The following is a 45540-nucleotide window of genomic DNA, read 5'->3' on the forward strand; positions in this document are numbered from 1 at the left end:
ACGTAAAAATCTGCCTCATCTATTTCACAAGAATGTACTTGTGCTGGTTCTTCCTTAGACAGCTGATTAAGATAATCGGTAATTTTAAATTTTTCTGTAGCACCTAGAACAAGATCTACGCCATCTACAGCGGCCAGTTCTTCTGGTTTTAATTGCGCATAACAACCTACTGCTATAACAAAAGCATCTTCATTTACCTTCTGCGCTTTTTTAACCACAGATTTAAAACGTTTATCTGCATTTTCTGTAACACTGCAGGTATTCACCACATAGATATCTGCTTTTTCTTCAAAGTCTACTCTACCAAAACCTTCTTGTTCAAAAGAACGTGCAATGGTACTGGTCTCACTAAAATTAAGTTTACAACCTAATGTGTAAAAAGCGACTGATTTTGTAGCTGTCTCTACGGGCATATTCTGTTATGATTTAAGGGCTGCAAAGATAGTTTTTTAGTCGCAGAATTTTATTGCTACTACAGAGACTGTTTTACGGTACTGGTTATGATGTTGTTTCCGCTTTCGCGAAAGCGAGTTCTCCATCAAAAAAACAAGATAATTTAAAGCGATAGAATTAAATTTATTCTTCTGTATCATAGAAAAATTGCTCTCTCCATATTTTACCGTTTTTTACCTGATACACTCCTATTTCATTCATTTGAGAACGATGACCGCTAGGTTTGTGCGTCGTATCCATCCAGAAGGTAACAGCAAAATGACCGTCTGCAACTACAGGATCTGACACCTTATTGCCATGTACTTCAAAATTTTCTTTCCACCACTGCCCTTTTTTCTGTAAACCATCAAAACCTTTTACTTCTTTCATAGGCTCTGACATTTCTACACTGGTTATTTCTGGACTGTACAACTCTTCATAAGCTTTATGCTCTTCATTATTACGGCAGTATGCTACTAGTTGGTTTGCTACTTCTCTGGTGGTCATGATAGTATATTTTATATTAAGCACTTAAATGTACCCTTTTTATTTTTATAGGAGCAACTTATTTAACGGTATTTAAGTAGAGATAACCGTTTACCTAGTGCATATAATTTAATAGAATGAAAAGTTAACAATTCTTGTTATAAATCCACAGGGTTCACGACCTTTGTAGTATGAAAATGAAAGCCGAAAAGAAATTTACACTAGGTCTTAAATTACCCACTGATCCACGATGGGCAGATATTTCTACCATAAGCCTACAACACATTCTTACCGACCATGCTTTTTGTGAACAAAAGGCAACAAGTAATATTATATCGTTAATACAACAATATTCTGAACGTGAAGGTATTGTAGAACTCTTATCACCTGTAGTTACTGAAGAATGGGGCCATTTTAGAATGGTTATTGCAAAGTTAAAAGAACGAGGTCTGGAACTAGGTTTACAAAGACAGGATGAATATGTAAAAAAACTGGTCAAAGGAAAGAAAAAAGGCCAAAGCCGTGAAGGGTATTTTCTAGATCAACTGCTTATTTGTGCCATGATAGAAGCTCGCAGTTGTGAGCGTTTTAAAACATTATGGCAAAATCTAGATGATACAGATTTACAAGAGTTCTATTATAAATTTATGGTTGCCGAAGCCTCTCATTACAAACTCTTTTTAGAACTTGCAAAAATGCATTTTCCTGAAGATGACGTCATGGTACGCTGGAACTACTGGTTAGATTATGAAGCTAGCTTTATAAGCGATCTAGAAGTACGTGGTGATAGGTTACATTAATTAAAAAGGTTACAAAAGAAACGATTGCAATGAATAAAACTATTCAAAATTTCTTCTCAGAAAAAAGATACCGTCAGTGGCTATCTCTCAGCATCTTACTAATTTATCTTATAGTTATCGCTGGCGCTGTGGTGCGCATGACTGGTAGCGGTATGGGATGTCCAGACTGGCCTAAGTGTTTTGGTTATTTAATACCACCGACAGAGCAATCTCAAATAGAGTTCTCACCAGAAACACCGTACAAAGAAGGAATGGTGATTATAGTAGACGAAGAACTGCGTGTAGCCAAAGATGATTTTTTCTCTACAAAAACCTTTTCTGAAAAAAATTGGGAGCCTTATACTAAACATGACTATGCTCTTTTTAATGTTTACCACACCTGGACGGAGTATGTTAACCGACTGGTAGGCGCACTAGGTGGTCTGGTAGTTTTGATCATGTTTATATTTTCATTGCGTTATATAAAGAAGAGACCATGGATAACTATTTTAAGCTTTGTGGCTGTAATATCCATGGTGGTGCAGGCTGTCATAGGTAAAATAGTTGTAGACACTCATTTATCTCCAGCATTGATCACCTTTCATATGATAGTAGCGTTGCTTATCGTAGGATTATTGATTTATCTATTACATGAGGTAAAACCTATTGATTACCGTTTTAAATCTAATAAGAAAATGGCTCAATTTGCTGCTTTACTTATTATTCTAACTCTCGTACAAGTAGCAATGGGGACACAAGTTAGACAGTTTATAGACCATCAAGTAGATTTACTAGGCTATCCATTAAGCTCTACATGGTTAGAAAATGGACCGTTAGTTTTTATTATACATAGAAGTTACTCTATTTTATTAGTAATCGCACATATTTGGTTTTTCTACCAGATGATACAGAAATTTCAACATCCTAAAACTCCATACTATCTGCTAGCAAGTTTATTTGTCATCACCATTTTAAGCGGTGTTTTTATGAATTACCTAGATTTTCCTTTTGGTTCTCAGGCAGTTCATTTAGTTATCGCCTCTTTAATCTTAGGCGTACAGTTCTATTTATGGATGCGATTAAGGGTCGCACTAAAATCATAATATAAACAGCACGATAAGTAACATGTGTCACATAAGTTACTATAGATAAAGACTAACTTTATATCAAATAATTAAGAACCCACACAATATTAAAATTATACACCATGAAAAATACCAACTTAATAGGACTCGACAGCGACAAAGCAAAAGAACTAGCTGAAAAATTAAATGAACTTCTAGCTAATTACTCCATATTCTATCAAAACACCAGAGGTTATCACTGGAATATTAAAGGAGAAAAGTTTTTTGAACTACACGTAAAATTTGAAGAATTATACAATGACCTTGTTCTTAAAATAGATGAAGTTGCTGAAAGAATCCTGACACTAGGTCACACTCCTAAACACAATTATGCAGATTATAGAGCTGCTTCTCAAATTAAAGAAAGTGCACAAGTAAGTGATGGTATTGTAGCTGTAGAAGACATTTTATCTTCTTTTCAAACTATAATTATCCTTCAACGTGAATTACTATCCCTTTCTTCTGATGCTGACGACGAAGGTACTAGCGCCTTAATGAGTGATTACATAAGCTCACAAGAAAAACTAGTATGGATGTATTCTTCATTCTTAAATAAATAAAAAATGTAAACCATTATTTATATAGAAATAAAACTCTCATAATCCTTAACAAGATTACGAGAGTTTTTTTTATGAAATTCTTATCAAATATTTGAGCTTTCCATGAACTATATCTATCAATCTAACGTTTTAAATAAAAGCATTAAACAACATACTCATGGCAGAACAAGTAAGAATATACACAGCAAGTGCTATAACAATTAACAGACTAGCACAATTACTAGAAGAACAAAACATACCTTCTATTATAAAAAACAATCAAGAATCTGGTAGACTAGCCGGTTTTGGCACCACAGCAGAAAGTGTAGAACTATACATTCTAGATACTGATGTAGAAAAAGCGCAAAAAGTAGTAGATGTTTTTAAATCAGTTAACAACATTTAGAAATGTACTTATCCATAATATAATAGAACTTATTTTCCCCATGTTATTTAACAGGTTAAATACTGAAATTCCTACTAATCATAATAACATAGATCAGGTTCAAAATTCATATCTTTGCCATCCTTAAAAATTGAAGTAAATGATCTATAGATTAAGAGTTCTTCTTGATGCAAATGACGACTGTTTTAGAGACATAGAAATTGATGCTAACAGCACACTTGAAGAGTTTCACAACGTTATTGTACAGTCCTTTCAACTAGAAGGAGATGAAATGGCTAGTTTCTATGCCAGTGATGAAGAATGGAATCAAGGTGAAGAGTATTGCCTATTTGATATGAGTGGCGGTATGGCACCAGTTAAGAAAATGGCCGACACTTTATTAGAAAACGCCATGAGTAAAACTAAGACTAGGATGATCTATATTTATGACTTCTTAAGTCTATGGACGTTCTCTGTAGAACTAGCAGATATTGTTAGTAATGTATCTGGAACAGCCTATCCACAGGTAATATTTTCTGTCGGTGAATTACCTGATAACGCTCCTGACAAAGAGTTTGAAGCAGACCCTCGTTTTCATGAAGATGGAGAAGAAGAATATCGTGGTGATATAGATGATGGTGATGACGAGTTCTATGATGAGCATTCCTTTGACGAAAACGACCTATACTAGCCTATGATTAATTTATTTAACACTAGAATTGAAAACCTAGCCATACATCGTGTAGGTAATAAGAATAAAGGAGAACACCTTCTTACGTCAGATAACACCACACCGCTAGATGACGAGATGCATTCTCTTTTAAAGGAATATTTTTTAAAATCTTTCCGCTCTAAAGAAGAGGCTTATTATAGTTTCACACATGAAGATGACTTAGAGTTTCATGAGATGTACGCTTACGCGAAAGCGATATTCTCAACACCAGCTTCTTTACTAGAAAATAGTAAAAAGATGGCAAAACACTTATACCAGCAGTCAGACCATCCACACATAAGAAGTGGTGAGATATACATATGTTACTTTGATAATGTAATGGTGGACAACAATAAAACTGATGCAATAGGTATTTTTAAGAGTGAGATAAAACAAGAGTTTTTACAATTTGAAGAAGGAGAGTCTGATTTAAAGATGATCTTACAACAAGGAGTGAACTTAAATAAACTTGATAAAGGTGCCATCATATTTAATGTCGAAGAAGAAGTAGGGTACAAAATCCTTTCTGTAGATTCTAACCGTTATGATGCAAAATACTGGCTAGAGAGTTTCCTAGGTGTAGATGTTTTTGAAGATGAAAACTTCTTTACTAAGAAATATTTGAAATTTTGTCAAGACTTTGCAAAAGACGTAGTTCTACCTGCAGAGGATAAGAAGGAAGAAGTAATGTTTATGAATCGTGCAGTAAATCATTTTGCAAAAAATGACACTTTTGAAGAATCTGCCTTTTTAAATGAAACATTAGATAACCCAGATCTAATTCCAGAATTTAAAAATTATAAAGTAGATCAAGGTGCAAAACACTCTATAGAAGATGTGTCTAGTTTTCCTATCTCTAACACTGCCGTAAGTGCAGCTCGTAAAGGAATAAAAAGTGTTATTAATCTAGACACTCATGTTCAAATAAAAATGGACTTTACTAATCCTGATAGTGCAGATAAGTTTATTGAAAAAGGATGGGACGAAGAAAAACAGATGTATTACTATCTAGTTTACTTTAATCGTGAAGAAAAGAAATAAACTTTTTTACCCATACTTAAAAAATTAAAAAATGTCTCTAACGTACTTAAAGTCGTTAGAGACATTTTTATTTAATGGTCTAGATCATGGTAATTTCTCTTCACAAACTCCATAGCAGTATTTAAAATACCTCCCATACTTCTTGCCGTTTTAAATTTAACATCACCGGTAAATTCATGTAATTCTCTTTTAAGCTGTTTAAACTTTACAGGCGTCGATATAAAGTCGGCTCTCATACATTTGATAAGTTGTTTATACCTGGTTTGTGTATTAATTAAACGCTTTGCGATCAAGGCGCGTTCTTCTTTTTTATATTGTTCTATACTGGCGCTTTTTAAACACTCTGCAACATTAGTTACCATAGGAAGGTTTTCCTTAAAAAACTGTGGTCGATACACTTTTAATTTACCTTCATAAGATTGCTGGTCAAAATCTATCGCACGTATAGCATAACTTACTCTATCAAAATCATGCGTTGGAATAACTACATAGTTGTAAGAACGCATATCACCTAGTAAGCGTATCAAACAACGTTCATTAAATTTTACAAACTCCTTTGCTATTTGAGTAAGCTCCTGATGATCGCAACCATCCATATAATCTGCAATAAATTCATCACCTGGTATACCTGCTATATGCTCTTCTATGAGAGTGTCTTTGTAAACTAAAAAATTAATACGGTGTGGTGAGAGTAAATGTTCTAACTCTAACCCATAAACGCGAGAGGCATCAGCTTTTTTTACATAAAAATAAGTAAAAGCATCATTAAGAATATTACTCACCTTGATACGGAATGGTTTTGTATTTCCAAAGGTGCAATAATCAACCGCATCGACACTTAAGTAATCTAGAGTCTCATCACGTCCATCACTATGTAGAATATCATAAATTCTTTTAAGATGCCTATCTATATGCTCTCTATCAGAGTCAGAATAATAGCATCTCACCCACAAAGTATCTTCATCATTCTTATCATACACCGTTATACAACCAGCAAATCTAAGTAAATCATCATACGACACAGGTATACTAGTAGCTCGATTATACCGCTTCACATAGTCTGATAATGAACTACCTATAGGAAATGTAGGCTTCTTATTTGATAATAATTTATCATTGAGAATCTTTTCTGACATAATTACAGTAACATTTTTCGTTTCTTGCAGTCACATAATACAACAAAAAAACCTCATTCATGGAAACCATCCTTGAAATTAACCAACTTCACAAAACATATGGCGCATTAACAGCGGTAGACCATATTTCATTTAAAATTAAAAAAGGCCATGTCTATGGAATACTAGGACCTAACGGTAGTGGTAAATCCACAACTCTAGGAATGGTGCTCAATGTGGTAAACCCCACTAGCGGTGAATATAAATGGTTTGAGGGATCTACATCAAATCACGACGCTCTCAAAAGAATAGGTGCTATTATTGAGAGACCTAACTTCTACCCTAGCATGAGTGCTATTCAAAATCTAGAGTTAGTTTGCAAAATTAAAAATATAGACAAATCTAAGATTGAAGAAAAGCTAGCTGTAGTAGACCTTTTAAATCGCAGCCATTCTAAATTCAGTACGTATTCATTAGGGATGAAACAACGTCTTGCAATCGCAAGTGCGCTACTTAATGATCCTGAGATATTAATTCTAGATGAACCCACTAATGGACTAGACCCACAAGGTATAAGACAAATTAGAGACATCATACAAAAGATCGCTTCAAACGGTACTACTATATTACTTGCCTCTCACCTACTTGACGAAGTTGAAAAAGTATGTACCGATGTTATTGTTTTGAGATTAGGTAAAATGCTTTATGCAGGACCAGTAGATGAAATGAACAGAAATCACGGCTCTATTTTTATAGACGCTAGTGATAGAAAAGCTTTACATAGTTTTATTGAAAACAAACCTTATGCCGGTACCATCACTACACATGATAACGGCCTAGAAGTAAAACTTTATGAACCAGTTGATAATGCACAAATCAATAAAGATGCATTTGAGAGCGGTATTATCTTAAGCAAATTAGTGCATAGAAAACAAAGCCTAGAAGACCAATTCATCGAGTTAACTAACAAAAACTAATCCACGCCATGAAAAGATTATTAGATATAGAATTTCACAAATTCAGATATAGTAAAAGCAGTATAGTACTTACCATTATTTATTTAGTCATCGTAGTTCTTATGATGCTTAGTGGTATGATAAGAATAGACCTAAATGGTTTTAATGGTAGTTTTTCTGATCTAGGAATATTCAACTTCCCGTTAGTATGGCATATTAGTACTTATTTCACAAGTTTTTTAAAGATATTCATAGCCATAGTTTTAGTATCACTAACAGCAAACGAATACAGCAATAGAACTATAAAGCAAAACTTAATAGATGGATTAAGTAAGAAAGAATTAATACTTTCTAAGTTATACTTAGCCCTGTCTTTAGCTATTTTAACCACCGTTGTAGTGTTTATAGCCTCATTAATATTAGGCTTAATTTACTCTGACTTTGACGAGCCTTCTATAATTTTCTCACAAATGGGCTATTTAGGGGCATTCTTCTTAGCGCATTTAGTATTCTTTTGCTTTTGTTTATTTGCTGGTATTTTAGTCAAAAGAAGTGCCTTTGCATTAGGTTTTGTATTTGTATGGTACATTTTTGAAGGAATACTAAACCTATTAGCTAAAGGTGTAGATACGTTTTACGACACCCACATTTATGAATGGTTGACTCACATTTTACCATTAAACGCCATGTCTAATTTAATTAAACAACCGTTTACTAAAATCGATTTAGTAGAATCTGCACTGAATCAAATTTCTGTTGAAGGAATGGATTTTGGTTACGACATAGAATGGATAGATGTAGCATCTGTATGCATATGGAGTACATTATTTATTTATATGTCCTACGCATTATTAAAAAGGAGAGATTTGTAAAATACAATTAACATAATCTACTTATAAAACGTCGCTATAATTAATTTTATAGCGACATTTTCATTATTATTCATTTGCTTAAAATCAGGAAATGTTAAAAGAGTCTCAATTGTGATATGTGTGCATTAAATTCGCACTATGCAGAAAAAGAAATTCTTTCATGCCATTTCAATATTGGCAATATTATTTAGTTGTGGTTTAGTTAATGCTCAATTAGAAGCCTCAAATTGGTATTTTGGTTTTAATGCAGGTATAAACTTCGATCCTGCTACCGGTGCTGTTACCGCTTTGACAAATGGTCAAGTATCTACTAATGAAGGTTGCGCCAGCATATCTGACGAAAATGGCCAACTTCTTTTCTATACGGACGGATCTACTGTATACGATAGTTCGCACAACATCATGGTTAACGGTGTGGGGTTAAGAGGTAATCCATCTAGTACACAAAGCGCTATTATCATCCCAAAACCACAGGACCCAAATATCTATTATATTTTCACAGTAGATGTTCCAGCCTTCGGTGGTTCTGATGGGATACATTATTATGAAGTAGACATGACCGGAAATCTTGGTCTTGGAGAGGTAGTTACAAATATTGCAAACCCTCCACAATTAATTGGTCAGGCTGCAGAAAAACTAACGGCAATTAATCATTCCGTGAACGATGAAATTCTAGTAACAGCTATGGCAAACGCATCTGGATTTGGTGCCTATAACTCCTTTTTTACTTATACTGTAAGTGCCGCCGGTGTTAATTTAACTCCAGTAATATCCACTGTCGCTACTACTACCACTGAAAGAAGAGGAAATTTAAAAATATCTCCAGACGGTAGATATATGGTTTCTTGTAATATGAGTACAGGTACATTTATCTATGATTATGACCAAAGCTCTGGTGTTGTTTCTAATGAACGTAGACTATCCTTCAGCGGTGCAAATCAAGCTGGATATGGAGTAGAATTTTCTCCTGATGGTAGCCTTTTGTATGTTACCGCATCTAACGATGCTGGAGGATCTGGTGCTGCAAACCATACCTCTACCCTATATCAGTACCAACTTACCAACACTAACTTAGTAAATCCTATTGTTTTCGGTACCGTTATAGACACAAGACAGGGATATCGTGGTTCTTTACAGTTAGGAATAGATGGCAAAATCTACAGAGCCATATCAGATTCTTATGATATCGGTAGACCTTTTTTAGGAGTAATCAATAACCCAAATACAGTAGGAACAGGATGTAATTATCAACATGATGCCATACCACTTTCTGGACGTGCATCAACACAAGGATTACCTCCTTTTATTCAAAGTTTCTTTGCTCTTATAGATGTAGAAAATCTATGTCTTGGAGATGGTACCACCTTTGAATTTCAATCAGATACACCACCAGATGCAGTTTTATGGGATTTTGGAGATGGAAATACTTCTACTCAAGAAAACCCAACACATACATATGCAGCAGCTAGAATTTATAATGTTGTACTTTCTCTTACCAGTGGAGGTAGCACCAGAATATATCGTAAAAACGTTCAAATTTATGAATCTCCAGTAGCAAACCCAATATCAGATCAGGCTGCTTGTGATATAGATCAAGATGGCATGGCTACTTTTGATTTAGATAACACTGCAACACCAGAAATTTTAGGATCACAAAGTGACATAACTTACACAGTAAGGTACTTCACAAATCAAAGAAATGCAGACGATAACTTAAACCCTATCACTACTCCTTATGAATCAAATGTCGCTAACCAAAGCCTAATCGCTAGAATCTATAATTCTAATAATGCTGCATGTTATGAAACTTTAAGTTTTAACCTAGAAATATTTGATCAACCTATTTCTAATGCAGTAAATGAATTAGAAGGATGCGATGATGATTTTGATGGAATCATAGACTTTAACCTTAGTGATCAGACATCATTAATTCTAGGGACTCAAAATTCAAGTGATTTTAATGTTTCTTACCATACTTCACAAAACGATGCAGATTTAGGCATTAACCCATTACCTAATACGTATAGAAACAACACTCCTTTTAATGAAACGGTCTTTGTGCGTGTAGAAAATGTATTATCTAACAGTTGTGCCGACACTACACAATTCTTTGAATTAATAGTTAACCCTAAACCTGTCGCATTAGACTTTACTGCTTTTCAATGTGATGAAGACGGCACCGTAGATGGTAGAACTATTTTTAGTTTTGATAGTTTTAGCAATTCAATTAGTGATAATGCAACAGGAGTTTCTGTTACTTATTTCATTAATCAAAATGATGCAGATAATGACGTGAATCCTTTAAACAGCACTAGTTACACTAACTTAACACCTATGCAAACTATAGTTGCCAGAGTTACTAACGATATTACAGGCTGTTTCACAACCTCGATGGTCACCTTATCTGTAAGTGCTAGCGATGCTCAAGACACCACACTTTCCACTTGTGATGATGACGGTATAGAAGATGGTTTTTCAGAATTTGATCTAACTACAGCGAGTAGCAATGTACTTATTAATGCACCAGCTGATGTAACACTCAACTATTACCTAACTCTCAACGATGCTCTAACAGAACAAAATGTTCTACCTATTGCATATACAAACACAACAGCAAATAACCAGACCATTTATGCAAGAGCAGAATCTCCTGATGGTAACTGTTTTGGAATAAGCGAAGTAGAACTTATAGTTAATCCACTTCCCGTGATTGAACTTACAGAGCTGTATGATTATTGTGGTAATAACCCACAAGCACTAGTTATAGATAGTGGTATTATAACTGGTTCTACTACAGATTACACCTACTCTTGGAGCACAGGAGAAACTACAGAGTCTATATCTGTAACTAATGGAGGTGATTATACTGTAACGGTAAGCAATTCTGATGGATGTACTAGACAGCGATTAGTTACGGTAATTATCAGTGAACCTGCAACTATAAACAGTATAGAAGTGGTAAATGCTGGTACTAATGATTCTGGAGGTGCAACTATTAATGCAAGCGGTCTAGGAGACTACGAGTACCGCATAAGTCTTGATGAACCCTTTCAAGACAGCCCTATCTTTGATAACATTGCACCAGGTTTCTATACTGCTTATGTAAGAGATAGAAATGGCTGTGGAACTACTACACAAGATTTCAGTATTGTGGGTTACCCTAGATATTTCACTCCTAATAATGATGGGTTTCATGATTACTGGCAGTTAATAGGTGTTTCTGTAGTTTTTGAACCTAATAGCGAGATTTACATATTTGATCGTTATGGTAAATTACTCAAACAACTATCTCCACAAGGTCCTGGCTGGGATGGAAACTATAACGGCACGCCATTACCATCTAGTGATTACTGGTTTAAGGCAACTTTAATGGATGGGACTACCTTCTCATCTCACTTTACGTTAAAAAGATAAATTATGATTGCCTATTTTTACAATAGAGCAATGAAGTATATATTTTATTTATTAATTTTTATCTGTTCCGCTTTCGCGAAAGCGCAACTAGAATCATCCTATTGGTATTTTGGTATCAATGCAGGTATCGATTTCACATCTGGTAATGCTGTGGCTGTAGATAATGGTCAGTTAGTAACTGGAGAAGGTTGCGCAACGATTTCAGATCCTTTTGGAAATTTATTATTTTACACAGATGGCTCTTTAATTTATGATGCAAACCATGTAATCATGCCTAACGGGACTGGTTTAAAGGGAAATTCTTCCAGTACAAGTAGTGCCATAATAGTACCTTTACCTGGCAATTCTAGTATTTACTATGTTTTTACAGTAGACACAGATGACTCCTTATATCGCAATACAGAAGGGTTGCATTATTCTATAGTAGACATGACACTTAATAATGGCACAGGTGATGTAGATCCTTTTAATAAAAACATCAATCTACTACCCATCACATCAGAAAAACTTACAGCTATTACAAATGCCGCAAGAGACGGTTTCTGGATCATATCACAATTTGAAGGTACATTTTATTCTTATGAACTTACAGTTAGTGGACTTAACACAACTCCAGTATCTTCTCAAGTCGCTCCTTTCATAGAATTAATTAACTCCACAGTTACAAATGTAGATGTTGCTGCAATGAGAGGTTATATAAAAATAAATGCGAGAGGTAACAAACTAGCCGCAGCTCATTTTTCAAATAACACCACAGCCGAGTTTTCTGGTATAACAAATGTACTAACAGCTAGAAGTCTTGCATATACTAACGGTGGTGAACTTTATCTCTATGATTTTGACAATTCAACTGGCGTGGTTTCTAATCCACAGGCGTTGCTGACACGATCTGATGGTGGTTCTATTTATGGAGTTGAATTTTCTGGAAATGATCAGTTCTTATATGCCGAAGTAGACTACATGAATGCATCTACAACACAAATTTTTGATTTTTTAAGAGGAGAAATCATTCAGTACGATTTAACTTCTAATAATATAGCTGCCAGCGCACAAGTAATACATGATGATAACATTACACCTTTTAGAGGTGCTTTGCAATTAGGACTTGATAATAAAATTTACCATAGTAGAATACAACAAAACGCTTTAAGCGTTATAAATAATCCCGATACTATCGGTGTTGGTTCTAATTATGAATACAACTCATTCCCTTTATCTCCTAATACAGTTGCATGGTATGGACTACCCATATTTGTACAATCATTTTTACTTAATGGAGAGATCGAGACTATGGATCACTGTTTTGGTGAGCCCCAAGATTTTAGTATTCAAACTGCTGCAAGCATAGTATCAATAGATTGGGATTTTGATGATATAGATTCAGGAATAAACAATTTTTCAAACGATTTAACACCTACTCATCTATTCTCTGCTCCTGGCACCTACACTGTTACAGCGACAGTAGAAACGTTAGTACAAACATTTACAATAACGCAAGATGTCGTTGTTTTTAACTCTATACAGATCAATGATTTCCAACCTATTATTGAAGAGTGTGAGCTTGGTTTTGACAAAGCTGTTTTTGATTTAACACAAATAGCAGAACAGATAAATAACAATTCAAATCAAGAAGTTACCTTTTTCGAATCTGAAGCTGATGCTCTTGAAAACATAAATCAAATCCTTAACCCAAGCAGTTATACAAATCTTTATTTAACTCAAGAAATCTTTGTTAGGGTATCTACTTTAAATTGTTTTGATGTCTTTTCTTTCAAAATAATTACAAAACTCTGTGAAATTGAGGTTTTTAACGTCATAACACCTGACGGTGATGGATTAAATGATACGTTTATCGTTTCTGGCCTATATAATATTTATGATAAACATAAAATGTATATATTTAGCCGGTACGGACAAAAGATTTGGGAAGGAAATAACATAACTGGTGGATGGGACGGCACATCAAATACTGGTTTATTTCATACTAATGACATTTTGCCGACAGGTACATATTTTTATGTATTAGAATTAAATGAACCTAACATAAAGCCCAAAGCCGGTTATGTTTATTTAAGATAGCAAAAACTACAATCCAATTAACTACAAAAAAATGAAAAAACTTTTCCTCCTAACCTTAACTTTTTTATTAAGTTTTCAAATCAATGCACAATTAGAATCCTCATGGTGGGTTTTTGGAGACAATGCAGCCATAGAGTTTAATCCTAATCCTCAAAATAGATCTACAGAACCTTTCATAGCTGGGTCTGGTTTTATGCAAGATGAAGGAGTAGGTACTATTTCAGATGATAATGGAAATTTATTATTTTACACTAACGGAAGTACAGTTTGGAATCGTAATGGTGCAATTATGTCTAATGGAACAGGTCTATTAGGTGGAGGGTCTGCAACACAAGCGGCAATTATTCTAAAAGCTCCAGAAACGCCTGATGTATATTTTATATTTACAGTTGGTAATGCTGGTAATGGTCCATTAGCCTATTCTCGTATCGAGATGCAACTTAGTGGAGGATTAGGCGATGTCGTTCCAGGTGTTAAAAATGTAATTTTAATGGATGAATGTGCCGAAAAAGTAGCCGGTACTATTAAAACAGGCAGCAATAACGCATACGTAATGACATATGCAAGACAAAATGGTACCAGCACTAATGCTGGAACAGGAAATTTCAATTCTTTATTTGCTTGGGAAGTTAGAGGAATTCCTGGAACAGGTATATCATTCGTGAATGCCTCTCCAGTACCACAAGCATCTAATGGTAACTCGGCAAACTTCCCTGCACTTGCTTCAGAAAATGACGGAGATAGAGGAATGTTAAGAGTCTCTCCAGATGGAACTAAATTAGTTGTCGCTCATCAAAATGCTGGATTTGGCGGCGGTACTAATCAAACGGGAGCTTGGCTTTACGATTTTAACCCAGGTAATGGTCAGTTTAGCGGTGCTGGACTACAATTAGATAGCGGTCCTGTTTATGGTGTTGAATTTTCACCATCTTCACAATATTTATATCACGATATTAGTAGTTCATTTAGTCCTACCACAACAAGTAACAGGAAACTAGTACAATACGATCTATGTGAAGAAACAAATATTATAGCCTCAAGAAATGAATTTGCTGATATTACAGGAGGCTCAAGAGGTACATTACAACTAGGTAGAGATGGGAAAATATATGTTACCAGATTTGGTACTAGTTTTTTAGGATCTATTGATCCAGAAACAGCAACTCCTGTTTACAACCCAACAGCTATCGATATTTCACCAGGAGTTTCTCAACAAGGTCTTCCTGTATTTATACAATCTAATTTTGCAAGCTCATTTACTGTTAATGATCAGTGTCAAGGTGATGCAACAGATTTTCAATTAGCATGTTTACCACAAGTAGCCGCTTCTGTTTGGAATTTTGGAGATGGTAATACCTTATCAGTTACAGGACCTGGAATTGTTCAAAATACTTACGCTGCTGCAGGAACATATACAGTTAGTGTAAATGTTACAAACGTATCTGGTGACGTTAGAGATTTTACGCAAGACATAACCATTTATGAAAATGGAATCGTAGATCCTGTTGATACTACATTATTAGATTACTGTGATGACGATAATTCTGGTTCAGAAATTGTTGACTTAACGCAATTCACAGCAGATGTATTAGGTACTCAAGACGCAGCAACCTTCAATATCTCTTACCACTCTACTCAAACAGATGCTGAAATGGACACAAATCCTTTACCAGATAACTATGATGTAAGCGTAGGTACTGTACAAGTTTGGGTAAGAATCGCAAACAACACCTCTCCTATAGACGACGGTTGTAGTGCTGTAGCATCATTTGACCTTACCGTTAGCACAACGCCTAGTGTTTCAAATATCCCAGATTTTGAGCTATGTGATGACTCTAGCGAGGATGGTATAGAAGATTTTGATCTTGCAGGTTACCTAAGTGTTATAGAGAATACCGCTGGTAACCCAGTAGACGTAAGCTATACCTACCACCCTACACAAATGGATGCTGATATGAATACCGCAGCAATAGATACAACTGTACCTTTTACAAACACTACATCACCTCAAATTGTATTTGTAAGACTACAGAATACAAATGAAGCTGACTGTTTTGGAACAGCACCTATAAATTTGATCGTACAAGATTTACCATCTATTTCTACACCGATGAATATTGAAGTATGTGATGATGCACCATTAGATGGTAGTAGTGACTTTATATTATCAGATCAAGATAACAACGTAGACCCTACTGGATTAAATACTGTTTCTTACTACAATAGCCTTAGTGATGCAGACTCTGGTAACAATCCTTTACCTAACACATATAATGTAACAGGTTCTGAAGAAATCTTTGTGAGATCAGAAACACCAGACGGTTGTTTCAACACGACTAGTTTTATGATAACAGTACAAGCTGCTCCATCTATAGGTAACGCTCCAGATCTTACTAATATATGTGATGATAGTGTTGATTTAAATCAAAACCTTTTTGAATTATCTGTACAAGACGATATCATTCTTAATGGAAATAGCGCTACAGACTTTACAATAAGTTACTATACCACAGATGCAGACGCTCAAGCTGGTGTTAACGCATTACCTACTACTTATGTGGTTCCTTTTCAAGCTGGAACAACTTCTGATTTATTGTTTGCTAGATTAGAAGATAATGTTACAGGTTGTTTCAACACTTCTCAATTTACCATCATATTTGAAAGATGTGAAATCATCTTCCCAGAAGGTTTCTCTCCTAATAACGATGGAATAAATGATACATTCTCTATTCCTGGACTTGCTGAACAATACGATAACTTTAGTCTTCAAATATTCAACCGTAATGGATCAGTTGTTTATGAAACAGCTGCTAGCAATTATGTTGAATTTGCAGGAATACCTAATAGCGGTGTATTATCTGGCGATGGCTTACTACCTACCGGAGTTTACTTTTACGTTATTAAATATAATGACGCAGACATAGAAGACACAGCTAGTTGGGTCTATATCAACTACTAAATAAATAGAATTAATAAATTATCAAAATCCTAGTTTTAATTAACTAGGATTTTTTTTTATCTTTAAGCTGTACTGTTAGTTCCGCTTTCGCGAAAGCGAGACTGAATAAATTACACTTGAAACTATATCGTTTGAAATTTTACAATATTTTACTATGCATGCATAACAAAAATTACTATATTGCAGTATATTTATAATTATGAGAGATAAAACAATCGATTACATTCTTAGAGCTACATGGATGTCAGTTTCTAAAATGTATAATGAACAAGCTGCTGTTAAGGGCAGTACTATGTCTACAGGATTTGCTCTTATTAGTATAGATCCAGAAACAGGAACACCTAGTACAGCTTTAGGACCTAAAATGGGAATGGAAGCTACTTCTCTATCACGTACACTTAAAATGATGGAGAATAAAGGTCTCATAGAAAGACGTAGAAATCCAGAAGATGGAAGAAGTGTATTGATTCATCTGACAGATTTCGGCGCTGAAATGAGAGAATTTTCAAAGTCAGTTGTTAAAACTTTTGACCAAGTCGTTAAAAATGAGATTGAACCAGAAAAAATAGATACCTTTCTAGAAGTTGCCTTTAAAATTAACGAAATAGTAAACTCTAAAAAAATCTTCAAAAAAAAAGCTCTATTAGCTCAAAAATAATATGGGAAAACGTAGAATAAAACATGTAACCGTAATAGGTTCTGGTATCATGGGAAGTGGAATTGCTTGCCATTTTGCAAACATAGGTTGTGAAGTACTCCTACTGGACATAGTCCCAAGAGAACTTACTGACAAAGAAAAGGCCAAAGGTCTAACTCTAGAGGACAAGGTAGTTCGTAACCGTATGGTTAACGATAACCTTACAGCTTCTGTAAAGAGTAAACCGGCACCTTTATACAATAACTCATTTGTAAACAGAATTTCTACAGGAAATTTAACTGATGACTTATCTAAAATTAAAGATACCGACTGGATTATTGAAGTCGTTGTTGAAAGATTAGATATTAAAAAATCTGTTTTTGAACAAATTGAGAAGTACCGTAAACCTGGTACTTTAATTACATCAAATACTTCTGGTATTCCTATCTCTTTCATGAATGAAGGACGTAGTGAAGATTTCCAGAAGCACTTTGCAGTAACACACTTTTTCAATCCGCCGAGATATTTAAAATTATTTGAAGTTGTTCCAGGTCCTAATTGTGATCCTGAGGTTACTGACTTCTTAATGGAATATGGAGAGAAATACTTAGGTAAGACATCAGTTCTTGCAAAGGATACTCCAGCGTTTATAGGTAACCGTATCGGTATATTCTCTATTCAGAGTTTATTCCACACTGTTAAAGAGATGGGACTTACCGTTTCTGAAGTTGATAAACTTACCGGTCCTGTAATAGGTCGTGCTAAGTCTGCCACTTTTAGAACTGTAGATGTTGTAGGACTAGATACACTTGTACATGTTGCAAATGGTGTTTATGAAAACTGTCCAGAAGACGAGCATAAAGACACTTTTAAATTACCAGACTTCATCGATACAATGATGGAAAATAAATGGTTAGGTTCTAAAACTGGTCAAGGTTTTTATAAAAAGAATGTAACTAAAGATGGTAAGAAAGAGATTCTAGCATTAGACTTAGATTCTATGGAGTACGTTGCACAACCTCGTGCAAAGTTTGCTACACTAGAATTAACTAAAACAATTGATAACGTTGCAGATCGTTTTCCTGTATTAATTAAAGGAAAAGATAAAGCTGGTGATTTCTATAGAAAATCATTTGCTTCACTATTTGCATACGTACAACATAGAATTCCAGAAATAAGTGATGAATTGTACCGTATAGACGATGCAATGAGTGCAGGTTTTGGTTGGGAACATGGACCATATCAGGTTTGGGATGCCGTAGGTGTTGCAAAAGGTGTGGAGTTAATGGAAGCAATCGGTAAAAAACCAGCTGCTTGGGTAACAGAAATGCTAGAGAAAGGATTTGAATCTTTCTATACAGTAAAAGATGGCTCTACTTACTACTACTCTATCCCAGATAAAGATTATGTAAAGAAACCAGGTCAGGATGGATTTATCATTCTAGATAATTTACGTGCAAATGCCCCAGTCTTCAAAAATTCTGGTGTAACTGTACATGATATAGGTGACGGTATCCTTAATGTAGAATTTACTTCTAAGATGAATTCTATAGGTGGTGACGTACTTGCTGGTATGAATAAAGCTATTGATATCGCCGAAGATCGTTTTGACGGTTTAGTAGTAGCAAATAATGGTGCTAACTTCTCTGTAGGAGCAAATATCGGTATGATATTTATGATGGCTGTAGAGCAGGAATATGATGAGCTGAATATGGCTATCAAACAATTCCAAGATACAGTTATGAGATTGCGTTACAGTAGTATTCCTACTATCGTTGCGCCGCATCAAATGGCATTAGGTGGTGGTTGTGAAATGACCATGCACTCTGACGTTGCTGTTGCTAGTGCAGAGACTTACATCGGTCTAGTAGAATTTGGTGTAGGTGTAATCCCTGGTGGTGGTGGATCAAAAGAGATGGCACTAAGAGCTAGTGACACTTTTGAGAAAAATGACGTAGAATTAAATAGACTTAGAGAATACTTCCTTACTATAGGAACAGCTAAAGTTGCAACAAGTGCTTATGAAGCATACGATCTAGGCATCTTGAGAAAAGGTGTGGATCATGTTGTTGTAAACGATAATAGACGTATTGCTTTTGCAAAAGCACAAGCGAGACTTCTAGCTGACAAAGGTTACACACAACCTGCTATGCGCAAGGATATAAAAGTATTGGGCCAGCAAGCATTAGGAATGTTCTTAGTAGGAACTGACGCGATGAAAGCTGGAAAATATATAAGCGAGCACGACTTAAAAATCGCAAATAAACTAGCTTATGTAATGGCAGGTGGTGATTTAAGTGCCCCTACCCTTGTCTCTGAACAGTATTTATTAGACCTAGAACGTGAAGCATTCTTAAGTCTTACTGGAGAGAGAAAAACACTGGAGAGACTTCAACACATGATCCAGAAAGGTAAACCTTTAAGAAACTAAGAAAATGACAAACGCATATATAGTTGCCGCAAAAAGAACGGCAGTAGGAAAATCAGGTCGTGGGGTTTTTAGATTTAAAAGACCAGACGAGCTAGCAGCAGAAACTATTCAAGGAATGTTAAAAGACCTTCCTGATTTTGATAAAGGTCGCATCGATGACATGATCATAGGTAATGCAATGCCAGAGGCTGAGCAAGGACTTAACATGGCACGTCAGATATCACTTCTAGCATTAGAAAGAGTAGACATTCCAGGTATAAGTATCAATAGATGGTGTGCATCTGGACTAGACGCTATCGGTGCAGCCGTAGCTAGAGTACAATCTGGTATGGCACAATGTATCGTTGCCGGTGGTGTAGAAAGCATGAGTTATGTTCCTATGGGTGGTTATAAACCTGCTCCAGCTTATAGCCTGGCAAAGCAAGGTCATGAAGACTACTACTGGGGAATGGGACTTACTGCAGAAGAGGTTGCAAATGACTATAAGGTTTCTAGAGAAGAGCAAGATCAATTTGCTTATGACTCTCACATGAAAGCCTTAAAAGCACAAGCTGAAAACCGTTTCCAAGATCAAATTGTTCCTATCGATGTAGAAGAAACTTATCTAGACGAGAACGGAAAAAAGAAAACTAGAACCTATACAGTAACTAAAGATGAAGGACCTAGAAAAGGTACAAATCTAGAGGCGCTGGCAAGATTACGTCCAGTATTTGCTGCAGGTGGTAGTGTTACAGCTGGTAACTCTTCTCAAACTAGTGATGGTGCTGCTTTTACACTTGTAATGAGTGAAGAAATGGTAAATGAATTAGGTATAAAGCCTATTGCAAAACTAGTAAGCTTTGCCGTAGCAGCTGTAGAACCTAGAGTTATGGGTATTGCGCCTATAGAAGCTATTCCAAAGGCATTAAAACAAGCAGGTCTTAAAAAAGAAGACATGGCTCTTATTGAGTTAAATGAAGCTTTTGCAAGTCAGTCTGTTGCTGTGGTTAGAGAACTAGGTCTTAATAAAGACATCGTTAACGTTAACGGTGGTGCTATCGCACTAGGTCATCCACTAGGTTGTTCAGGAGCAAAACTATCTGTGCAAATCTTTGATGAGATGCGCAAGAGAGGAAACCAAGGAAAACACTGTATGGTTACCATGTGTGTAGGTACTGGACAAGGTGCTGCTGGTATTTTTGAGTTTTTAAATTAAGAATTACGCTTTCGCGAAAGCGAGATAACAATACATATTATGTCAACAGAAAATAAAATAGAAATGATACGCGGTGGACAATTCATCGTGAAGGAAACAAATCCATCAGAAGTATTTACTCCAGAAGACTTCTCTGATGAACAAAAGATGATGCGCGAGAGTGTACAGGAATTTGTAGACAAAGAGATCGTTCCTAATAAAGACCGATTTGAAAAGAAAGACTATGCACTTACTGAAGAAGTAATGCGCAAAGCTGGAGAAATGGGATTCTTAGGTGTAGCTGTTCCAGAAGAGTATGATGGTCTAGGTATGGGCTTTGTCTCTACTATGTTAGTTTGTGATTATATTTCTGGTGCAACTGGATCTATCGCAACTGCTTTTGGAGCACATACAGGAATAGGTACTATGCCTATTACTCTATACGGTACTGAAGAGCAAAAGAAAAAATATGTTCCTAAACTTGCTACTGGTGAGTGGTTTGGAGCTTATTGTTTAACTGAGCCTGGTGCAGGGTCTGATGCAAATTCTGGAAAAACAAAAGCAGAGCTTACTGCAGATGGAAAACACTACAAGATCAATGGTCAAAAAATGTGGATTTCAAATGCAGGTTTCTGTAATGTATTTGTAGTATTTGCACGTCTAGAAGATGATAAAAACATTACTGGATTTATCGTAGAAAACGATCCTAGTAATGGGATTACAATGGGAGAAGAAGAACACAAATTAGGTATTCACTCCTCTTCTACTCGTCAGGTATTCTTTAATGACTGCCTGGTTCCTGTAGAAAATATGCTTGCTGGTCGTGGTGAAGGTTTTAAAATTGCGATGAATGCATTAAATGTAGGTCGTATAAAACTAGCTGCAGCATGTCTAGATGCACAACGTCGTGTAATTACACTTGCTACTAATTATGCTAATGAGCGTGAGCAGTTTAAAACTCCTATCGCAAAATTTGGAGCTATAAGAAAGAAACTTGCTGAAATGGCTGTTAATGCTTATGTGGGTGAAAGTGCTTCTTATCGCGCTGCTAAAGATGTAGAAAACCGAATCCACTTGCGTCAGGAAGAAGGTGCAACCTTTGCAGAGGCTGAATTGAAAGGTGTTGAAGAATTTGCTATAGAATGCTCTATTCTTAAGGTTGCTGTATCTGAGGATATGCAAGCATGTAGTGATGAAGGTATACAAATCTATGGTGGTATGGGCTTCAGTGCAGATGCTCCTATGGAGGCTGCATGGAGAGATGCTCGTATCTCACGTATTTATGAAGGTACTAACGAGATTAACCGTATGCTAGCAGTAGGAATGTTAGTTAAAAAAGCGATGAAAGGTCACGTTAACTTACTAGAGCCAGCAATGGCAGTAGGAAATGAACTTACTTCTATTCCTTCTTTTGAAACACCAGATTTTTCAGAGCCATTATCTGAAGAAATGGATATGGTTAAGAAACTTAAAAAAGTATTCTTAATGGTTGCAGGAAGTGCGGTGCAAAAATTCGGTCCAGCACTAGAAGAGCACCAGCAATTATTAATTGCAGCGTCAGATATTCTTATCGAGATCTATATGGCAGAGAGTGCTATTCTTAGAACTCAAAAGAACATCGCTCGTACTAGTGTAGAAGAGCAAAAAGAGCAAATTGCAATGTCTCAATATTACTTATATCAAGCGTCTAAAATTATCCAGGCAAGAGCTGAAGAAGGTATTTCTAGCTTTGCTGAAGGTGATGAACAACGCATGATGCTTATGGGACTTAAACGTTTCACTAAATATACAAACCTACCTAACATTGTAGCTCTAAGAGATACTATCGCAGATAAGGTGACTGAAGCTAATAAGTACCCTTTCTAGTATTCTAGAAAATTTTAAATGAATTAAAGCCGCTATTGGATTTTCCAAATAGCGGCTTTTTAATTAAATAGAAATCATTTATTAAAATTAAATCATAAAGTTCCCAACTATTAACAAATCATAAACAAGGTTTTTCGAGGCTTATTCTACTTTTGTTTTATATGAAAGAGATACTAGAAGATTTTAATGTAGAGAAAGGTTTTGAGCTAATTTTAGAATATGGTATTCCGTTAGTAAAAGCAATTCTAATTTTTATTGTAGGAAGATGGTTAATTAAGAAAGCTCTTAAGCTAACGAGAAAAATAATGTTAGCTAGAGATTACGATATAACTTTAGAAAAATTCTTACTCAATTTAATTAAATGGGGCCTTTGGATTTTACTTATTATAACGGTAGTAGGAACACTAGGTATACAAACAACTAGTTTTGCCGCGGTTATTGCAGCTGCAGGGCTAGCTATCGGGCTAGCGTTACAAGGATCGTTGTCTAATTTTGCTGGTGGCGTGTTACTATTATTATTTAAACCTTTTAAAATAGGAGACACTATCGAGGCTCAAGGTGTTTTAGGTACTATTAAAGAAATAGATATCTTACAAACTAAAATAATAACTCCACAACGCAAACTGGCTATTATTCCTAACGGTCCATTGTTGAACGGGAATATTATTAATTTTAATGCAGAAGGTATTTTAAGATGTGACACCACCATAGGTGTAAGTTATGACGCAAATATTACACAAACTTTAGAAGCGTTGCGCAAGCTAGTGGAAGATCATCCATTAGTTCTTAAAGATCCTGCACCACAAATAATGGTGGCTGCAAATGCTGACAGTTCCATTAATATTAATGTAAGACCTTATACACTCACAGATGACATGTGGACAGTGTACTGGTATCTGCAAGAAAACTTTAAACCTACTCTAGATGCTATAGGTGTAGATATACCTTATCCACATCAGGTAGAAATTCAAAAAAAAGGATAATTTAAACTCCTTGAATAATTATTAAAAACCGCTCCTATTAGAGCGGTTTTTTTATATCGAGTATCCAGATAATTTAGATTAACGACTGAAAAACTGCTAAAACGTGTTTTTAACCGACAAAACGTTACTTTTTAAAAAAATAAGAATCCTTTTTAGATTACCATTTATTACTAGTTAAATTTGAATTCAACAAACAAAAACATTAGTAAAAATGATTCAAGAACCTGTAGTACAAGCAGACAATTTAGACCTAAATATAAGTCCTGACGGATTTAGCTTAGAAAACATTACTGGTTATGCCCTAGAATATGGTATACCACTTTTAAAAGCTATTTTAATTTACATAATTGGTGCATTTATCATTAAAAAGCTAGTAAAAGTTACTAGTAAATTAATGGATAAAAGAGATTATGACGTTACCTTAAAGAAATTCTTAACCAGTTTACTTAAATGGGTTTTAACCATACTTCTTATAGTAACAGTAGCAGGTACATTAGGAATTGAGACAGCTAGTTTTGCTGCTATTCTTGCCGCAGCTGGTCTTGCAATAGGACTTGCTTTACAAGGTTCTCTATCTAACTTTGCTGGTGGTGTTCTTATCTTAATTTTTAAACCTTATAAAATAGGTGATCTAGTAGAGGCACAAGGAGAATTAGGTGTTGTGAAAGAGATCGACATATTAGTTACTAAATTAATAACCCCTGCAAACAAACTTGCTCTTATACCTAATGGCCCTATGGCAAACGGTAACATCATAAATTATACTGCCGAAGGTAAAATGAGAGTAGATACTACTGTAGGAATAGGATATGGTGAAGACATGAAACAAGCTAAAGATGCTTTACTTGCTATGTTAGAATCTAATCCTAAAGTACTTAAAGATCCGGCACCATCTGTAAACGTTAGTGAACTTGCAGAAAGTTCTGTTAATCTAGCTGTAAGACCTTACTGTGCACCAGAAGACTATTGGGATGTTTATTTCTGGACTATAGAAAATACAAAACTTGTACTAGATAGAGAGAAAATTGAAATTCCTTATCCTCACGCAGTGGAGATACACAAAGAGGCTTAATATCCTTTCTTATCATTACTAGAATAGCTTATGCACTTAGTGCATAAGCTATTTTTGTTTTCATTAATATGAATACTTTAAACTGTAGTAACTAACTCGTGGCGCTTTACCAGCTACTTGTAAATAAGCTCCTGTTTTAAAGTAAAAATCTCCATCTTTTTCTAACCACTTGTTATCTACCGTATAAATTTTAGTCTTCGATTTTCCGGTATTGATATTCTTCACATAAACGCTAATTTGATTACCAGATTCTAAAATTTCTAGTTTACAATAGAGCTCATGCCCATCTCTAAAACCAACTAAATAATCATTTGTTGATTCTCCTTCATATTTAATGTACGTATCGGTAAGTACTGCTCTCAATTCATTTTCACCTGTGTATTCTACTCTAAATAGAGGCCTTCCTACACCTTGAGCATCATTATGTATTTGTGCTAAGGTTACTCCTTTTCTATCATTAGAATTAGGTAGATTTTCAAATTTTGCTTGAAACCTCAAGATACTTTGATCATTAAGCTTCAAGTTTTTGAGCTGTCTAAACTCTACGCGATCATTCTTATCGTCAGTTGCTTGTAAAACCATGGCGTCACCACAAACTTTAAAAATAGTATCATCACAAAAAGTATCTAATTTTTTAAACTCTTCCCTACTCTTTCCACCGTTCTTATATTGTTGCAATTTTGAGTCTGTTAGCACTGTTTTAAATTGGTCTAGATGTATTGGTTTTTTTTCGTCACAAGAAAAACACTCCTTTATATCCTCATGAAGTGGTAATATAAATGGCGATTCTGCATCTTTTACATTAGTACTGTCTATAGATTTACTTGCCCCACCACATGAAACTAGTAGACCAGTTAAAACTACACCTGATATCAAAAATATCTTATTATAATTTTTCTTTTTTATTCTTTGAATCATCGATTTATTTTAAAATTATATTTAGCTGTAAATCTACAGTATCTGTGATTTATTTCTATTAAATTTTTTATAGGCATTATAAAGACTTTAAAAAGTGTGTGATTTCTCTAAATAATCCCATGTAGTAAATTAAGAACATGTACTTTTTTAAGGTTCCAGAGGTATATAAATTCCGCTTTCGCGAAAGCGTGCTTATAAAGTATCCTTTTAACAATTTCATAGAACATCATAAATTCATAGCTCTTATCTTAGTAGCTAAATTTTTAAACATGAAAAACCTATTAATACTATCTCTACTTTGTAGTTACTTATCTATTGCACAAGTACCTACAGACCATCAAATGGACTTATACACTATCATTGATGAAGTAAGTGCAGATAGAATCGAGAACGACGTGCGTACACTAGCCGATTTTGGAACAAGAAATACATTTTCTGATACGGTTTCTAACACGAGAGGAATAGGCGCAGCAAGGAGATGGATCAAGGCACAATTTGATCAAATATCAAAAGAATGTGGTAACTGTCTAGAGGTGTTCTATCAAAAAGATTTTGTTTCTACTGATATGGGTAGTCGCATACCTAAAGATGCTTGGGTAGTAAATGTGGTTGCTATTCAAAGAGGTACCTCTAGTCCTAATGATATGGTGATGATGAGTGGTGACATAGATTCTCGCGCTAGTGATACTATGGACTTTACAACAGATGCGCCAGGTGCAAACGATAATGCTAGTGGTATGGCAGGTACTATAGAAGCTGCACGAGTTTTGAGCAAACGCAAGTTTAAGAACAGTATCGTTTATGTAGGTTTAAGTGGTGAGGAACAAGGCCTTTTTGGAGGAAAAGGACTGGCCGAATACGCTAAAAAGAAAAAATGGAATGTCATAGGGTTTTTAAATAACGATATGATAGGAAATATAGAAGGTGTAGATGGCGTAATCGACAACAGGGAATTTAGAATTTTTTCTGAACCTACAGATCCTACTGAGACAGAACGACAGCGTAATGGTCGCAGATTTTATGGTGGTGAAGTAGATGGAATTTCTAGACAACTAGCTCGATACATACATAAATCAGTAAAGACTTACATGCCAGAAATGAAGCCTATGATGGTTTATAGACTGGACCGTTTTGGGAGAGGTGGTCATCACAGACCTTTTGCAGATCTAGGTTTTCCTGGAATACGAATTATGGAAGCACATGAAAATTACACCCAACAACACCAAGACATAAGAACAGAAAACGGTATAGCATATGGTGATGTCGTAGAGCATGTTAATTTCCCTTATGCTAGAAAATTAACTGCTGTAAATGCTATTAACCTAGCTCAACTGGCATGGGCTCCTAGCAGACCTCAAAATGTTAAAATAGGTGGTATAGTAGAAGCTCATGTGAAATTTAAATGGGACAAAGTAAAAGATGCCGTAGGATATAAAATTTACTGGAGAGATACTACTAGTCCTACCTGGGATAACTCGCGATATGTAGGTGATGTAAACGCATTTACTTTAAAAGGAATAGTAATCGACAACTCCTTTTTTGGTATAGCTGCAATAGGAAAAGATGGTATAGAGAGTATGGTCAGTTTTCCTAGTGGTACTTTTAGATAATTAGATGCTACATGTAAAATAAAAACTATTTAACATGTAGTAATTACTCTACAACATGTCTATTAAAGAATATGAAAAATAGGCTTCTTCCCACATAATTAACCATCGTTAAATAAAACTGCTGTTTCACTCTGTTTTTTTAACAAAAAATACCCATTAATGGGTATTTTTTAAAGGTTTAATTAGACTTAATTTTACTCATGTGTTATAGACTAACCAACCAAATAACACAAAGAATTTTAGGGGGAAGAAAGCTCATTAATAATGACTTTCTCTAAAACTGCCAGATCTAATCTGGCAGTTTTTATTTACACCTATTTTAAAATATTTCTTATTTTCATTTAATTGTAGACTATTTATTTCGTGTATGATATGCGATACCTAGTCTAGTATATCTTTTCTAACTAAGATCTTTTTCAATAATCGTATCTTTGATATATAATTAGACCCTAAATGAAAGCTTTCAAGTACATTTTTATACTAATATTAATCGTCATCATAGGAGGTGCTATCTATTTTTCATTAAAAGATGGAAAATATGATATAACAGAATCTCGTATTATCGCAGCACCACCATCCCTTATCTATGATCAACTAGCAGATTTTAAAGAATGGGAAAACTGGAATCCATGGTTAGAAGATGAAGAAATAACCTCTACAATGGGTACACAAACTAAAGGTGTAGATGGTAATTATTCTTTTACAGATCCTTATGGTAATGGTAAAATGACTATAACAGGAATAGAGCCTAATAAGTATGTGGCTATGAATATGTTCTATGATAATGGTATGACAAGTTCTAACAGTGATGTAATCATGGATCTAGAACGCGTCGAAAATGGTACTAAAATAACATGGAATATTAAGGGTGAACAAGGTCTATTAGATAAAGTAATGACTACCGTATTAGGCTTTAATATGGAAGATGAAATTAAACCTAAGTATACTGCAGGTTTAGAAAATCTAGACAACTATGTGAATAACCAAATGTCTGTACACCAAGTTCATGTAGACGGTATTATTGAAACTGGAGGTGGTTACTTTTTATACATGTCATCTAGTACAAAGAGAGAAAAATTGCAAATTGTAAAATCTCAAATGCTTCAAAACATTATGTCTTACATGAATCGCAATAATATCGATATGTACGGCATGCCACGTGTGGTATATGAAAAGATAGATCCTACTAATAATAGTGTTTTATTCTCTGCAGCACTTCCTGTTGAAAATAGAGAGATTACTGCTACTAACAGTAATATCCTATCTAGTTACCAAGAACCTGGAAAAGCAGTGAAAATCACTCTTAATGGTGCGTATAGTAACCTCGCTGAGGCATGGAGAAAAGGTGAAGAATTTATATCTCAAAACGGACTGGTAAAAGCAATAGCGTCTCCTTATGAAATATATAAAACGGATCCTATGCTTACTCCTAACCCAGCAGATTATCGTACTGAAATTTATATACCTATAGAATAAATGAAGGCGTTTTTATTTGTTTTTATAGGCGGTGGACTAGGAAGTAGCTTAAGGTTTTATTTTTCCTTAATAGAGAACAGTAATACACTAAAATGGATTCCTACCATAGGTGTCAATATATTAGGTTGCTTACTGCTAGGTGGTTTTTTAGCAGCGTTTCATAGAGAGCAATTATCCCATCAGTGGTATGTATTGTTAGGTGTAGGTTTTTGTGGTGGACTTACCACGTTTTCTACATTTAGTGCTGAGTTGTTTTTACTACTCAAAAACGGCTCTTATGCATCTGCAATATGGTATTTGATACTAAGTATAAGTTTAGGAATAATAGCTGCTGGTGCTAGTTATAAATTTACCGAGGCATTTTTATTAAAATCTTAATTAAAAAGCACTTACTTTTTTATTTTTTGTCTTTACTCTCAAAGCACGATTACCTGCAAATAATAATTTACCTAGTAACATAATGATCAATACATCTGCAGAGATGAGAAATACTATTCTTAAAAATGTAGTTAATGGTGTAGTTAGATAAAAACCTGCCATTCCAGAGATAAGTGTTACTATACTAACAATTAAAATAATCCTATTCATGAGTTTTAGTTTGGTTTCCCAAAAATCGTCCAGAAGTATTATCTCTACAGTTAATATGAAATCAATTGTTTATAATTTAACTAACAATGCCAATTTACTCTTAACAGTATTCTTAGTCATCGGCTTAATTTCTTGTAATAAAACTAGCAAATTAGAAAAATCTATAACTAAAGAAGAAGTATCCACACCTCAACTTAAAGAAAATGCATACAATGTGGGTTTTCTAATAATGGACGGTACTTTTAATACAGAACTTACAGCGCCATTTGATATATTTCAACACACTAAATACCGTGAAGGCATAAAACCTATGAATGTCTTTTTGGTAGCGCAAACTATGGATGCGGTCACAACATTTGAAGGAATAAGAATATTACCTGACTATACATTTGATAACGCGCCTAATATAGATATACTGGTAGTTCCCAGTGCAGAGCATCATCTAGATACAGATCTAGAAAACAACACAATGATCAACTTTGTAAAACAAGTAAGTGAAAATGCCATGTATATCACGTCCCATTGTGATGGTGCATTTGTACTAGCACAAGCAGGAATCTTAGACGATAAAGTAAGTACAACCTTCCCGTCAGATATTGATCAAATGAAAGATCGTTTCCCTCAGTTAGATATAAGAAAAAATATATGGTTTGTACATGATCAAAATGTAATTACCAGCGCTGGCGGTGCGAGATCTTTTGAGGCTGCCATGTATCTATGCGATGTACTTTATGGACCTGAAATTACTCAATCTCTTGCTGGTGGACTAGTTCTAGATTATGAACTGGATAAATACCCTCACTTAATAATTGAATCTGAAAAAACAGAATAGATTATTATCTATTTCACATTCTGTACTTAAATATTAGAATAGATCTCAAATATCTAACAGAGATTGTAAATCAGTAGTTTTCAATTGCTTTTTTGCTTGTTTCCAGTCATCTTCATCTGGTTCAATCGGTTTTTGTTGATCTGCAAGCTCTGGCTCATAGGTTAAAACTGCCCATGAAGGAAAGTGGTCACTGTCAAAATCTGCACCAGTACCTGCTTTCTTTAATCTAAATTCTGGTGAGATAAGTATGTGATCTAGTGGCCACCTCATCAATGGATACTGTGCGTGGTAGGTGCTATAAAACCCTCTTCCTATTCTCAAATCTAATAATTTACCTACTGTTTTAGTTAGTTGGGTGCTATGAGACCAAGCCACATCATTGAAATCACCTAGAACTATTACAGGTATTTTAGACTTATTACTTGCGATAGCAGTAAGCATTAACTCCTTATCACGGTCTGTACTTAAAGGATTGTGCTGCGGCATGGGTGGTGTAGGATGTATCGCATATAATTGAAATAAATTTTCATTCTTCATCCTGACCTTAGCATCAATAGAAGGTATTTCTGGATCTACTTGAAATTTAATTCTCGTGTCTGATAATTCTAACCTAGAATACACTAACATACCATAAGTATTATCCTGTGGTTGCTCCACTTTAAAAGGATATGAATCGCCTATTCTATTTTTTATAGCATCACTCCACCTATCATTAGTCTCTGTAAAAACAATTAAATCTGGTTCTTTAGATTCTATTTCTTTAAATAGTTCTTCTGTATTTTTATTTTCTTGCAACACATTTGCCGTATAAATACTAATGTAATTATCCTCAGAAATAGCAGAAGAGCTGTCTTCCACTTCTACCGGATATAACGGTGTGTAATCAACTATTTTAAAAAATTGAAAAGCAAAACAACCCAACAAAACTGTTATATATGCATAATCATTAATCCATTTAGGCTTAAAAGTAAAGAAGTAAAGCAAAATCGCTAATAAGGTAAAAGCGGTAAGTTGAAGATGTGGAAAATCAAAAACTCTTATCCACCAGTAGTCTGCAGCTATAAGAGGCAGTAAACTTAAAAGTGCTGCGACTAGTCCTAACACTTGAAATACTTTTCTCCACATAATATTTTTAAAACAAATATAATATCAGATTGAAAGTAACTCTTTATGTTTTAGAAAGATTTAAAAGTTTTTAAGTTAAAAACCGTCATTATATTGATTTTTAGGAGCGTTAAAATTATCACTTCCTAATCCTTTAGGATTAACACCCCATTGATTAGCTCCATACTTACTGTCTTCCGTTAAGAAAATTAATAACATAATACTTGCTACCGGAACAAATCCTAATAGAAAGCTCCATCCAGATCTACCAGTATCATGTAATCTTCTAACTGTAACTGCTACACTAGGTACAATGGTTGCCAGCACATAAAGAATATAAATGATCAATAAAACAACACGCATTTCTTTAACAGATCCTAATAACATAAATATGAAAAAGAAGAAGAACAAAACTATGAAGTTGAACAATCTAAAATACCAATATTCTGACCTGCGAGCTCTTCCTGTAAAGTTTGCATAATTAGTAAAACACTTGCCTATCATCTCAAACATTCCTGCATCATTAGTTGCAGCCGGCTGGTACTCTTCTCTACCTCTTCTTTGACGGTAAGTGTTATTATTGTTATCGAAATTATCCATTATTCTATCTATTTAAAAAAAGGTACAATATAGTATTTTTAAATATTCCGCTTTCGCGAAAGCGGACAAAGCAAAAAACTCTTAGAACGGATAACCTATAGCAAAGTTGAACACGGGATTTTCTACATCAAAATTCCAACGTTCATTTTCTGGAAGCGATGGATCGTGCCATGGAGCAGCTAGGTCAAAACGTATCACAAATCCTTGAACATCTACACGCATTCCTACTCCTGCACCTATACCTAGTTCATTCAAAAAATTACTACTGAACTCGCCACCATCTAAACCGTTTCCTGCGGTAGACCATACATTTCCTGCATCTACAAAAAGAGCTCCTTTAACATAGCCGTAAATAGGAAAACGATACTCTACATTTGCCTCTAGACGCACGTTACCAGATTGATCAAAAAACGAGATGTCTTCATCATTTTCTGGAGTGTAGGTTCCAGGTCCCAAAGATCGAGTTCTAAAAGCGCGCACACTATACGCTCCTCCAGAAAAATACTGTTTACTAAATGGTAAAACATCACTGTTACCAAAAGGCAATCCATAACCAGCAAATAATCGTGTTGCTAATCGAGACTCTTTACCAAGTAAATAATGAAATCTAAAGTCTACATCTGCCTTTGCGTATTGTGCATATTCTAATCCTAAGAACTCTTTCTTACCTAGATCATTTTCTTGAGCTAATAAACTAATGCTATTACCAGCAACATCTACAGTACTATTCACATAGTACAAGGCTCTCTTGCTCTGACTCAACATACCGTTATAAGTAAATGAATAGGTTAATCCAGAAATAAATTGTTGATCAAAACTACTTTGTAAAAATGCGTTATCGTCTAGTATAGCTTGAAATTCTTCAGATATATTTGTGGGTCTCACGTAGTTAATAGACACCGGATTTAACTCGTGCGTTACATATTTATTTGCTTGCCACACATAACCAAAACTACCGGAAAAAGTTAGTAAACTGTACAACTGGCTACGGTTTAAGATCGATGCATTAAGACTGGTTTTAGTTTTAGGAATGGCATACTCAAAGTAATCACTATCTACCTTAAAAGGAGCTAACACACGTGGGAAAATTAAGTCTGCACCTAAACCGAATTCTGTACTAGTTAGACCACCACTACTGTTACCAGCTACTTGCACTTCATAAGTTCCTGTAGCTTTAATATTCAGAGTCTCTCCACCTTTAAATAAATTACGATTAGAAAAAGTAAGTCCTAATGTAGGACCAGAGAAATCATTTGATTTAGTTACCGCTTGCAATTCGGCACGTATGGCTCTTTTATTTAAAGGAGATAGAAAGATGTTTGCTTCTAAGTAATTAAGACTATCTGTTTGCTCTCCATCTATTTCTGTATATTCTATATTGACAAATTTATAAGCACCTATGGAGCCTAAACGCCTGCTAGTAGCTTTAGATTTTTCTGGATTATACAAATCACCTTTCTCTAAAAGTATAAAAGGGTCTAATCGATCTGGCCTAAAGAAATCTGATTCTTGAATAAAGTCTTTATTTGCATAACGTACGGTATCTACCTTAACAGTATCATTGTTAGTAACGTTATATGGAAAAACATTTACTGACTTTATTTGATATGGTTTTATGGCCTTCGTAGGCACGTCTTGTTTCAATTTTAAAAACAGATCAAATTTTCTATTTTTATATTGATTAGTGTCTGCCTGAAATATTAAAAAACCAGAATTGAAATTATAATACCCCTTATCCTTTAAATTTAAATCTATACGTTCCCTTTCCAGCTTCAAAGCAGATAAATCAAAACGAGAATCTACTTTTATAGGAGTGTTTTTTATCTGATCTTCTAACACTTTATAAAATGGAATAGAGTCACGATCTACCTGATAAGTTTTCATGCGATATGGATTAGGTAAAGTAACATTGTACGATACGTTACCTTCCTTTGCATCTTCATCCTTTAGGGTTTTAGACGATATATTACTAAAGAAAAATCCTCTATTTTCTAATCTATTACGCAATAAATCTCTAGTCGCTTCTTCCTCTACATCACTTAAATAAACAGGCTTCTCTCCTATTTTCTTGTTTAAAAATCTTGCAATAAATCCCGCACTATCTTTATTCACTTTATAGTAATAATGCAATCCTGGACGCATTCCTAGAAACTTTGAATTAGGTTGTGGCGAAAGTGTTGCTTCTAGCTCTAATTTAAGAGCAGCTACATTTTTAACATCTGTCAGGGAATCTAATTTTATATCAAGTGAAGAGCCCGTAAATAACAATTCATCTTCTGGCACGTATTTCTTTACCGCACATGAAGACGCTATAAGAACGATACTTATAACTAATAGGGTTTTTATGTAATTATTTAAATTCAAGTGCTTTGATTTAGTTTTTATTTTCTTCAGTTGTTTTACTCTCGCTGTCCTCTTTCTTCTTTAATTCTTCCTCTTCTTCTTTTCTAGCTTTTTGATCCTCGGCTAGAACTGTCTTTGCAAATAGGTTTTTAAATTCATTAAATTCTTTGGTAAAGATTAATGAAATACCACTTACTACTAGCTGCCCATCTACCACGTTATCATATTGATTGCGACGGAAACCTTTTAATCTCCACTGACCAGCTTGTGTCAACAAATATTCTAGACTTACATTACCTATCACAGGCACTTCTTCTCCATCTTGCGCACTACCTTGAATATCTACTTCACTACCTACACTTACAATTAATCTATCATCTAATAATTTTTTACTTGCCGTTACATCTAATTGTGTTCTTTCCTGTCCACTACCGCTAGCATAGTCTGTATAACTATCTAACCCAAAGTTGAAATCTATACCTGTTTTACCTAATAATTGCCCACCATATTGATTTAATTGATCGCTCAAAGCCTGGTTTAAGTTATCTCTAGCAATAGTTGCCGTTCCTCCATTACTACCATCTGTACCACTAGTAGGGAAAAATTTATTAAGAACAAGAAGAGAAAACACTTGCTTATTTAATTCCTGATCTTGAGTATTAACTTGTTGTAACCTACTGTACACTTCTCCTCCCAAAGCACCTTGTTCATCTTCTGGTAAATCGAGTTTAAAACTAATTTCAGGCTTCAGCAGCTCTCCATCAATATTCAAATACACTACAAAAGGCAATCTCTGACGGTATTTTTCTTGCGTTGCTAGATCTGCACCACTGGTCTGACTAGCCATTATCGCACTTGCACTAGTCTCTACTTTATAAATAGCACTTACATCTAGAATGGCATCAAATGGATCACCAGACCAGGTAACGCTACCACCTTTTGCTAGATCAAAACGTCTAGAAACAATGTCGTAAAGATTAAATTGATAAAAACCTTCAGAAATCTCATACCTTCCTGCAAGTGTCATTCTTCCATTAGGTGTCATTCTAAACTTAAGGTCTGCATCTCCAGAAACCTGTAGTTGATCTCCCGTATCAGGATCTATAATTATAGTAACCTTTGCGTCCTTGCGTACTTTAAAACTTGCTGTTACATCAAAACCTGTTAACGTTGCCGACTCTTCTTCCGTTTGTGTAAGAATAGCATCTGGATTCACCTTATTTACAAATTGCACAATACCATCACGCTCTACCACATCTAACTCTGTCGCTGGTAAAACATAAGTCACATCAGTTACATTCTTTACCGTTACATCTAGATCTATTACAGGAACGTCTGTATTACCAGTTATTTTTGCACTGGCATCAAAGGTAGCCTTACCATAATACAGGTCATTATCCTTTTCAGTACTATTAAGCGCTGTAAAATTAACTGCTTTTAAGTCTAAATCTAGAGTCGGTTGTAATAGGTTTTCTGTTCCCACGGTTCCATCTATAATAAATGGATTACCATTTGCATCTGTAATAGATAGTTGGTCCATGTAAATACCATCATTATCTATTTTAATTTCTTCATTTTTAAAAGTGAAACTAGTGTCTAGCATAGAAACACTAGCCGTTGCATTATTAAACTTTAAAACCCCATCATACTCAGGATCTACGGTTGTCCCTGCCACTTTAAACGTTCCATTTATAGAACCACTACCATCTTTAAGAAAACCGTCAGAAATACCAGCCAGTGTGCTCATCGCGACTTTATTTATATCTAGATCTAAGTTTAATTTTGCAGCAACTTCATTTGCCTCATAATCTCCATCCAGCACTATATCAACATCTTCACCCTTTACACTCATATTCATATCGTACTTAGATGCGTCTAGTGATTTTGCATCTAACTTTAATATTCCTAATGGTGTTTCCATAGCATGAAAATCCTCTATCTGTAAATCTGCAATGAAACCTGTTGCTCCATAAATATCATCTAGGACAAATTCTCCATTCACCTTTCCTGTAGCTAGTTTTTCATCAGAATTTAAGAAACTTAGCAATCCTTGTAATCTAAAATTATTGATCAACATCGCCACATGTTCATTTGTAGTGTTTGGTCTATCAGACCTTAATTCTATACTTTGATCTCCGTTAGTCAACTTAAAATCATTAAATAAAACCTTACTTTCTCCTACAGCTATTTCATTATTTGACGGTATGGTCCAGGGTTGCTTGTTAAGAATAAGATCATCTACAGAAAGGTTAAAAATGAGATTCTCTAGACCGTTTTGATCTCGCTTTCGCGAAAGCGTGCTAGCAAAATGCATCAACTTCTCCTCATCATCATAAGATGTAAAGTCTAGGTTTAACGTGTTACCTGCTACTATACCAGTCATCGCAGTACGTTTAATATTAACTGGACCTGATGCTATTTTCTTAAAACCTAATTGAAATTTAAGATTTTGAGCATCTGACGCTGATGATATTACTAGGCTATCTACCTCACTATCTGCATATTTTAAATAAGCCACTTTTACGTCACTATTTAATCTACGCTCTTTTTCATCAAAATCTACCGCAATATTTATAGTATCTAGTGCTTGTAAACCTGGTAAGATGACATCTCTTAAAATAGGTGCTGGACTTATATTCCCTTTAATCTTCATCACAACCGGTTGTGCCGTGTCCATTGCCGTGCTAGTAGTTAGGTATCTATTAATATGACGATCTAAGGCAACGGTTAGATTTTCTGGATCTACGTTAGACCTTAACTCAAGATCTAACATCTTGTTATGAATATCTACCGATGTAGAATCTGGTTGTACAAATGCTGCGACATCTACATTACCTAATAAATACGACTGATTATCAAAAACAGCAATACCATCTCCTATGGTAGAGTTCACTTTATAGTTTACTCCATCACCTTCATAAGAAACACCTATGTTACCAGCTGCTTTCACATTTTGAGAAGTAATACCAAAGGCTCTTAAATCTACACCTACCACATTTATTTGTGCATTTGCTTTGGTTATATCGGTATCGAGAGTAGCGTCTGCAGTTAGAGATATATTGATATTATCATCTCTATATTCAGTGCTCACATCTCCTTTTCCATTCTTCATCTTTCCTTCTATAGGAATGTTTTTTAATGGATAACCATTATAGGCAAATTCTAGAATTTCACCTTTTAAAACTGCATCCAGCGTACTGATGTCATTACCGCTACCACTTGTTTTTAATTCTAGACTTAAATTACCTAGCCCTTCCATAGCTAGCATTTTATTAAGATTAAGTGTGTCTAATTTTACACCTGCATTAAACTCTATATTCTTATCATTCTTAAAAGAACCATCTAGTGCGACAGCTCCATAACTAGTAGCTAGATTCACCTTAGTTTTTACATCTGTAATCGTCCCAAAAGCACTTGCGTTAAGTCTCGCATTTTCTGGTAGTGTGATTCCTAGTTCATCTTCTTTTATAAAATTGAGAATTGTAGCTCTGGTCGTTACCGCATTAATAGAATCTATATTAAAAGACAGTTGATCTACATCTGTCACGTTTTGTAACCTACCACTCGCATTTATGGATGTAGCGGCTCCCCAGTTTACTATAAAACTGTCTAAATTTATATTTCTTGTACTACCACTGGTTATCAATTTACCATTAAATGGTTTTTGAGCTAGCTTGCTTACATACTCGTTTTGTTCTAATTCTGGCACAAACGCATAAACATCACTTAGATCAAAATTGTATTGCGGTACATTAATCTGGACATTTAAAGATTCTGGATTATTTATCAACGCATCTAAATTTGGGTAACCTAAATTTAAATCAGCTGATAAAGAACTTTTATTTACACTAGCATATAAATTACTAACATCTAATTTCTCATCTGTAATGCTAATAGAACCTTTAAAATCATTAACGCTTAAACCAGAAATTTCTTTCAGTTTTAATTCATTAATGATTACCGCTGCTTTATGATCTCCTAAATTAAAATCACTTAGACCTACTGTAATATCTTGTAAAGAAATGGCATCTGGATTAAGCTCATTTCCAGAAGGTAGAGCGCCATTTACTGTATATAAAAAGTTATTATTTTTAAAGTCTAACTTTTTTAAAGCAACTTTCATGTCAGGCCATTCAAAAGTAGTAGGTTCGTTAGACTCTACTGGCGCTGTAGTATTTGCAGCCACATCACTCATATGCACCGCTACATTACTGTCCTCTAAATTAAAATAAGAAACCAGTATATCACTACCCTCTACATTTGCCTTAGGTATAGAGGTTTCCATAATACCGAAGTCGGTACGTAGAACAATACCATCTGGTTCAGAATTATAATTCATCACCACATTATCCAGTCTTATCTTACCTGCTTTGAGTAATGGAAATGGAGAATCGTCTGCACTATCGGTTATGGCTTCGGCTAGGTTGGTATCTTTAGTGGGGTCTGTATCTTGTTCCGCTTTCGCGAAAGCGGTAACCACATCTTTCTCATAGTTAACAACAGCATTTTTGAGAGTCAAAGTCTCTATATCTACTATCATTTTATCTAGATCTAAGGTATTCATCTCTAGAAACAGCTCGTCAAAATTTGCACTAGCGTCCATTTCATCAACCTGATCTTTATAAATAATATCAAAATTAGAAAGATAAATAGTCCCTATTTTAATATCTAACGGTTCACTAGTAGCCGTGGTATCTGGTGTAGTTGCAAATGCATCTATTAAAAATTCATAATTAAAACCACTAACAGAATCTACTCTTTTAACTCGAGCGGTAAGTCCATGCCACTCTACGTCATCTATTTTAAAAACTGAACCTTTGATGAGCGGCAGTAATGCAATATTTGCTTCAAGACTCTTAGAATATACCAGCGTATCATTTTTAACATCGCCTAGATAAAGACCTTCTACCCTAATATCTCCGTCAAATGTTATGAAAGCACCATCAAGTTGCACATCTGTACCAGTTTTACTTTTTACATAAGAAACCGCCTGATCTATAATTATACTTTGTCCCCATGGGCTGCGTATAAATAATAGCAACAAAATAAGAACTATTAAAATACCCAACATGGTACGCGCAATCCTGCGCAGCCACCTGTATTTCTTCCCTTTTTGAGGTGTTTTAATGTCTTCTTTTTCTGCCAATTTTATATGTAGGAATTAGTTTACCTAACTGGATTGCAAGTTGATAAAATACCAACGTATTAACAGAATTATCTACGATAAAGTTGTGTTAAGAATAAAAAACTGATTTTTAGTCTATTTTTTCGATATTGAAGCTCGTTTGATTCTTAAGAATAGTAATACTCAAATTTTGTGGTGCCATATCACTTTTTGAAATACCTAATCCATAATATTGATAAGCATCTAGATTCATTAATTTTGAGAAGGAAACTGTATTTACTGTTCTGTTTAATGGGGCTTTGATCTTAGCATCATTAATCGCATTGTTATTTTTAAATAAATAGAACTCTATTTCACTTGCCCCATTGTCAGCATTCTTGCGATAAGTAATAGTAAAAGTTACTCTGTATAAACCTGCTACTTCTGGCCTTAGTGAAAAATTATTACCATCATTCACACGCACGTTAGAAGTTGCTAGTCCAGCAGAGTTAGTATTTATACTTGTAAAAGTATACTGTTGTAAATTGCTATTCCAGTCGTTATTAATAGTTAATTGCCCATAAGCTTTAGTATCTACCGTGCCTGGCGCACTGACTTCATTGACTCCTAATTTGATCCAGCTATTGTTCCAAAAGTAAAAACCTGAGTCTGTACCGTTATTTGCCGCATCTGTATTCCATACTACAAGTCCCGTAGCAGGATTATTAACCGGTTGTGCTTCTGACAGGTTTTTTAAATCCATACGTGGAAATAAAACTCCTTTGTCTTCAGAACTGATATCTAGTATGGCAGACTGGTCTGGATTCTGCACATTTAAACCTACTTGAGCGTTAACAAAACCTAGTGATAAGGCACATAGAATTGCCATTAAATAATTTTTCATTTTTCTTTTCATTATGGAAATAGTAGCCACATAAACGTACCATAACGCCACAACAGATGTGAAAATTTAGTTAAACTCTACAGAAAATGACACTTTATCGATTAACGGTAAATAGCAGACTATGACTAGCCTAAGAGCTGAAAAAATGTCTGATTTATTATATTGTCACCTTACCTCATCAACATGACAGGTCTATGACACCTGTGTAGAATTAAACTACTTATTTGATAGATAAATTACTTAATAGAAGAAATTTTAACAGACTTGTTGGACACCATTTTTTCATGAATATAAGTTTTGATGTACCACAAAAATTAGTTTAAAAAAAATCCCAATCACCTGATAACTATGCGGTTTTTTTAGGACGTTCTCCTAGATCATATTTAAAACCTAACCCTATAACCTGACGTATTTGGAATCCTTTAGTGGTATTATCGTCATAGATAGCCTGAAATTCAAAATTACCACTGATGTACTTATTTACCTTTAAAAATAAATTAAGGTTATAATCTATATCAATATTTTCTGGATCTGCGAGGTAATCACTGTATAGACTCAACACATTTTCCATTTGAATATTCTTTGCTACTTCAAATTTTGTATAACCTCTAAAAGAAGCACCTACTTCCCATCGCGTTGTTCTATTAGCCTCTACACCAAAAAATGGTTCATATGCCTCAACAGCTACAGGGTCATTCATATCTACATCAGTAAAATTTGAAGATACTTTGATTAACCTTGTTGTGGCAGGAGCAATATTGAAATTGAAATTTTTAGACTTTTTCCATAGAAAACCTAATCCTAATTGAAAGTAAGAAGGAGAAAAACTGCCAGAGGTCTCGCGACGTCTTTGAACCGTTCTCGTAAGACCGTCATCGCCTGTCTCCTCTTCTGTAAAGAATTCATAACCAGAAATAAACTGAGATCTAAAATTAAAAATCGTACTGTAATTCCAGAAACTTTGATTGATTTGATTACCGAGTATACTGTTTAACTCTAATCGATCAGTAGTCTTACGTATATATCGCTGATCTTTAACTTGAGAAAGACCAAAATCAGTAATCAATTTAGTATCCCATGAAAGCTTTTTACGCTTATACTGTATGTCATAACTGATTCCTAGGTTACCTGAAACATTAGTAACCCCACCACCTTGCCAGTCTGCATTAAACGCACTTTGATTAAATATAAAACTAACTCTACCCCACGACATCCAGTTAGGTTGTTTTACAGGAGGAATACTGTCCTGCGCAGCAGTCATACTGGTAATTAAACAAAATAAAATGGAGAAAAAATAGGACTTCAAACTAGTAAATTATGCGTTTGAAACAAATATATTAAACCCAAAATAGAGACTATAACCTTATCAAAACTTTAAGTTTTCTTTAAGTTTTGTGTTGTTGTCGCTTTCGCGAAAGCGGAACAAAAAAAGCCTCTTCTATTAAGAAAAGGCTTTTCATTTTTTTTGAAGTTATGAGAAATTTACTCCACTAGCAACTTCTCTATTTTTTGTCCTGCGTTGCTTTTTATAGTTACAAAGTAAATACCTGAAGACAACTCTCCTATTTCTAGGCGTTGCTCGTTTACTGCGCCTGTAAATTGTGTTGCTGTGATCATTCTACCATTCATATCGGTTATGCTGATGCTTTCTATGGCATTGTTTGCAGTCGCGTTAATAAAGTTGTTTGCAGGATTAGGATAAATGGTGATACTGTTATCTGTAGCTTCTCCTACGCTTGCTGTACTCATGATACTTACTGTCTCTGTATTGGTTACAATTGGAGCGTTGAAATCAAAATAAATATCAGCAGTATTATCAAAAGTATCTCCTGCAACTAAAGTGTTTAAAGTTTTGATTTTAAATAATACATAACCATCGTTAGTCGCATCATTGAAATCTAGATTGATATTTTCATGAATGAATTCTACTACATTTCCTTCTCTTATTCTCGTATAATAATCGTGACTACCACCTAGCGGAATCAATGTTGTGATATCAAACTGACTTAAATCAATTTCATCTTTTACAACGATGTTTACCGCACTAGCCATACCTGTATTCTCAAAACGAATCATATAATGAACATATTCTCCAACATCGCTTGGGTCAATAGTTTTACCTTCTAAACAAGTTTTATCATTAGGATCATAAGAGTTGACAACAGTTTGATCAAAAACCATTGTGTTATCTACTGGCATGGCGTCTGTTCCAGTTCCTATAACTACTCCAGTGAAAGTGAGAACATCTCCATCATTTAGCGGATTTGTTGTTTGTGTAGGTGTGTTCATGGTCATTGTAAACAGAAATTCTTCCATCTGGAAAGGCTGTAAATTACTCACTGACCAACTCAACTGATTAGTTGCAGGAGTTGCTGCCGTAGGCGTTGAAGAAAGTAAATTCATGAAATCTTCTTCAAAATCTAATGTCACTATTCCACTGGTCGTAACATTTCCTTTGTTTTTAACTACCACTTTATAATCGGTATCAAAACCTGGTCGTGCTTGTTCTAATGGAACTACGATTACTTCTAGGTCTTCTATGGAACCATTTGCCGTGACACAAAAATCTTGAGTGAATGGACTGGTTTGGGTTGGGAAATCTACAATTACGTTTGGTGGTGAGAAATTCCAGTAGGTTGGGTTTTCTGGGCTTGGGGTTACCGTAAAAATACCATTTGGCATATTAACAAAGTAAGAGCCCGTATTTCCACTTAAAAAATTGAAGTTAAAATTTAATGATGAGACATTAAATTGTGAATTTGAAAACATTGGATCTGAAATGCTACATCCATCAGAGCCTAAATCCAGAGTTGCGATTCCATTTACAGTATTAAAGGTGTTAGCATACACTTGGACAGCGACATTAGGCAGACCTTCACGAGACCTTGTGCCATTTGCTAAAGGAATAGCATCATCAACATAATTTGCAAAAGTTCCAATTTGGGTTGGATTTTCAATTACACCTAACCATGGTTGACAATTTCTTGCAAAATAAATCTTACCATTCGGAGCTAGTTGTAAAGAACCTCGGGAAGAAGGTGATCCGGTAGACCCTCCCAAAAAATTAGGGTTTTGATTCCAATTTGAACTTCCGTTAATTTCATATTGAAAAATTTCTCTTTGATTTGTTATACCACATGCGTTGCTAGAATTTTCTGTATTTGAATTAACATATAGAAGTCTAGAGTCAGGCGAAAATTCAATTCCATAAAATCGATTGAATGCTGTAGAACTTGTTAACCTTATTGGATTGGAAATAGCTCCCGTAATCGGATCAAAATCAGTCAGAAAGGCACCGTTAATATCACCTACACTAGTGTTAGCAATCTTGCTACCATCTGGCGATATTTTAAGCATTCCTCGTTCATCTGTTAAAACTGAAGTAGCAGTCAAAGCAGAAACGGTAGGATTGGTAATATCAATCGAACCATTAATCAAAGGGTAAGAAAAATATAACCCATTGTTAAAAGTAACTATCCAATTTACAGTTACCAATGGGTTAATATAGGCAGTTACTTTTTCTTGAGCACTTTGATTCATGGAGATATTCTTTCTGGAAACATCGACATCTCCAAGTCCATTATCTAATGTCATATCCACAACACTGTAAGACAAACCGGTATTTCCATTTACCGTGAATATTAAAAATTCATTAGTTGTGGTTCTATTTCTAACAATAAGTTGCTGTGCTGAGGATGAGCTTCCGCTTAATCCTTGTCCATTAGTCATAACGATATGATTCTTATTCCAAACGGAAGTACCATCTGTATAAAATAACAAATTCCCAAGATCATCACTAATAGCACTACAACTTTCTATTGTGTTCAATTGACCATCATTTAGGACTGTAGGCGGAGAGGTTGAAAAATCGAGGCCTGCATTTTCTCCAAAATACCAAAATCTACCATGATTTTGAGCTATCAACAAATTTGAAAAAAATAGAAACGTAACGCCAAGTAAGATACTTCTCATAGTGATTGATTGATTGATTGATTGATTGATTGATTGATTTGCATAATAGATGTAATTTCTCTCAAAAGGTTGCGTAGAAATATAAAATTTATTTCACAATCAACTTCTCCACCTTTTGCCCTACTTCACTTTGAATAGTCACAAAGTAAATTCCAGCACTAAGGTTTTCTAAAGAAATACGTTGCTCTGTTCCATTTCCTGTAAAATTATTTTGAGATAACATTCTTCCATTAATATCAACTATAGTAAAGCTCTCTAAACGGTTGGCAGCGGTTAGATTCATAAAACTAGTTGCTGGATTGGGATACACCTTTATACTTGTGTCTGTCGTCTCGCTTATACTCAAAGGAGTCATTATGGTTACAACTTCTGTATTTGTAACTATAGGTGCATTGAAGTCAAAGAAAATATCAGCAGTATTATCAAAAGTATCTCCTGTAACTAAGGTGCTTAAGGTTTTTATTTTAAACAGGACATAACCATCGTTAGTCGCATCATTGAAATCTAGATTGATATTTTCGTGAATGAATTCTACCACATTAGTATCTCGCACACGAGTATAATAATCATGACTACCACCTAGCGGAATCAAAGTAGTAATATCGAATTGAGCCAAATCAATTTCATCCTTTACAACGATATTCACCGCACTAGCCGTACCTGTATTCTCAAAACGGATCATGTAATGCACATATTCTCCAACATCTGCTGGATCGATGGTTTTACCTTCTAGACAGGTTTTATCATTAGGATCATAAGAATTCACAACCGTTTGATCAAAAACCATTGTATTATCTGCTGGCATGGCGTCTGTTCCAGTTCCAATAACTACTCCAGTGAAAGTGAGAACATCTCCATCATTTAGCGGATTTGTTGTTTGTATAGGTGTGTTCATGGTCATTGTAAACAGAAATTCTTCCATCTGGAAAGGTTGTAAGTTACTCACTGACCAACTCAACTGATTAGTTGCAGGAGTTGCTGCCGTAGGCGTTGAAGAAAGTAAATTCATGAAATCTTCTTCAAAATCTAATGT

At 34.9% G+C, this 45540-nt stretch carries 35 protein-coding genes (1 of these 35 running past the window's edge); 21 read left to right on the plus strand and 14 right to left on the minus strand.

What is annotated here, in order from left to right; genetic code table 11:
* On the minus strand, positions 1-413 hold the beginning of the coding sequence (mtaB, locus tag LY01_RS07240; RefSeq protein WP_104515156.1) for a tRNA (N(6)-L-threonylcarbamoyladenosine(37)-C(2))-methylthiotransferase MtaB. 916 nt of this gene lie to the left of the window's left edge; the window shows 413 of its 1329 coding nt (coding positions 1-413); the start codon lies at positions 411-413; its stop codon lies off the left edge, out of view.
* Between the two features lie 163 nt (positions 414-576).
* Positions 577-939, minus strand: coding sequence for a nuclear transport factor 2 family protein (locus tag LY01_RS07245; protein ID WP_104515157.1), 363 nt, complete (start codon positions 937-939; stop codon positions 577-579).
* A 170-nt stretch (positions 940-1109) separates the two neighbouring features.
* Between LY01_RS07245 and LY01_RS07250 the strand changes: the two genes are divergently transcribed.
* The 6 genes from LY01_RS07250 to LY01_RS07275 all read left to right on the plus strand — a co-directional run bounded on the left by LY01_RS07250 (position 1110) and on the right by LY01_RS07275 (position 5498).
* The gene (locus LY01_RS07250; protein WP_104515158.1) at positions 1110-1718 is read left to right on the plus strand and encodes a tRNA-(ms[2]io[6]A)-hydroxylase; all 609 of its coding nucleotides are present in this window, start codon (positions 1110-1112) and stop codon (positions 1716-1718) included.
* Positions 1719-1747: 29 nt separating this feature from the next.
* Positions 1748-2800, plus strand: a complete 1053-nt coding sequence (locus LY01_RS07255) for a COX15/CtaA family protein (RefSeq protein WP_104515159.1) — start codon at positions 1748-1750, stop codon at positions 2798-2800.
* 104 nt (positions 2801-2904) lie between these two features.
* Positions 2905-3381 (plus strand): Dps family protein, encoded by a 477-nt coding sequence (locus LY01_RS07260; RefSeq protein ID WP_104515160.1) that lies wholly within the window; start codon positions 2905-2907, stop codon positions 3379-3381.
* Positions 3382-3538: 157 nt separating this feature from the next.
* Positions 3539-3766 carry a putative signal transducing protein gene (locus tag LY01_RS07265; protein WP_104515161.1) on the plus strand — a complete coding sequence of 76 codons (228 nt, stop codon included), beginning with the start codon at positions 3539-3541 and terminating at the stop codon, positions 3764-3766.
* A gap of 139 nt (positions 3767-3905) precedes the next feature.
* Positions 3906-4436, plus strand: coding sequence for an IS1096 element passenger TnpR family protein (locus LY01_RS07270; RefSeq protein ID WP_104515162.1), 531 nt, complete (start codon positions 3906-3908; stop codon positions 4434-4436).
* A 3-nt stretch (positions 4437-4439) separates the two neighbouring features.
* Positions 4440-5498 carry a nucleoid-associated protein gene (locus LY01_RS07275; RefSeq protein WP_104515163.1) on the plus strand — a complete coding sequence of 353 codons (1059 nt, stop codon included), beginning with the start codon at positions 4440-4442 and terminating at the stop codon, positions 5496-5498.
* Positions 5499-5569: 71 nt separating this feature from the next.
* Here the strand turns inward: LY01_RS07275 and LY01_RS07280 are convergent, their stop codons facing one another.
* Positions 5570-6634, minus strand: coding sequence for a hypothetical protein (locus LY01_RS07280; RefSeq protein WP_104515164.1), 1065 nt, complete (start codon positions 6632-6634; stop codon positions 5570-5572).
* 59 nt (positions 6635-6693) lie between these two features.
* On the opposite strand from LY01_RS07280, the gene LY01_RS07285 reads away from it, so the two are divergent.
* From LY01_RS07285 to LY01_RS07335, 11 genes are all read left to right on the plus strand, one after another.
* Positions 6694-7590 (plus strand): ABC transporter ATP-binding protein, encoded by an 897-nt coding sequence (locus LY01_RS07285; protein WP_104515165.1) that lies wholly within the window; start codon positions 6694-6696, stop codon positions 7588-7590.
* Positions 7591-7598: 8 nt separating this feature from the next.
* On the plus strand, positions 7599-8441 hold the full coding sequence (locus LY01_RS07290) for an ABC transporter permease (RefSeq protein ID WP_104515166.1): 843 nt from the start codon (positions 7599-7601) through the stop codon (positions 8439-8441).
* 138 nt (positions 8442-8579) lie between these two features.
* Positions 8580-11855, plus strand: a complete 3276-nt coding sequence (locus tag LY01_RS07295) for a T9SS type B sorting domain-containing protein (RefSeq protein ID WP_104515167.1) — start codon at positions 8580-8582, stop codon at positions 11853-11855.
* Positions 11856-11885: 30 nt separating this feature from the next.
* Complete coding sequence (locus LY01_RS07300; RefSeq protein ID WP_104515208.1) at positions 11886-13934, plus strand: T9SS type B sorting domain-containing protein; 2049 nt, start codon at positions 11886-11888, stop codon at positions 13932-13934.
* A gap of 31 nt (positions 13935-13965) precedes the next feature.
* Positions 13966-16893 carry a T9SS type B sorting domain-containing protein gene (locus LY01_RS07305; protein ID WP_104515168.1) on the plus strand — a complete coding sequence of 976 codons (2928 nt, stop codon included), beginning with the start codon at positions 13966-13968 and terminating at the stop codon, positions 16891-16893.
* A 199-nt stretch (positions 16894-17092) separates the two neighbouring features.
* Complete coding sequence (locus tag LY01_RS07310; RefSeq protein WP_104515169.1) at positions 17093-17551, plus strand: MarR family winged helix-turn-helix transcriptional regulator; 459 nt, start codon at positions 17093-17095, stop codon at positions 17549-17551.
* Position 17552: 1 nt separating this feature from the next.
* A complete protein-coding gene (locus LY01_RS07315; RefSeq protein WP_104515170.1) occupies positions 17553-19961 on the plus strand; it encodes a 3-hydroxyacyl-CoA dehydrogenase/enoyl-CoA hydratase family protein in 2409 nt (802 codons plus the stop codon).
* A gap of 4 nt (positions 19962-19965) precedes the next feature.
* On the plus strand, positions 19966-21156 hold the full coding sequence (locus tag LY01_RS07320) for an acetyl-CoA C-acyltransferase (RefSeq protein ID WP_104515171.1): 1191 nt from the start codon (positions 19966-19968) through the stop codon (positions 21154-21156).
* A gap of 39 nt (positions 21157-21195) precedes the next feature.
* Positions 21196-23001 (plus strand): acyl-CoA dehydrogenase family protein, encoded by a 1806-nt coding sequence (locus tag LY01_RS07325; RefSeq protein ID WP_104515172.1) that lies wholly within the window; start codon positions 21196-21198, stop codon positions 22999-23001.
* A gap of 161 nt (positions 23002-23162) precedes the next feature.
* The gene (locus LY01_RS07330; RefSeq protein WP_104515173.1) at positions 23163-23984 is read left to right on the plus strand and encodes a mechanosensitive ion channel family protein; all 822 of its coding nucleotides are present in this window, start codon (positions 23163-23165) and stop codon (positions 23982-23984) included.
* Between the two features lie 211 nt (positions 23985-24195).
* The gene (locus tag LY01_RS07335; RefSeq protein ID WP_104515174.1) at positions 24196-25056 is read left to right on the plus strand and encodes a mechanosensitive ion channel family protein; all 861 of its coding nucleotides are present in this window, start codon (positions 24196-24198) and stop codon (positions 25054-25056) included.
* A 63-nt stretch (positions 25057-25119) separates the two neighbouring features.
* Here LY01_RS07335 and LY01_RS07340 read toward each other — a convergent pair whose 3' ends face one another.
* On the minus strand, positions 25120-25974 hold the full coding sequence (locus tag LY01_RS07340; protein ID WP_104515175.1) for a polysaccharide lyase family 7 protein: 855 nt from the start codon (positions 25972-25974) through the stop codon (positions 25120-25122).
* Positions 25975-26050: 76 nt separating this feature from the next.
* On the minus strand, positions 26051-26194 hold the full coding sequence (locus LY01_RS15120; protein WP_170034551.1) for a hypothetical protein: 144 nt from the start codon (positions 26192-26194) through the stop codon (positions 26051-26053).
* A 49-nt stretch (positions 26195-26243) separates the two neighbouring features.
* On the opposite strand from LY01_RS15120, the gene LY01_RS07345 reads away from it, so the two are divergent.
* The 3 genes from LY01_RS07345 to crcB all read left to right on the plus strand — a co-directional run bounded on the left by LY01_RS07345 (position 26244) and on the right by crcB (position 29438).
* Positions 26244-27584: a M28 family peptidase gene (locus LY01_RS07345; protein WP_104515209.1), complete on the plus strand. Its 1341-nt coding sequence runs from the start codon at positions 26244-26246 to the stop codon at positions 27582-27584.
* 453 nt (positions 27585-28037) lie between these two features.
* Positions 28038-29060 (plus strand): SRPBCC family protein, encoded by a 1023-nt coding sequence (locus LY01_RS07350; RefSeq protein WP_104515176.1) that lies wholly within the window; start codon positions 28038-28040, stop codon positions 29058-29060.
* Complete coding sequence (crcB, locus tag LY01_RS07355; RefSeq protein ID WP_104515177.1) at positions 29061-29438, plus strand: fluoride efflux transporter CrcB; 378 nt, start codon at positions 29061-29063, stop codon at positions 29436-29438. It begins immediately after the preceding gene.
* Here crcB and LY01_RS07360 read toward each other — a convergent pair whose 3' ends face one another.
* Positions 29439-29648 carry a hypothetical protein gene (locus tag LY01_RS07360; protein WP_104515178.1) on the minus strand — a complete coding sequence of 70 codons (210 nt, stop codon included), beginning with the start codon at positions 29646-29648 and terminating at the stop codon, positions 29439-29441. It lies immediately after the preceding gene.
* 55 nt (positions 29649-29703) lie between these two features.
* Between LY01_RS07360 and LY01_RS07365 the strand changes: the two genes are divergently transcribed.
* Positions 29704-30480 (plus strand): DJ-1/PfpI family protein, encoded by a 777-nt coding sequence (locus LY01_RS07365; protein ID WP_104515179.1) that lies wholly within the window; start codon positions 29704-29706, stop codon positions 30478-30480.
* Between the two features lie 45 nt (positions 30481-30525).
* Here the strand turns inward: LY01_RS07365 and LY01_RS07370 are convergent, their stop codons facing one another.
* From LY01_RS07370 to LY01_RS07405, 8 genes are all read right to left on the minus strand, one after another.
* Positions 30526-31605, minus strand: a complete 1080-nt coding sequence (locus tag LY01_RS07370; RefSeq protein ID WP_104515180.1) for an endonuclease/exonuclease/phosphatase family protein — start codon at positions 31603-31605, stop codon at positions 30526-30528.
* A gap of 75 nt (positions 31606-31680) precedes the next feature.
* Complete coding sequence (locus LY01_RS07375; protein WP_245890651.1) at positions 31681-32184, minus strand: DUF805 domain-containing protein; 504 nt, start codon at positions 32182-32184, stop codon at positions 31681-31683.
* A gap of 81 nt (positions 32185-32265) precedes the next feature.
* Complete coding sequence (gene tamL / locus LY01_RS07380; RefSeq protein ID WP_104515181.1) at positions 32266-34548, minus strand: translocation and assembly module lipoprotein TamL; 2283 nt, start codon at positions 34546-34548, stop codon at positions 32266-32268.
* Between the two features lie 10 nt (positions 34549-34558).
* On the minus strand, positions 34559-39673 hold the full coding sequence (locus tag LY01_RS07385; protein ID WP_211289280.1) for a translocation/assembly module TamB domain-containing protein: 5115 nt from the start codon (positions 39671-39673) through the stop codon (positions 34559-34561).
* Between the two features lie 109 nt (positions 39674-39782).
* Complete coding sequence (locus LY01_RS07390) at positions 39783-40535, minus strand: hypothetical protein (RefSeq protein ID WP_170034553.1); 753 nt, start codon at positions 40533-40535, stop codon at positions 39783-39785.
* Positions 40536-40881: 346 nt separating this feature from the next.
* Positions 40882-41796: a DUF3078 domain-containing protein gene (locus LY01_RS07395; protein ID WP_211289281.1), complete on the minus strand. Its 915-nt coding sequence runs from the start codon at positions 41794-41796 to the stop codon at positions 40882-40884.
* Positions 41797-42017: 221 nt separating this feature from the next.
* Entirely contained in the window at positions 42018-44507 is a 2490-nt protein-coding gene (locus LY01_RS07400) for a DUF7619 domain-containing protein (RefSeq protein WP_104515185.1), read from the minus strand.
* Between the two features lie 88 nt (positions 44508-44595).
* A partial coding sequence (locus LY01_RS07405; RefSeq protein ID WP_146080385.1) for a T9SS type A sorting domain-containing protein occupies positions 44596-45540 on the minus strand: 945 nt, incomplete at its 5' end.

This window comes from Nonlabens xylanidelens, from assembly GCF_002934445.1.
Lineage (GTDB): Bacteria > Bacteroidota > Bacteroidia > Flavobacteriales > Flavobacteriaceae > Nonlabens > Nonlabens xylanidelens.

Bases quoted from the DNA above. Each gene is read 5' to 3' on its own strand.
- LY01_RS07245 (WP_104515157.1), bottom strand. From the start codon at position 939: ATGACCACCAGAGAAGTAGCAAACCAACTAGTAGCATACTGCCGTAAT.
- LY01_RS07250 (WP_104515158.1), top strand. From the start codon at position 1,110: ATGAAAATGAAAGCCGAAAAGAAATTTACACTAGGTCTTAAATTACCC.
- LY01_RS07255 (WP_104515159.1), top strand. From the start codon at position 1,748: ATGAATAAAACTATTCAAAATTTCTTCTCAGAAAAAAGATACCGTCAG.
- LY01_RS07260 (WP_104515160.1), top strand. From the start codon at position 2,905: ATGAAAAATACCAACTTAATAGGACTCGACAGCGACAAAGCAAAAGAA.
- LY01_RS07265 (WP_104515161.1), top strand. From the start codon at position 3,539: ATGGCAGAACAAGTAAGAATATACACAGCAAGTGCTATAACAATTAAC.
- LY01_RS07270 (WP_104515162.1), top strand. From the start codon at position 3,906: ATGATCTATAGATTAAGAGTTCTTCTTGATGCAAATGACGACTGTTTT.
- LY01_RS07275 (WP_104515163.1), top strand. From the start codon at position 4,440: ATGATTAATTTATTTAACACTAGAATTGAAAACCTAGCCATACATCGT.
- LY01_RS07280 (WP_104515164.1), bottom strand. From the start codon at position 6,634: ATGTCAGAAAAGATTCTCAATGATAAATTATTATCAAATAAGAAGCCT.
- LY01_RS07285 (WP_104515165.1), top strand. From the start codon at position 6,694: ATGGAAACCATCCTTGAAATTAACCAACTTCACAAAACATATGGCGCA.
- LY01_RS07290 (WP_104515166.1), top strand. From the start codon at position 7,599: ATGAAAAGATTATTAGATATAGAATTTCACAAATTCAGATATAGTAAA.
- LY01_RS07295 (WP_104515167.1), top strand. From the start codon at position 8,580: ATGCAGAAAAAGAAATTCTTTCATGCCATTTCAATATTGGCAATATTA.
- LY01_RS07300 (WP_104515208.1), top strand. From the start codon at position 11,886: ATGAAGTATATATTTTATTTATTAATTTTTATCTGTTCCGCTTTCGCG.
- LY01_RS07305 (WP_104515168.1), top strand. From the start codon at position 13,966: ATGAAAAAACTTTTCCTCCTAACCTTAACTTTTTTATTAAGTTTTCAA.
- LY01_RS07310 (WP_104515169.1), top strand. From the start codon at position 17,093: ATGAGAGATAAAACAATCGATTACATTCTTAGAGCTACATGGATGTCA.
- LY01_RS07315 (WP_104515170.1), top strand. From the start codon at position 17,553: ATGGGAAAACGTAGAATAAAACATGTAACCGTAATAGGTTCTGGTATC.
- LY01_RS07320 (WP_104515171.1), top strand. From the start codon at position 19,966: ATGACAAACGCATATATAGTTGCCGCAAAAAGAACGGCAGTAGGAAAA.
- LY01_RS07325 (WP_104515172.1), top strand. From the start codon at position 21,196: ATGTCAACAGAAAATAAAATAGAAATGATACGCGGTGGACAATTCATC.
- LY01_RS07330 (WP_104515173.1), top strand. From the start codon at position 23,163: ATGAAAGAGATACTAGAAGATTTTAATGTAGAGAAAGGTTTTGAGCTA.
- LY01_RS07335 (WP_104515174.1), top strand. From the start codon at position 24,196: ATGATTCAAGAACCTGTAGTACAAGCAGACAATTTAGACCTAAATATA.
- LY01_RS07340 (WP_104515175.1), bottom strand. From the start codon at position 25,974: ATGATTCAAAGAATAAAAAAGAAAAATTATAATAAGATATTTTTGATA.
- LY01_RS15120 (WP_170034551.1), bottom strand. From the start codon at position 26,194: ATGAAATTGTTAAAAGGATACTTTATAAGCACGCTTTCGCGAAAGCGG.
- LY01_RS07345 (WP_104515209.1), top strand. From the start codon at position 26,244: ATGAAAAACCTATTAATACTATCTCTACTTTGTAGTTACTTATCTATT.
- LY01_RS07350 (WP_104515176.1), top strand. From the start codon at position 28,038: ATGAAAGCTTTCAAGTACATTTTTATACTAATATTAATCGTCATCATA.
- crcB (WP_104515177.1), top strand. From the start codon at position 29,061: ATGAAGGCGTTTTTATTTGTTTTTATAGGCGGTGGACTAGGAAGTAGC.
- LY01_RS07360 (WP_104515178.1), bottom strand. From the start codon at position 29,648: ATGAATAGGATTATTTTAATTGTTAGTATAGTAACACTTATCTCTGGA.
- LY01_RS07365 (WP_104515179.1), top strand. From the start codon at position 29,704: ATGAAATCAATTGTTTATAATTTAACTAACAATGCCAATTTACTCTTA.
- LY01_RS07370 (WP_104515180.1), bottom strand. From the start codon at position 31,605: ATGTGGAGAAAAGTATTTCAAGTGTTAGGACTAGTCGCAGCACTTTTA.
- LY01_RS07375 (WP_245890651.1), bottom strand. From the start codon at position 32,184: ATGGATAATTTCGATAACAATAATAACACTTACCGTCAAAGAAGAGGT.
- LY01_RS07390 (WP_170034553.1), bottom strand. From the start codon at position 40,535: ATGAAAAATTATTTAATGGCAATTCTATGTGCCTTATCACTAGGTTTT.
- LY01_RS07395 (WP_211289281.1), bottom strand. From the start codon at position 41,796: ATGACTGCTGCGCAGGACAGTATTCCTCCTGTAAAACAACCTAACTGG.
- LY01_RS07400 (WP_104515185.1), bottom strand. From the start codon at position 44,507: ATGAGAAGTATCTTACTTGGCGTTACGTTTCTATTTTTTTCAAATTTG.